At 64.4% G+C, this 57,099-nt stretch carries 51 protein-coding genes and 1 pseudogene (2 of these 52 only partly in view); 37 read left to right on the top strand and 15 right to left on the bottom strand.

Annotation, left to right across the window (positions count from 1 at the left end; all coding sequences use genetic code 11):
• The 4 genes from tssC (PVE73_RS19475) to tssA form a co-directional block, all read right to left on the bottom strand.
• Positions 1-711, bottom strand: the 5' portion of a protein-coding gene (tssC, locus tag PVE73_RS19475; RefSeq protein ID WP_277363824.1) for a type VI secretion system contractile sheath large subunit. 675 nt of this gene lie to the left of the window's left edge; 711 of the gene's 1,386 nt are visible here — the first part of the coding sequence; it begins with the start codon at positions 709-711; the stop codon falls past the left edge of the window.
• Positions 712-750: 39 nt separating this feature from the next.
• A complete protein-coding gene (tssC, locus tag PVE73_RS19470) occupies positions 751-2,232 on the bottom strand; it encodes a type VI secretion system contractile sheath large subunit (RefSeq protein ID WP_277363823.1) in 1,482 nt (493 codons plus the stop codon).
• On the bottom strand, positions 2,229-2,765 hold the full coding sequence (gene tssB / locus PVE73_RS19465) for a type VI secretion system contractile sheath small subunit (RefSeq protein ID WP_277363822.1): 537 nt from the start codon (positions 2,763-2,765) through the stop codon (positions 2,229-2,231). Before tssB ends, tssC (PVE73_RS19470) begins: the two co-directional genes overlap by 4 nt.
• A 66-nt stretch (positions 2,766-2,831) precedes the next feature.
• Complete coding sequence (tssA, locus tag PVE73_RS19460; RefSeq protein ID WP_277363821.1) at positions 2,832-3,896, bottom strand: type VI secretion system protein TssA; 1,065 nt, start codon at positions 3,894-3,896, stop codon at positions 2,832-2,834.
• Between the two features lie 223 nt (positions 3,897-4,119).
• Here tssA and tssH point away from each other — a divergent pair, with 223 nt between their 5' ends.
• The 7 genes and pseudogenes from tssH (at position 4,120) to PVE73_RS19425 (ending at position 13,053) form a co-directional block, all read left to right on the top strand.
• On the top strand, positions 4,120-6,951 hold the full coding sequence (gene tssH, locus PVE73_RS19455) for a type VI secretion system ATPase TssH (RefSeq protein WP_277367519.1): 2,832 nt from the start codon (positions 4,120-4,122) through the stop codon (positions 6,949-6,951).
• A 2-nt stretch (positions 6,952-6,953) separates the two neighbouring features.
• Entirely contained in the window at positions 6,954-7,430 is a 477-nt protein-coding gene (locus PVE73_RS19450) for a type VI secretion system tube protein Hcp (RefSeq protein WP_277363820.1), read from the top strand.
• Positions 7,431-7,795: 365 nt separating this feature from the next.
• Positions 7,796-8,077 (top strand): hypothetical protein, encoded by a 282-nt coding sequence (locus PVE73_RS19445; RefSeq protein ID WP_277363819.1) that lies wholly within the window; start codon positions 7,796-7,798, stop codon positions 8,075-8,077.
• A pseudogene (gene tssI / locus PVE73_RS19440) lies at positions 8,070-9,650 on the top strand (type VI secretion system tip protein TssI/VgrG); the annotation flags it as partial. The gene PVE73_RS19445 and the pseudogene tssI, both read left to right, overlap by 8 nt.
• A 446-nt stretch (positions 9,651-10,096) precedes the next feature.
• A complete protein-coding gene (locus PVE73_RS19435) occupies positions 10,097-10,750 on the top strand; it encodes a hypothetical protein (protein ID WP_277363818.1) in 654 nt (217 codons plus the stop codon).
• A 47-nt stretch (positions 10,751-10,797) separates the two neighbouring features.
• Positions 10,798-11,700, top strand: a complete 903-nt coding sequence (locus tag PVE73_RS19430) for a hypothetical protein (RefSeq protein WP_277363817.1) — start codon at positions 10,798-10,800, stop codon at positions 11,698-11,700.
• Between the two features lie 714 nt (positions 11,701-12,414).
• Positions 12,415-13,053, top strand: coding sequence for a DUF2865 domain-containing protein (locus PVE73_RS19425; protein WP_277363816.1), 639 nt, complete (start codon positions 12,415-12,417; stop codon positions 13,051-13,053).
• A 31-nt stretch (positions 13,054-13,084) separates the two neighbouring features.
• Here PVE73_RS19425 and PVE73_RS19420 read toward each other — a convergent pair whose 3' ends face one another.
• Positions 13,085-13,972, bottom strand: coding sequence for an aldo/keto reductase family oxidoreductase (locus PVE73_RS19420; RefSeq protein ID WP_277363815.1), 888 nt, complete (start codon positions 13,970-13,972; stop codon positions 13,085-13,087).
• Positions 13,973-14,066: 94 nt separating this feature from the next.
• Here PVE73_RS19420 and PVE73_RS19415 point away from each other — a divergent pair, with 94 nt between their 5' ends.
• From PVE73_RS19415 to PVE73_RS19365, 11 genes are all read left to right on the top strand, one after another.
• Positions 14,067-14,975 carry a LysR family transcriptional regulator gene (locus tag PVE73_RS19415; RefSeq protein ID WP_277363814.1) on the top strand — a complete coding sequence of 303 codons (909 nt, stop codon included), beginning with the start codon at positions 14,067-14,069 and terminating at the stop codon, positions 14,973-14,975.
• A gap of 136 nt (positions 14,976-15,111) precedes the next feature.
• Positions 15,112-15,465 (top strand): hypothetical protein, encoded by a 354-nt coding sequence (locus tag PVE73_RS19410; RefSeq protein WP_277363813.1) that lies wholly within the window; start codon positions 15,112-15,114, stop codon positions 15,463-15,465.
• Positions 15,466-15,502: 37 nt separating this feature from the next.
• On the top strand, positions 15,503-15,820 hold the full coding sequence (locus tag PVE73_RS19405) for a hypothetical protein (RefSeq protein WP_277363812.1): 318 nt from the start codon (positions 15,503-15,505) through the stop codon (positions 15,818-15,820).
• A 39-nt stretch (positions 15,821-15,859) separates the two neighbouring features.
• A complete protein-coding gene (locus PVE73_RS19400) occupies positions 15,860-16,279 on the top strand; it encodes a DoxX family protein (RefSeq protein WP_277363811.1) in 420 nt (139 codons plus the stop codon).
• 158 nt (positions 16,280-16,437) lie between these two features.
• A complete protein-coding gene (locus PVE73_RS19395) occupies positions 16,438-17,016 on the top strand; it encodes an HdeD family acid-resistance protein (protein ID WP_277363810.1) in 579 nt (192 codons plus the stop codon).
• Between the two features lie 190 nt (positions 17,017-17,206).
• Positions 17,207-18,067 carry an AraC family transcriptional regulator gene (locus PVE73_RS19390; protein ID WP_277363809.1) on the top strand — a complete coding sequence of 287 codons (861 nt, stop codon included), beginning with the start codon at positions 17,207-17,209 and terminating at the stop codon, positions 18,065-18,067.
• Between the two features lie 131 nt (positions 18,068-18,198).
• The gene (locus PVE73_RS19385; protein WP_277363808.1) at positions 18,199-20,334 is read left to right on the top strand and encodes a TonB-dependent siderophore receptor; all 2,136 of its coding nucleotides are present in this window, start codon (positions 18,199-18,201) and stop codon (positions 20,332-20,334) included.
• Positions 20,328-21,131: an ATP-binding cassette domain-containing protein gene (locus PVE73_RS19380; RefSeq protein WP_277363807.1), complete on the top strand. Its 804-nt coding sequence runs from the start codon at positions 20,328-20,330 to the stop codon at positions 21,129-21,131. The genes PVE73_RS19385 and PVE73_RS19380 overlap by 7 nt, the downstream gene beginning before the upstream one ends.
• On the top strand, positions 21,128-22,012 hold the full coding sequence (locus tag PVE73_RS19375) for an iron-siderophore ABC transporter substrate-binding protein (protein ID WP_277363806.1): 885 nt from the start codon (positions 21,128-21,130) through the stop codon (positions 22,010-22,012). Before PVE73_RS19380 ends, PVE73_RS19375 begins: the two co-directional genes overlap by 4 nt.
• Positions 22,005-24,011 carry a Fe(3+)-hydroxamate ABC transporter permease FhuB gene (gene fhuB, locus PVE73_RS19370; protein ID WP_277363805.1) on the top strand — a complete coding sequence of 669 codons (2,007 nt, stop codon included), beginning with the start codon at positions 22,005-22,007 and terminating at the stop codon, positions 24,009-24,011. Before PVE73_RS19375 ends, fhuB begins: the two co-directional genes overlap by 8 nt.
• A gap of 138 nt (positions 24,012-24,149) precedes the next feature.
• Positions 24,150-25,199 (top strand): dipeptidase, encoded by a 1,050-nt coding sequence (locus PVE73_RS19365; RefSeq protein ID WP_277367518.1) that lies wholly within the window; start codon positions 24,150-24,152, stop codon positions 25,197-25,199.
• Between the two features lie 64 nt (positions 25,200-25,263).
• On the opposite strand, the gene PVE73_RS19360 is transcribed toward PVE73_RS19365, so the two are convergent.
• Positions 25,264-25,776 (bottom strand): MarR family transcriptional regulator, encoded by a 513-nt coding sequence (locus PVE73_RS19360; RefSeq protein WP_277363804.1) that lies wholly within the window; start codon positions 25,774-25,776, stop codon positions 25,264-25,266.
• Positions 25,777-25,860: 84 nt separating this feature from the next.
• Here PVE73_RS19360 and PVE73_RS19355 point away from each other — a divergent pair, with 84 nt between their 5' ends.
• Both PVE73_RS19355 and ngg read left to right on the top strand, forming a co-directional pair.
• A complete protein-coding gene (locus PVE73_RS19355; protein WP_277363803.1) occupies positions 25,861-27,636 on the top strand; it encodes an N-acetylglutaminylglutamine amidotransferase in 1,776 nt (591 codons plus the stop codon).
• 4 nt (positions 27,637-27,640) lie between these two features.
• A complete protein-coding gene (gene ngg / locus PVE73_RS19350; RefSeq protein ID WP_277363802.1) occupies positions 27,641-29,425 on the top strand; it encodes an N-acetylglutaminylglutamine synthetase in 1,785 nt (594 codons plus the stop codon).
• Positions 29,426-29,428: 3 nt separating this feature from the next.
• Here ngg and PVE73_RS19345 read toward each other — a convergent pair whose 3' ends face one another.
• The gene (locus tag PVE73_RS19345) at positions 29,429-30,613 is read right to left on the bottom strand and encodes an osmoprotectant NAGGN system M42 family peptidase (protein ID WP_277363801.1); all 1,185 of its coding nucleotides are present in this window, start codon (positions 30,611-30,613) and stop codon (positions 29,429-29,431) included.
• Positions 30,614-30,708: 95 nt separating this feature from the next.
• Positions 30,709-31,962, bottom strand: coding sequence for a Zn-dependent hydrolase (locus PVE73_RS19340; RefSeq protein ID WP_277363800.1), 1,254 nt, complete (start codon positions 31,960-31,962; stop codon positions 30,709-30,711).
• Positions 31,963-32,123: 161 nt separating this feature from the next.
• Here PVE73_RS19340 and PVE73_RS19335 point away from each other — a divergent pair, with 161 nt between their 5' ends.
• From PVE73_RS19335 to PVE73_RS19315, 5 genes are all read left to right on the top strand, one after another.
• Positions 32,124-33,668: an ABC transporter substrate-binding protein gene (locus PVE73_RS19335; RefSeq protein WP_277367517.1), complete on the top strand. Its 1,545-nt coding sequence runs from the start codon at positions 32,124-32,126 to the stop codon at positions 33,666-33,668.
• A 238-nt stretch (positions 33,669-33,906) separates the two neighbouring features.
• Positions 33,907-34,854, top strand: a complete 948-nt coding sequence (locus PVE73_RS19330) for an ABC transporter permease (RefSeq protein ID WP_277363799.1) — start codon at positions 33,907-33,909, stop codon at positions 34,852-34,854.
• Complete coding sequence (locus PVE73_RS19325; protein WP_277363798.1) at positions 34,851-36,797, top strand: dipeptide/oligopeptide/nickel ABC transporter permease/ATP-binding protein; 1,947 nt, start codon at positions 34,851-34,853, stop codon at positions 36,795-36,797. The genes PVE73_RS19330 and PVE73_RS19325 overlap by 4 nt, the downstream gene beginning before the upstream one ends.
• Entirely contained in the window at positions 36,794-37,780 is a 987-nt protein-coding gene (locus PVE73_RS19320; protein ID WP_277363797.1) for an oligopeptide/dipeptide ABC transporter ATP-binding protein, read from the top strand. The genes PVE73_RS19325 and PVE73_RS19320 overlap by 4 nt, the downstream gene beginning before the upstream one ends.
• Positions 37,777-38,553, top strand: coding sequence for an FCD domain-containing protein (locus PVE73_RS19315; protein ID WP_277363796.1), 777 nt, complete (start codon positions 37,777-37,779; stop codon positions 38,551-38,553). The genes PVE73_RS19320 and PVE73_RS19315 overlap by 4 nt, the downstream gene beginning before the upstream one ends.
• A 10-nt stretch (positions 38,554-38,563) precedes the next feature.
• Here the strand turns inward: PVE73_RS19315 and PVE73_RS19310 are convergent, their stop codons facing one another.
• A complete protein-coding gene (locus tag PVE73_RS19310; protein ID WP_277363795.1) occupies positions 38,564-39,778 on the bottom strand; it encodes an MFS transporter in 1,215 nt (404 codons plus the stop codon).
• Between the two features lie 101 nt (positions 39,779-39,879).
• Here PVE73_RS19310 and PVE73_RS19305 point away from each other — a divergent pair, with 101 nt between their 5' ends.
• The 8 genes from PVE73_RS19305 to PVE73_RS19270 all read left to right on the top strand — a co-directional run bounded on the left by PVE73_RS19305 (position 39,880) and on the right by PVE73_RS19270 (position 48,177).
• Entirely contained in the window at positions 39,880-40,713 is an 834-nt protein-coding gene (locus PVE73_RS19305; protein WP_277363794.1) for a helix-turn-helix transcriptional regulator, read from the top strand.
• A gap of 290 nt (positions 40,714-41,003) precedes the next feature.
• Positions 41,004-42,353 (top strand): extracellular solute-binding protein, encoded by a 1,350-nt coding sequence (locus tag PVE73_RS19300; RefSeq protein WP_277363793.1) that lies wholly within the window; start codon positions 41,004-41,006, stop codon positions 42,351-42,353.
• An 85-nt stretch (positions 42,354-42,438) separates the two neighbouring features.
• Complete coding sequence (locus tag PVE73_RS19295) at positions 42,439-43,743, top strand: sugar ABC transporter permease (RefSeq protein ID WP_346772425.1); 1,305 nt, start codon at positions 42,439-42,441, stop codon at positions 43,741-43,743.
• Positions 43,744-43,750: 7 nt separating this feature from the next.
• A complete protein-coding gene (locus PVE73_RS19290) occupies positions 43,751-44,575 on the top strand; it encodes a carbohydrate ABC transporter permease (protein ID WP_277363791.1) in 825 nt (274 codons plus the stop codon).
• Positions 44,575-45,630 (top strand): ABC transporter ATP-binding protein, encoded by a 1,056-nt coding sequence (locus tag PVE73_RS19285; RefSeq protein ID WP_277363790.1) that lies wholly within the window; start codon positions 44,575-44,577, stop codon positions 45,628-45,630. Before PVE73_RS19290 ends, PVE73_RS19285 begins: the two co-directional genes overlap by 1 nt.
• 44 nt (positions 45,631-45,674) lie before the next feature.
• Entirely contained in the window at positions 45,675-46,382 is a 708-nt protein-coding gene (locus PVE73_RS19280; protein WP_277367516.1) for a glycerophosphodiester phosphodiesterase, read from the top strand.
• On the top strand, positions 46,379-47,374 hold the full coding sequence (locus PVE73_RS19275; protein WP_277363789.1) for a LacI family DNA-binding transcriptional regulator: 996 nt from the start codon (positions 46,379-46,381) through the stop codon (positions 47,372-47,374). The genes PVE73_RS19280 and PVE73_RS19275 overlap by 4 nt, the downstream gene beginning before the upstream one ends.
• 11 nt (positions 47,375-47,385) lie before the next feature.
• Positions 47,386-48,177: an inositol monophosphatase family protein gene (locus PVE73_RS19270; RefSeq protein WP_277367515.1), complete on the top strand. Its 792-nt coding sequence runs from the start codon at positions 47,386-47,388 to the stop codon at positions 48,175-48,177.
• A 1-nt stretch (position 48,178) separates the two neighbouring features.
• Here the strand turns inward: PVE73_RS19270 and PVE73_RS19265 are convergent, their stop codons facing one another.
• Positions 48,179-49,048 (bottom strand): glycerophosphodiester phosphodiesterase family protein, encoded by an 870-nt coding sequence (locus PVE73_RS19265; protein ID WP_277363788.1) that lies wholly within the window; start codon positions 49,046-49,048, stop codon positions 48,179-48,181.
• Between the two features lie 221 nt (positions 49,049-49,269).
• Between PVE73_RS19265 and PVE73_RS19260 the strand changes: the two genes are divergently transcribed.
• Positions 49,270-49,803 carry a winged helix DNA-binding protein gene (locus tag PVE73_RS19260; RefSeq protein WP_277367514.1) on the top strand — a complete coding sequence of 178 codons (534 nt, stop codon included), beginning with the start codon at positions 49,270-49,272 and terminating at the stop codon, positions 49,801-49,803.
• Positions 49,804-49,893: 90 nt separating this feature from the next.
• A complete protein-coding gene (locus PVE73_RS19255) occupies positions 49,894-51,645 on the top strand; it encodes a M14 family zinc carboxypeptidase (RefSeq protein ID WP_277367513.1) in 1,752 nt (583 codons plus the stop codon).
• 54 nt (positions 51,646-51,699) lie between these two features.
• Here the strand turns inward: PVE73_RS19255 and PVE73_RS19250 are convergent, their stop codons facing one another.
• From PVE73_RS19250 to PVE73_RS19235, 4 genes are all read right to left on the bottom strand, one after another.
• Positions 51,700-52,089 carry a phasin family protein gene (locus tag PVE73_RS19250; RefSeq protein WP_277363787.1) on the bottom strand — a complete coding sequence of 130 codons (390 nt, stop codon included), beginning with the start codon at positions 52,087-52,089 and terminating at the stop codon, positions 51,700-51,702.
• A 156-nt stretch (positions 52,090-52,245) separates the two neighbouring features.
• A complete protein-coding gene (locus PVE73_RS19245) occupies positions 52,246-53,049 on the bottom strand; it encodes an endonuclease/exonuclease/phosphatase family protein (protein WP_277363786.1) in 804 nt (267 codons plus the stop codon).
• Positions 53,050-53,080: 31 nt separating this feature from the next.
• Positions 53,081-53,728 (bottom strand): DUF2161 family putative PD-(D/E)XK-type phosphodiesterase, encoded by a 648-nt coding sequence (locus PVE73_RS19240; protein ID WP_277367512.1) that lies wholly within the window; start codon positions 53,726-53,728, stop codon positions 53,081-53,083.
• Positions 53,729-53,887: 159 nt separating this feature from the next.
• Positions 53,888-54,916, bottom strand: a complete 1,029-nt coding sequence (locus tag PVE73_RS19235) for a GH25 family lysozyme (RefSeq protein ID WP_277363785.1) — start codon at positions 54,914-54,916, stop codon at positions 53,888-53,890.
• A 332-nt stretch (positions 54,917-55,248) separates the two neighbouring features.
• Between PVE73_RS19235 and PVE73_RS19230 the strand changes: the two genes are divergently transcribed.
• Both PVE73_RS19230 and PVE73_RS19225 read left to right on the top strand, forming a co-directional pair.
• The gene (locus tag PVE73_RS19230; protein ID WP_277363784.1) at positions 55,249-55,632 is read left to right on the top strand and encodes an antitoxin Xre/MbcA/ParS toxin-binding domain-containing protein; all 384 of its coding nucleotides are present in this window, start codon (positions 55,249-55,251) and stop codon (positions 55,630-55,632) included.
• Positions 55,592-56,362 carry an RES family NAD+ phosphorylase gene (locus PVE73_RS19225; RefSeq protein ID WP_277363783.1) on the top strand — a complete coding sequence of 257 codons (771 nt, stop codon included), beginning with the start codon at positions 55,592-55,594 and terminating at the stop codon, positions 56,360-56,362. The genes PVE73_RS19230 and PVE73_RS19225 overlap by 41 nt, the downstream gene beginning before the upstream one ends.
• A gap of 64 nt (positions 56,363-56,426) precedes the next feature.
• On the opposite strand, the gene PVE73_RS19220 is transcribed toward PVE73_RS19225, so the two are convergent.
• Positions 56,427-57,099, bottom strand: partial view of an efflux RND transporter permease subunit gene (locus PVE73_RS19220; protein WP_277363782.1) — the end only. The gene runs 2,549 nt beyond the window's last position; the window shows 673 of its 3,222 coding nt (coding positions 2,550-3,222); the start codon falls outside the window, past its right edge — the gene reads right to left on this strand; the stop codon is at positions 56,427-56,429.

The following is a 57,099-nucleotide window of genomic DNA, read 5'->3' as shown; positions in this document are numbered from 1 at the left end:
GCGGATGACGATCGCAGCGAAGGCGAAGGCGCCATTGCCCCACAGAAGAGTGCTGCCGTCGGCGGCGACGGTTTCGTGGAACGGAAATCCATCGTTGCGCCCGCGGGCATAAGGGATATAGGGCGGACGCAGCAGGATACGCGGCGCCACGAGGCCGAGGAATCGTGAATCCTCGCGCTCCCGAAGTGCATTCCATCGGACGTGCTCCGGCCCGCTGGCAAGGTGCGAGAGGTCGGACACCCGGCTTAGCTCGCCAAAATTTTCGAGCCCAATCACGTCCGGGGAAGCGCCTGCCACGAAGGGACAGAATGCAGCTGCTGCGACCGTGGCAACGTCGCCCAGTGTACCGATCGTGTCGTTCTGCCTTCGGAGCGATAGATGGTAGTTTCCCACGAGCAATCCGAATGGCTCGCCACCGGGCATCCCGAATTCGAGGCCGTAGACAAGCTCGAAGAGATGGCTCTGGTCAAAATCCGTCGCCCGCTGCATGCTGCGGGCGAGTTCTGCCCAGCTGGCGCTGAGCACGCGGATCTTCACGTCACTGCTGCGAGAGGCCACGCGAACGAGCATGGCAAGCCCGAGCCACCCAGCCTCCAGAGCCTGGAAATCAGGATGGTGCAGAACGGCGTTTACCTGGCGGTTCACCGTCTCGTCGATCAACGTGATGAGCCGATCGATCCGGCGCCGCGTTGTGCTCGAACCCGTGGACATGAAATGACCTGAAATGCTTCTCTGCCCGCGCGTATCGCCCTAGCGTTTCGCCGGGATGCGCGCGACCATCCGCAGCGACGTTGTCAACTCCTCCATCTGCAGCCAGGGCCGCATCCAGGCGACGGCGTTGTAGGAGCCGGGCTTGCCGGGCACCTCCTGCACCGTCACCCGCGCATCGCGCAGCGGATATTTGGCGCGTGCCTCCTCTCCGGCGTCGTCATTGGCGTTGACATAGCCCGCGATCCAGCGGTTTAACCAGGCTTCGCAGTCTTCCGCTTCCATGAAGGAACCGATCTTGTCCCTGCCCATGACCTTCAGGTAGTGCGCGAAACGGGAGGTGGCCATCACATAGGGCAGGCGCGCGGAAACCGCGGCATTGGCAGTAGCCTCAGGCTTGTCGTAGACCTTGGACCTGTGGGTCGTCTGCGCGCCGAAGAAGACGGCGTAGTCCGTGTTCTTGTAGTGACACAGCGGCAAAAACCCCAGTTTGGCGAGCTCGGCGTCGCGGCGGTCGGTGATCCCCACCTCGGTCGGGCACTTCAAATCGAGGTCGCCGTCATCGCTGGTGAAGATGTGCATCGGCAGGCTTTCCACCTTCCCGCCGTTTTCCGCACCACGGATGGCGGTGCACCAACCGCTTTTTGCGAACGCATCGGTCAGGCGCGCGCCCATCACATAGGCGGCGTTCATCCAGCAGTAGCCGTCGTGCGGCAACTCACCATTCTCCGAACCGCCCGTCTCGTCGTACTCGAACGCATCGATAGGATGGGTCTTCGGCCCGTATGGCAGCCGTGCCAGAACACGCGGAAGTGCGAGCGTGACGAAGCGCGAATCCTCGCCTTCCCTGAGGGAGCGCCATTTCGCGTACTCCACGGTTTCGAAAATCTTTTCCAGATCGCGTGGCTTGGCGAGTTCGCGGAAGTCCTCGAAGCCGAACATGCGCGGGCTTGCCGCCGATATGAAGGGTGCGAAGGCGGCAGCGGCGATCGACGACAATCCCTGGAGCAGTTGGACGTCCTCGAACGAATTGTCGAACTCGTAGTCTCCAATGATCGCACCGAGCGGCTCACCGCCGGGCGTGCCGAATTCATCCTCGTAGATGGACTTGAAGAGCCGCGACTGGTCGAATTCGACCGCTTTCGCCAGATCCTTCGACAGTTCGCGCTTGCCCGCATTGAGCACGCGAATCTTTAGGTTGGCGCTCGTTTCGGTGTTGGAAACGAGGTAATGTAGACCGCGCCACGTGCCCTCCAGATTGGTGAATTCCGGAGCTTGCATGACGGCTGCGAGTTGGCGCGATATGGCGCGATCGATTTCGGCGATCGCGTTGTTCAACGTGATGGTCAGGTTCCGATCATAGACGATCGTGCCCTTCAGCGCTTGGTCGGTCAGTGTGCGCAGGAGGTTTTGTGCGCGGTCCGGTTCGGTCTGCCGGGTGGCCGCCACCACCTTTGAAAGCAGGCTTTCCTCCACGGGCAGGTCGGCCGCCGGTTGCTTTCCAAGCTGTGTCTCCATGCTCATTCGGTCGTCCTCCCATCGAAATCCTGCGCCCGGTCGCTCCTGCCCCCTTCGAGTTCCTTCGCCAACGCGCCGAGGTCGGATTGGTTTTGGAGGATCTCCTCGAGCATGCGCTCCAGATCCTCCGAGCGATCGGCCTTGCTCATCAGGTCGCGAAGCTGGTTGCGTGCATCCACCAGTGCCTTCAGCGCGGGGACCTGATTTGCAATCGCGCCTGGCTCGAAGTCCTTCAGACCCTGGAACTTCAGCGAAACCGCCATCTCGGTGCCGTCATCCCGGAGCGTATTCTTCACCGAAAGCTCCAGGCCCGGCGTCATGCGGCGCATCACATCATCGAAATTATCGCGGTCGATCTGTACGAACTTTCGCTCGCCGAACGGCTTGAGCGGCTCCGTGGGGTTACCGGAGAAGTCGCCGAGGACCCCGACGACGAAGGGCAGCTCCTTCACCACCATTGCGCCCTCGGTCTCCACTTCGTATTTGATGTGGACTCTGGGCTTGCGAAGACGCTCCAGTTTTTCGTGGACGCTTGCCATGTGGGATTCTCCTTGTGCCGCGGTGTGATCTGTCGTTTCGGTCGAAGGCCGGCATCATTGCCGGTTCTATGTCCCCAGTTCGCTTCCGGTGGGCTGAATGCCCGCCGCCGTAAGAATTGCTTTCCGTGCCTGCGGATCGGGAAGCAGGTCCGCCAGCAGCTCCGAAAAATCCATGCGACCGCGCCGGACGAGTGTCTCGATCGACATCGAAATCGGGGAATGGGGCTCGGTGCGACGGAAATAGTGTGCAACGGCGAGCAGCGTCTCGAACGCGTCCTCGCGGGATTCGACTGTCGCCACGCGCACGCCTCCGAAAGCCGTTGCGGCGACTTGGCCGCCAGCCGCGATGTGGTTGCCGCCGTCGGGATGCCCGGGCGTTTGTGGCACTTCATCGCTGAGACCGGCCAGGATGCGTATGGCAGCTGCCGACTCCAGCAGGGTGTTGCGCGTGTTGGCGCTCGGCGGCGCATGCTCTCCGCAGCAGGCATCAAGCACCGCGGCCAGCGCATCGAACGCCTCCACGCATTTCGTAACGTCAGCAAGATGCGAGGCCATCGCAGCGCTGCCGGCGTCCTTCACGGCGGCTTGCAGCCTCTCCCGACGCTCCTCTTCGCCCGCGCGTTGGGCAAGCTGATAGTCCCAAAGTGCATGACGTGCGAAGCCCGTGCCCGGCACGAGGGAGGCGAGGCGTATCGCCGGGACCAGCGTTCCTTCCCCGTTTATGCCGTTTAGTCCCGCCAACGGGGCAATTTTTTCCTCGACACTGTCGCAAGAAACGGAATGGATCTCGTCCCAGTATTTGTCGAAAAGAGCCGTGGATGCAGAAAATGCATCCCTCAAGCCCGAATAGCCGTTCAAACGGATCTGAGCTTCCGCAATCCAGGCCAGGATTTCGATATCTTTGCTGATAGAGGTAAGAATACGAGTTCCAAGGCTGTTTACTTCGCGCCACTCTTGAGCAAGTGAAAGGGGGTCGCCTGGTGCGGCATTGCGTTCGACGCCGCGCGCCGTATTCCGCGCATCCTTGATACGGTAGTACAGTTCCCTATGGGAAGGATTGGTTCTGATGTCGTCTCCGCATGGCCTGTCGCCATCAATAGGAGAGACAATCTTGCTGTACTCTAAGAACACGGCGCACTCGGCTTTCGCCACCCCTGGAGTATAGTGTTTTTATCTAACATAAACGAATGTCTCCCAATTGTGGAATATTTATGTCAATGCCTGTGTAACTATCTGTAATTATTTGAGTCCTACTGTAGTCATTTGCCGCCTATGCAGAGAAATGTATAGACTTTAACGAATCGTTTCCTATGCCTCCGCCATCGCGTGTTTAAGGAGGCAATGGGTGGCGTATATGCCAAATATCGATCTTGAACGTCTGATTGGAGCGCTGGAGCCTTCTCTGCGCGTTGGGCTTGAGGAGGCTGCCTCTCTGGCAGCGCGGAACGGACATCCGGCGGTGGAGATATCGCACTGGATGCGGTCGCTTCTTGATATAGAGACCGTCCCGCCGATGCTGGTTCGCGCCGAGGTAGACCCCGAGCGCCTTCGCCGCGAGGTTGAGCTGGCGATAGAGGATCTGGCGCGCGGCGACGGAGTATCACTGACGTTTTCACAAGGCACGCTCTTGCTAGCACGTGAAGCGTGGTTGGTCGCCTCCCTGCAATATGGACGTGACCGGATCACGTTTGGCGATTTGCTCGTCGCCATCTTCTCGGAGCAGTCGCTGCGGAGTCTGGCGAAGGGCATGGCGCCGTCCCTACGCGAGATGAACATCAAGCGGATCGAAACCGACCTGCAAGCGGCAGGCGCAGGCGCGGACGAGACGGAGATCGAGCGCGCGCCGGCAGGTGGGATACCGCCGGGCCGCAACGAGTTCCTGCGTCTCTACACCCAGGATATGACAGCGGATGCACGGGCCGGCCGCATCGACCCGGTGATCGGGAGGGAGTGCGAGTTGCGCCAGGTCATCGACGTGCTGATGCGCCGCCGGCAAAACAATCCGATCCTCGTGGGCGAAGCCGGTGTCGGCAAAACCGCCATTGCCGAAGCATTGGCGCTGGCCATCGCCGCGGGCGACGTGCCGGAAATTCTGGCCGGAGTGAGGCTCCTGTCGTTGGACCTCAGCCTTCTTCAGGCGGGTGCGGGCGTGAAGGGTGAGTTCGAGCGCAGGCTGCACGGCGTGATCGACGCGGTGAAGGAGGCTGCGGAGCCGATCATCCTGTTCATCGACGAGGCCCACAGCCTGATCGGCGGCGGTCAGGCCGGAACCGGCGATGCAGCCAATATCCTGAAACCCTCTTTGGCGCGTGGGGAGCTGCGGACGATCGCGGCCACCACGTGGAGCGAATACAAGCGCTTCATCGAAAGGGACGCGGCGCTCACGCGGCGCTTCCAGATGGTGAAAGTGCACGAGCCGGATGAAGTGACGGCGATCCGCATGCTTCGTGGCCTCGCCGACGCGTTCGCCGCCCACCATGGCGTTCGCATTCGCGACGAGGCGCTGGCAGCCGCGGTCCGCCTCTCCGCGCGCTACATCCCCGCACGGCAATTGCCCGACAAGGCCATCAGTCTGATCGACACTGCCGCCGCCTCGGTAGCGCTGGCCAGGCAGTCTCAGCCGGAAGCGCTGAGGGCGCTGCGCAGCGAGCGCGATCTGCTGGCGACCGAGGCGAGCTGGCTCGTTCGCGAGCCGGCAACCGAGGAGAACCGGGCGCGCGCGCTCGACGTCGAAGCCCGGCGGAAGCAGGCCGCGGCGGAGATCGAGGCGTTCGAGGCGCGTTACGACGAGCAGATGCGGCTGGTCGGGGAAGCCGACCGCCTGGAAGCTCTTTTCTCGCCCGGTCCGGATATGGCCGAAGGCGGCGCTGCGCGGGGGGCGGAACAGCCGGGCGGCGAATTCGGCAACGTAGCGGTCTTTCCAGCGCGAAGTTCCGACGCGGAGCAGGCGCGTGAGGCACTTGCTGCAGCCGAGCGCGAACTCTCTCAGGCCGCCGGCGAGACGCTTCTGGTGCCCCGCGTGGTCGATCGTGACGTGGTGGCGTCACTGGTCGCACGCTGGACGGGCATTCCGGTTGGCAAGCTCCTCTCCGACCAGGTGGACGTCGTCAAGGGGCTCGACGGGCGGCTGAAGGAAAGGGTCATCGGTCAGGATGCCGCTCTTGGCAGGATCGCCACGTCGATGCGGACTGCCCGGGCCGGCCTCTCCGACCCGCGCCGTCCGCCCGCCGTCTTCCTGCTGGTCGGCACTTCGGGAACGGGCAAGACGGAGACCGCTCTCGCACTGGCGGATCTGCTCTATGGCGGCAGGCAATCATTGACGATAATCAACATGTCGGAGTTCAAGGAGGAGCACAAGGTCTCGATGCTTCTCGGTTCGCCGCCGGGTTATGTGGGCTACGGCGAGGGCGGCGTCCTGACAGAGGCCGTGCGGCGCCGCCCCTATGGCGTGCTGCTGCTCGACGAGATCGACAAGGCGCATCCCGGCGTGCAGGAGATCTTCTATCAGGTCTTCGACAAGGGCACGCTGCGTGACGGCGAAGGCCGTGACGTCGATTTCAAGAACACAACCATTCTCATGACGGCGAACACGGGAGCCGAACTGCTTTATACGCTCGCCGCCGATCCCGACACCATGCCCGAAGGCGCAGCGCTGGAAAAGCTGCTGCTGCCGGAACTGCGGAAACACTTCAAGCCCGCGTTCCTGGGCCGCACGACGATGGTGCCCTTCCTGCCACTCGGGAAGGAAGCGCTTTCGGGCATCGTCGATATCCAGATCGGCCGCATCGCCGACCGTATCCGGCTGAGCTACGCGACCGACATCAACTTGTTGCCGGAGGCGCGGGCGGCGCTGGTTTCGCGTGCCGAGACCAGCGAAATGGGCGCGCGTGCGATCGAAAGCATGATCGCCCGCGACCTGCTGCCGTCCCTTTCCACATTCTTTCTCGACGCTGTCACCGCCCGGCGAACTTGCAAGGCGGTGGAGATCGGCTTTGACGGCCGGCACTTCAGCGTCGTTCCCGCACGGCTGCCGCGCGGGGAGGAATTCGTCAAGCGCAGGGAGCGGGCGACGAATAAGGCGGCTCCGGACGAGGAGAACGATACGCCGGACGCAGCATCGAAGAGAAAAGCGGGCCCGCCCAGACACAGGTCTGGCAACGAGCTCGCGAAAACAGGAGAGCATTGAGCATGCCGATCTACCTCCAAATCGACGGGATCCAGGGTGACGCCACCCACGAGCAGCATCGCAAGTGGATGGATATCGAAGCCCTCCACTGGGACGTCTCCCGCAACATGAAGACCTCGGCAGGATCTGCCGCCAACCGTGAGGCATCGGAGCCTTCCATTTCGGAAGTCGTGCTGACGAAAGTGAGCGACTCGTCCTCGACGAAGCTGTTCCAGGAAGCCTGCTCCGGCCGGACTGGAAAGCGCGTGCTGATCCACATGGTCACGACTGGCAATCCGGGCACCACCTATATCGAATACACCCTCACCAACACGCTCATCGCGAGCTACTCGGTGGATTCGACGGGCGACCGGCCGATCGAGACGATCAAGCTCAACTTCACCAAGATGGAGGTGAAGTACACGCCCTACGACGACAACCATGCGCCGCAATCGCCGATGATCGCCTCCTACGATCTGGCCACCACCAAAGCGGGGTGAGGCTGGCGGCGAGGGAGGGCACCGTCATGCAGGCGGTGCCCGCTTCCTGGCACAGGCGCAAACGCTGCACGCGATCCTGGCGGGGGCTTTATGAGGGCATTCTCATGCCGGACATTGCTGTTTCCACGAACCTTCTGCAGGCGTGGTCCCTATGCGGATCCGAACTCCTGCGTCTTCGGGCGAGAGAATATGAGCCATCGCTCGACCGCTCGCCTGAGGCTGACAGGCGCGATCGTTTCCCTCTGCATTTCAGTCGAGCCTACGGGCATGCTGCAGGCTCTCGACGAATGGAAGGCACCAACAGAAGTTTGCTTTCGTGGTGGTTGACGGATTGGCTGAAGAGGAACGAGGCAGGGATCGCCGAGATGCTCGAGCGCAAAGACCATTCCGTCCTTGTTGTTCGGGTAAGCCATATCGCCATGGGTTCGGCCGAGAATCGGAGTTTCCTGCCGCGTGATATCCATCTGCTCGGCACGGCATCGACACTCGGTGAGATCGGCACGGTCATACCCGAAGAGAAGCTACTTCCTCTCGATTACGCCGAGCCGGCTGCCGGCCCGCCCAGATTGCAGCACGCCTATCTTGTTGGACGGCGCGTTTTTGAAACCGGCCGGTATCGTCCGCTTTACGGAGGCTCCAATGGATGACCGACAGCTTGCCGCGGATTTCATCCAGGCAAACCGCATATTGAAAGTTGCTTCTCCCTTGGGTGAGGACCAGCTTCTTGCCGAACGTGCGGTGATCACCGAAGGCGTATCGTCTTTGTTCGAGATCGAGCTTTCGGTGCGCGCCAAGCGGGACGTGAAGCCGGAGGAATTGATCGGCCGCCTGGTCGATCTCTCGCTCGAGATACAGCGGGGCGAAGACGAGGACGATGCGGTTCGCCGGCCCTTCAATGGACTGGTCGCGGAGCTGCAAGAGGGCCCGCCCGTCACCCGGGGGCTGCGCTCCTATGCGTTGGTCCTGCGGCCGCAACTGTGGCTGCTGTCGCGCCGCTCCGACTGCCGGATATGGAAGGACAAGACCGCGCTCGATATCGTTCAGGAACTGCTCTCGGAGCATGGCCTGCCGGCGCCGGATGTCTCCGGGGTGATCGCGCGGCCGCCGGCGCAGCCTTACTCCGTGCAGTGGAACGAGAGCGACCTCGCTTATCTCCAGCGGCGCTTGGAGGAGGACGGTCTGTTCTTCTGGTTCAGCCACGTGGAAGGCAGCCACAGGCTTCATCTGGCGGACAGCGCGGGTTCCTGGGCGCCGCCCTCGCCAGCGGCGCAAGGAGAAGGCCGCGTGCGGCTGGCCCAGGGCTCGTCCGACCGCGACCACATCACCGCATGGCACCGCCGCTACGCCTATGTCTCTGGGCGGCGTGCTGGGGCGGACTGGAATTTCGAGACGCCGAAGATGGTGCCGGGGACGACGATGCCGTCACTCGTGGGGCTGCCGGAGGCGAGCAAGCGCGAGCTCTACGAGTTCCCCGCGCGCGCCCTGTCGATCGAAGCGGCCGAGCGGGCGGAAAAGCTCAGGATGCAGGCGAGCGAGGCCGACCACGAGCGTGTGTTCGGCGAATCGACGTCGCGGGTCCTGGAGGCCGGGCGGCGCTTCACGCCCTATGAAGTGGCGCACCCGGACACGGCCTATGAGGAACATGTCGTGGTGGCTGCCCGCCACTTCGTCGCTGACCGTTCCTATGAGACGAATTCGGAAGGCCTCGAATACCACAACGCGTTCGAAGCCGTGCCCGCGCACGTACCGCTGACCCCGCACCGGACCACACGGCGGCCAAGGATCGGAGGGACGCAGGTGGCGATCGTCGCCGGACCGTCTGGAGAGGAGATCCACACCGATTCCTACGGCCGCGTCAAGCTCTGGTTTCCATGGGACCGGCGGGCGCGAAAGGACGGCACGGACACGTGTTGGGTCCGCGTGGCGCAGAACTGGGCCGGCGGAAGCTGGGGCGGGCAGATCATTCCGCGTGTCGGCATGGAAGTGATGGTGGCCTTCGTGGATGGCGACCCGGACCGGCCCCTGGTGACCGGTGTCGTGCCCAACCCGGATAGTACCGTCCCCTACACGCTGCCCGCGAACAAAACGAAAAGCGTGTTTCGCACGAACACGCACAAGGGTGAGGGATTCAACGAACTGAGCTTCGAAGATGAAAACGGGCGGGAGGAAATCTTCATCCATGCCCAGCGGGACAAGCTCGAAATGGTCAACCGCCGCTCCTACGAGATCGTCGGAGACGGCTACGGGCACCTGATCTCGAGCATCGCCGGCCTGGCATCGCTCTCCCGCGGGTGGGAGCCGTCGCTGCAGGAAGGCGTCGAAGCGCTCTTGAGGCACGCCAAGGACGCCCCCGTTGAGAAAACGAAGATCCGAAAATAGGGAGGGCCCACTATGCCCGAAATCGCCCGTATCGGCGACAGCGTCTCCTGCAAAAGGGGCGGAAGCACGATTGTGAGCGGTGCAAGCCACCAGGCGGAAGGCAGGGGGATAGCAAGAGTGGGTGATCCCACCGGCTGCGGCTGCACCATCGCCCACGGGGCGGGCAGCACCAGTTGTGGCGGTCGGGCAGTGGCTCGGCGTGGAGATTCCTTGTCCTGCGGTGGAAGCATTACCGGCGGGGCCTCGAAGGTTGATGCAAGTTAAACGCGGGTAGAAGGAAAACGGCTATGTCAGACACTGAAGCCGTAAAAAATTCTGTTTCGATTGGGATCAGAAACGATTTCACCGACGGGATCGACAATGGTTTCTATTCCGGAGTTAGGAATGACATATCCATTGGTGTTTTCAATTCAGCAAAGATTGGGACACAAACGGATTATTTTAATGGAATAAAATCAAGTGTAGTGAACTCTATTGAGACAGATTATTTCACGGGTGTGATTACAGATGTGAGCCGCGGTGTTTTCTTGATTACGAGAACAGGGACGGAGACGTCATACTTCAACGGATCTCAGAGCCATTATTCCATAGGTGATGTGTTTCACTACAGGAATGGCTGCACGACGAAATACGAATATGGGGAGGTCCATGAGTATAACTATTCGACCGTGTATAAGCATCACGAAGCCAAGACGGTAAAGTGCTACAAGGGTGAGAAGGAGGAGAAGTGCGAAACCAAGAAAGAGGAGGTTGGAAAGAAATTCGAGATGACGTGTGGGAAAACCACACACAGCCAGAAGCCTGACAGCATCGAATTGTCCGTCGGGGAAGCCAGTTTGAAGATTACTTCGAGTGAGGTCACGCTTTCCCTTGGCGGCAGCGAGGTAAAGCTTTCTTCGAGCGGCGTGCGGATAAACGGCGCCAAAATCGACATTGGATGATCCCGGTGCGTGTGGCCGGTGTTTCGGGCAGCCGATCCGGAGGTCCGGTGATTGATGAGGACGCAGCGGCCGTGAACAGTGAATTCCTCATGATAATGAACGCCGTCGAAGCCTATGATGTATATAAATCCATGCAGGGAACACGCGGCCTCATCAATCTCGTGTCCTTCAGAGGCGCTAGATTCCCTTGCACGGTCGGGATCGTTGTCGACTTGGACAGGAAGGACGGAGAATTTCTCTCCAAGATCGACGACGGCTTAGTTTCCGACGATGATTTCTATTTTATTGGCGGCGCACTTGACGATTTCACGGGCGCTTTGGCGGAGCCATTGGTTGAACTCTGCGCCACGGGGTCTGCCACCTCGTCCAATCCCTTCGATCCCGAAGTGGTGATAGGGGCCCGCGGGGCTCGGGCCTCCGCGGCTTCCGGTTCCACTGGCGCTTGCTCTCGCGCTGTTTATAGGAAGCAGGGGGAAAGACTGGTGAGGAGTGAGCCGAGAGGTCTCGTGCCGGTGGCCTTGGGGGCCGATGCGAGATATGGCCCGGATTTGCCGATATTTGAGCGGGTGGTGGAGCTGTCCGTTTTAAACGCGTTGTGTGAAGTGTTCGAGGGAGGGTCGAGGAACTTCCTCGGGCTTCCCGCAAACATGCGCCGCGCAGGCGGCGATATAGACGCGTCCAGATATTCCGGATATCTGGATTTCAAGGACATGCTGCACGTCCGTGTCCATGCCGCGGTGCAGAAATTTGTCGACGTTCATCGAGACGGCTTTGTCTACGACAACGTAATGCGCCTCGTGCGCGGCTTCGCGCTGGCGGCGGAAGTTGGGAGACTTCCCTGCGCGACCGACAGGCTGCCGCAGATATTGGAGGCGGGTCCGCTTGATGCGGACGCGAAGACGCGGCAGTTCGAGATCGAAATCATCAAGATCACATCTTCCCTGGATTGAAGGCCCCTCAGGTCGATCCGGGTCTATATTGGAAGCACCGGCAAGCGCTGTAGCGAGCCGTATCCTTATGAAACAAAGTATAAGAACAAAGATAGCGGGTAGGATAACCCGTTTACGCGGCGGTAATACGTCCGGGTCAAATATCCAGCATAAGTTTGTTCGTTTGGTTGGAGGTCGGAGTTTCCGATACAGCGGGGGCGCGTGAATCCATCGGGAGTGTTCCTCCCGAAGTCTGCCTGTCCATCAACGTAACCATCGCGCCCCTTCATGTTTGATCAGCACTATTATTCAAGCGTTCCGGCGCGGGAGCCCCGCGAAGCACGCCCGTCGCCTGTACGCCGGCAGTTCTTTCCAGCGAGCAGGGTGGTAACCCTCCGCTTTGTTGTCGGATGCGTATGGCTGGTTTGCTCGTTGGCTCCGCAGCTTGCCCATGCCGAAACATGTACCACCGTACAGAAGGCGTTGCGCGCTGCGCAGCGAGAAAGCGTCCCATCCAATCCTGCCGCCTCCCGACTGATGCGCCAACTCTCTGCCATCCGTGCGCTCGAGCAGCAGCGTCAGTGCTCCTCGGGGGCGACATGGAAGGGGATTTTCAACCCCTGTCGGGATTTGGCGCAGAAGCGATCGCGCATTCAGCGGCAGATCAGCTCGCTCGGGCGCGTTCAACCGGGGCGCGTGAACGCGCTGCGTGCCAGGTTGGAGGCCATGGGATGCATGGGGACGAAGACGGAGTCCGCCAAAAAAACCGTGAGCCGCGCCGCTTCGAAGGTCAGCCGAACCGCTTCCAAGGCCAGCCGAGCCGCTTCGAAGGGGAGCCGAACCGCTTCGAAGAAGCCGCCGAGAGCCCCATCGAAATCCCGCAAGTCAGCGCTGCTCTATTGCGTGCGCCTGACCGACGGCTACTATTTTCCCGCGCCTAACTCGCAGTTCGTCGGCGTTGATCACGCGGACAACACGCTCGATCGCTGCAGGTTCATTTGCGAAGACGCCGATATGGGCGTGTACGTGCTGAACAACGCCTCGTTGGAAACCCATGAAATGGTTTCCGCTGCTAACGGCGAGCCATACCAGGAACTTTCGGCGGCTTTCCGCTATCGCGGCGTTCAATCTTTCCAGGGATGCAATTTTGCCAGATATCACGAGCGGTCCAGATTGCTGCGCGCTCGGGAAGCAACCGTTTCGAGCATGATGAATGTGGTCATTCCCATTCCGGCACGTCCTCCAAGGGTTGTATATGTGGAGGCGGACGGCGAGGCGCTTCCCGATCCCAGCCCGGTGAGCTCGATCCGCGGCGAAGGAGAAGACGCCGCGTCCGCGCAAGTGGCAGCTCCGGGCAAGGCGCCGGAGGAATGATCCGGGCCAGCCCGCCAGCAAGCATTCCTGTCTACGCTTCGGGCGCCGAGCCGATGTCCTCGATACTGTTCAGCTCTCCGAGCGCGTCCTCCGGCAGATCCAGCTCTGCCGCGGCCAGATTCTCCTGCAGGTGGGCGAGAGACGAGGTGCCGGGGATGAGAAGGATATTGGGCGCACGGCGAAGCAGCCAGGCAAGCGCCACCTGCATGGGGGTCGCCCCGAGGCGGGCGGCGATGCCGGACAAGGTGGACGACTGCAGCGGGCTGAAACCGCCGAGCGGGAAGAACGGCACATAGGCGATGCCATCGCGGGCGAGATCGTCGATCAGGGTGTCGTCGTCGCGATGCGCCAGGTTGTAATGGTTCTGCACGCAGGCGATGTTGCAGATCCTGCGTCCCTCCGCGACCTGCTTGGGCGTTGCATTGCTGAGCCCGATATGGCGCACCAGCCCCCGCTGCTGGAGTTCGGCCAGGACGGTGAGCGGCGCTTCGATCGAGCCTTCCGCGGGGCCGTGCGTGTCGAACATGATGCGGAGATTGACCACCTCGATCACGTCGAGGCCAAGATTGCGCAGGTTATCGTGAACCGCCCGCGTCAATTCTTCGGGTGCGAAGGCGGGAAGCCACGAGCCGTCCTCGCCGCGGCGGGCCCCGATCTTCGTGACGATGACGAGGTCGTCGGGGTACGGGGCTAGTGCCTCCCGGATCAGCCTGTTGGTAACATGCGGCCCATAGAAGTCGCTGGTATCGATGTGGTTCACCCCGCGCGCGGACGCTTCGCGCAGCACGGCCACCGCCGCGCCATGGTCCTTCGGCGGGCCGAACACGCCCGGGCCGGCGAGCTGCATGGCTCCGTAGCCGAGCCGCTTCACGGTTCGCTCTCCGAGGGTGAATGTGCCGGATTGGTCGATGCTGGGCATGATAAATCTCCTTTGAGGACGAAGCAGAGATAGAGCTTGCCCGCCTTCACGATAACAGGTCACAATCAGGACAGGTTGTGCGGAAGGGCGAACAATGAAGGTCGACCTTGGCGATCTCAGTGCATTCGTGGCGGTTGCGCGCGCCGGGGGCTTTCGCGACGGCGCGCGCAGGAGCGGCCGCAGCGCGTCGGGCCTCAGCGAGGCGATCCGCCGTCTCGAGGCTCAGTTGGGCGTCAGGCTGCTCAACCGGACGACGCGCAGCGTCGTTCCCACGGAAGCGGGCAGGGGGCTTTTGGAACGGCTCGGGCCGGCCTTGAGCGAAGTGGATGTCGCCCTCGACGTGGTGAACGGCTTTCGCGACAGGCCGGCGGGCACGCTGAAGCTCAACGTGCCTGTCAGTGCGGCGCGGATGGTGCTGCCCCGCATCGTTCCGCCCTTCCTCGCCGCCTATCCGGAGATCCGGCTGGAGGTGATGACCGAGGAGAGTTTCGTCGATGTGCTTGCCGCCGGGTGCGACGCCGGCATCCGTTACGAGGAGCGGCTGGAGCAGGACATGATCGCGGTGCCGATCGGCCCGCGCGTGCAAAGCTATGCCGTCGGCGCATCGCCCGCTTATCTCGACCGCCATGGCCGGCCGGAACACCCTCGCGATCTGCTCGGCCATGCCTGCTTGCGCCACCGCTTTCCCAGCGGCGCGATGCCGCCGTGGGAGTTCGAGCGGGACGGCGAGGAGGTGCGGGTCGATCCCTCGGGACCGCTGGTCGTGGAGGCAGGCGGGGCGACGGACCTCGCCGTCGAAGCGGCGATCGCCGGTCTGGGGATTGTGGGGCTGTTCGAGGGCTGGTTGCGCCCGCATTTCGACAACGGTACCCTCGAACCCGTTCTCCAACCCTGGTGGCAGCGTTTCTCCGGCCCGTTCCTCTACTACCCCGGACGGCGCCTGGTACCGGCACCGCTGCGCGCGTTCATCGATTTTGTGAGAGCATCGGCCGGCCGGACATGATTCGATCGGCGCGCACTTAAACTTGACTTTTCTGGTAAAGTATTCACAACAGGATGCGTGTGTCCGGCGCGGCGTCGTTGCGGTGCTCGGGCCGGATGATTTCCGAAGGGGGCGGGGGCTGCCAGGAGTTGGTCGTATGATGCATTTCACGTCGATCGAACGACACCCCTTCCCTGATGGGAAGCGACGGGAGGATTTGGACCGCCGCAATGAACTGGTAGCGGAAGTGGACAGGCTCAAATTCCGTCTTGACGAAGCGAAACGGGCTGCCGCCGAGAGCTTGAGGCGCGCGAACGAAGCGCCCGGCCCCCTCGATACCACCAGCGGTGCCTTCGCCGTCCTTTACGAGGCGCATCTGCAGGATCGGGAAGTGTTGTTCGCACTTATGCGCCGGTTTGACGAAGCGCGCGATGCGCTGCGAGCCTTTGTCTTGGAAGCAGACTCGCCGAAATCCCGCCAGGTCTCTGCCGATCGGAATCGCTTCGCGTGACCCACCCTTGGTTACATACCCGAACGGAGATTGCCGCGTGTCCCTAACAGACGAAACAGAGCGTCGCCTCGAGGAGGCCGAGGCGCATATCCGTACGGCGATGGCGAAGGAGTTCTGCCACGTCATGGACAAGACGGGCCTGCCGCCGATGGCCGTCCTGCGTCTCGCCGCGCAGGCGGTGGGTTCGATCTATTGCGAGGCGGCCGACGCGCATTCCGGTCCGCGCGCCTGCCCATGTGGCTGGTGCCCGCACCAGCCGTCCGATATCGAGATCCTGGGCATGGCGCTCGTGACCGCGTGCCGGATGCGGCGCGCGGAGGATCTTGCCTCCACACCGGTTGCCGGCACCGCGTGAGCGGCAGAAGACAAACGAAGCCAAAAGGAGCATATATTGATGAATACCAACGGCGCCTGGTCTGCCTGGACTCCGCGCATGCTCAGCATCTTGCGCATCGTCACGGCACTTCTGTTCTTCGAGCACGGCTCTCAGAAGCTGCTCGGCTTCCCGGCCAGCGAGTTCAGTCCCGAGGTCTTCTCGCTGCCCTGGATCGCAGGCGCCCTCGAGCTTGTCGGCGGCGCGTTGCTCGCCGTCGGACTGTTCACCCGACCCGTCGCATTCATCCTCGCCGGGGAAATGGCGGTCGCCTACTGGATGGGGCATGCGCCCCAGAGTTTCTTTCCAGTCCTCAATGGCGGGGACAGTGCGATCCTCTACTGCTTTATTTTCCTCTATCTCACCTTTGCAGGCCCAGGCCCCTGGAGCCTCGACCATCTGATGGCGGGACGGAGCGTGGAGGCGCAGACGACTTCGTAGCGGCAAGCTCAATCGAGAAGGACGGTGAGCGCTCCCGCCCATACGCGGAAGCACTCCGTCCCTGCCGAGTGGTAAAGGCGAATGAAACCCGGCAGCGTCGGATCGTCAAATCCGAAGAAACCCGTTAAACTGTAATACGCTCTGCAAAGGGGGGGGCCATGGTGATGTCTTTGGACGCTGCTGCGGAAGTGTTCCGCCAGGCAATGCGGGAGACGGTGAAGCGCTATTCCCTTTGGTATCTGATCCAGGGCGTGCTGCTGGTCGTGGCGGGTATTTTCGCGATTATTTATCCGATCGTTTCTTCGGCAGCGGTCATCGTGTCGCTCGGTTGGCTTCTCATCGTCAGCGGTGTGTTGCAGGGGCTTGGCCTCATCGGTGCGCGGCATGTGCCGAATTTCTGGCTGCAGCTCATCTCCGTCGTGCTGGCGGTCCTGATTGGTTTCCTGTTCTTGCGCGATCCAGCCCAAGGATTGCTCACGGTGACCCTGCTTCTGATCGTCTTCTTCATGGTGGAGGGGCTTTCGAAGATCGTGTTTGCGCTGACCATCAGGCCCTTCCCGCAATGGGGCTGGGTGCTTGCGAGCGGCATCGTCGGCGTTCTCCTCTCGCTGGTTCTGTGGGCCGCCATGCCGGTTACCGCGGTCTGGCTCGTCGGCCTCCTGCTCGGTCTTGAGCTCGTGAGCGTGGGAGCGGCCATCGCATATCTGGCGTGGAGCGTACGGCACGCGCCTGGTTGACCGGGTTGGGGTCAACGGCACTCAGCCGATGCTGTGGAGCAGGCCCGCGTTTGACGCTTGATCTGTGACGACCGAGTGTGTCTTATGCCAGTGATCCTTGGTCGAATGCCGCCGGTTGGCGCCAATCCTGCCCGGATCGCTTCGCCTCCGAATCGCCTGATGGTGCATCCCGGCCATGTTTCACCCTCGGATGGAATCTCGTATCAGTGGCATCACTGTCGTGGGCGGCTTGCGCTGGAAGGCCTGGCCCGGCCTCATCGCCGACGTATGGGATGTCGAGTGCACGGACGACGCCAATGGGGAATATGTCTCGCACGCGCCGCGCCTCTTCGTCCTTCTGGAGACGCAGGCGGATGCGTCCATCCATCTCATGTGTTCCCCAATGGGGGAACCGTGCGCCACGCTCGGCCGGGAGCGTCCGATGTGCTTCGTTCCCGCCGGAATGCCGCTCTGGTCGCGTATGAATGGCGGCGGAAGGCTCAAGCACCTCGATATCCACTTTGATCTCCAGGCCATCCCGGATCGCTTCCCGGGCGGGAGCAAGGCCGCCTGGAACGCACCGCGCCTGACCTTTTCCGATTCGCGCCTGATGGCGCTCGCGCGGCTCTTCGCCATGGAATGTGACCGGAAGGATGCGGGCAATCCGCTCTACGAGCGGAGCCTTGTCGCTGCCCTTCTGGCGGCCATGGGCGGCGGGGCGGTGCCTGAGCCCCACGGGGGAGGGCTGGCGGCGCACCAGCTGCGCCGCGTCACCCGGTTCATCGACGACAACTGCACGAGGAACATCCGGCTGCAGGAATTGGCCGATCTGGTCGGCCTTTCACCCTCATACTTCTCGCAGGTGTTCAAGGCGTCGACCGGCCTGCCGCCCCACCGCTGGCAATTGCGCAGGCGCGTGGAGCGCGTGAAGGCACTGCTCTCCACGGGCGAGATATCCTTGACGGAAATCGCGGTCGAGATGGGGTTTTCCGACCAGGCCCATCTCACGCGTGTCTTCCAGCGGTTCACCGGCTCGACACCCGCCGCATGGCAGCGTGAACACAAGGCGTGATCCTGCCGAATGCATGCGTTTCGTTCAATCGGGCGAAAAAACGTACAATCCTGCCTTCCTGAACTTGAGTTAAACGCTCATCTTATGTAGCCGGACCATATCGGTCCGCGCCGCCCAAGGTGAAAGCGTCAATGAGGATTTCCGGTACAGCAAGATTGGTTCTTCTGGGGAGCGTCGCTGCGGTCACGTTCGCGAATGGTGGTTTCGCGCAGGAGGTACGCGGGACGACATGGCTCGAGCGCATCGAGATCGAAGGCGAAGGTGAGACCGCCGCGGGGCCGGTCGATGGCTATGTGGCCGAACGAACGGCGGCGGGATCGAAGACCGATACGCCGCTTGCCGAGATTCCCCAGTCGGTCTCCGTCATCGGCCGGGAAGAGATGGACGATCTCGGCGCGACGAAAGCGGACGAGGCGCTGCGCTACACTGCTGGCGTTTTCGCCCAGCCCTTCGGCCCCGACCGCGACACGAACTGGATCTACATCCGCGGCTTCGAGGCGACACAAACGGGCATCTACCAGGATGGGCTTCAGCTCTACAGCTACGGCTTCGGCGGTTTCTACATCGACAGCTTCACGCTGGAGCGCGTCGAAGTCCTGCGTGGCGCGGCTTCGGTGCTCTATGGCGGCAGCAATCCCGGCGGTCTGGTCAACTATGTCAGCAAGCGCCCGACGGGTGAGCGGCGGGTTTACGCCGAGACCGGCGTAACCGATGCGGGAACGGCCTTCCTGGGCTTCGACCTGCAGGATAGAGTTAACGAGCAGATGGCCGCCCGCCTGGTCGGCCGGATCGCCGGCGGCGACGGCTACACGGATTTCGAAGAAGGTTTCCGCGGCACGGTCTCACCCTCCTTCACCTGGTCCCCGGATGATGCCACCAGCCTGACGGTTCTCGGCAACTTCACCTATATCGACGGGATCCACAATGGCGGCAGCTTCCTGCCCTATGTGGGCACGGTGGTGGATGCGCCGTTCGGGAAGATTTCTCGCGATGCGAACTTCACCGAGCCTGACATCGACACCTATCTGCGCAAGCAGGTTTCCCTGGGCTACGAGTTCGGGCACAAGTTCGACAGCGGCTGGACGGTACGGCAGAACGCTCGCGCGGGCTATGCTGACCTGCACGAGATCGCACCTTATGCCTACGGTTATCTCGGCTTCTCCGACACCCCGTCCGATCCGGATAATCTCCTGGAAAGGATCAATTTCGAGCACCGGACGAAGACGCGATCTTTCCTCGTGGACAACCAGCTCGAAGGAAGGGTCGAAACCGGCGCGCTGGAGCACCGCCTGCTCTTCGGCCTCGATTACAAATATTTCGACATGGACCAGGTGCAGATGTCCGGAACGGCAACGCCGATCAGCGCGACGGATCCGGTCTACGGAGCGCCGCAGGGCGTGCGCTCGGCCTATATCGACCAGGACCTCAAACAGCAGCAGGTCGGGTTCTATGCCCAGGATCAGATCCATTTCGGAGGCGGATGGATCGCCACGTTCAACGGCCGCTATGACTATGTGACCACGGAATCGGAGGGAACTTCGGAATTCGACGATTCCCAGGGTGCCTGGAGCGGCCGCGCCGGCCTCGCTTATCGGTTCGAAAACGGCCTCACGCCTTATGCGAGCGTGTCGACCTTCTTCAACCCGCTCCTGGGCACGACGGCGACCGGCGACCTCTTCGACCCGGAGGAAGGCTATCAGTACGAGGTCGGGCTGAAATACGAGCCGACCTGGTTCGACGGTCTCTTTACGGTGGCACTGTTCGACCTGACGCGCCAGAACGTCGTCACCGGCCCCTTCAATATGGAGACACAGATTGGCGAGGTGAACTCACGCGGCATCGAATTCGAGGCCAAGGCCAACCTCACCGCCAACTGGCAGGCGCGCGCGGCCTTGACCCTGCTCGATCTCGAAACCAAGGCGGACGACGATCCCACCCTGATCGGCAAGACGCCCTACCTTATCCCGGAGGAGCAGGCCTCCTTCGCGCTGGATTACACCTTCGACGAAGGTCCCCTCTACGGGGTGACACTTGGCGGCGGCATGCGCTATGTCGGCTCGTCCTGGGCCGACGAGGAGAACACGATGAAGGTCCCCTCCGCCACGCTGTTCGACGCCAGGATCGGCTACCAGAGGGGCAATCTCGGCGCGGATCTCCATGTCACGAATCTCTTCGACAAGGAGTTCGTGGCCGGCTGCCAGGGCGCGCTGAGCTGCGCCTACGGCGAAGGGCGCTCCATCAAGCTGAAGCTCCACGCGACATGGTGACGGAAAGCCCGGCAGAACGCGGCAAGATTCTCTATCGCCTCGAAGGCTTGGGCTTCTCGGCGGGCGGGCGCCGGATCGTCGGCCCGCTCGATGCCGTTTTCGAGCGCGGCAGGATCCACGGCCTTATCGGCCCGAACGGATCGGGCAAGTCGACCCTCATGCGGATGCTCGCCCGGCAGGAAAGGCCCGCCTTCGGCCGTGTGCTCTTCGAGGGGGACGATGTCTTCTCTTTTTCCGAGCGGTCCTTCGCAAGACGTGTCGCCTACATGACGCAGTTTACGCCGGCAGCGGAAGGGCTGACGGTGGAGGAACTCGTGCGGCTCGGCCGCTTTCCCTGGCACGGAGCGTTCGGTCGTTTCAGCGAAACCGATGCCGAGAAGGTGGAGGAGGCGCTGACTGCGGCAGGCCTCGCCAACATGCGCAGGCGGCTGGTCGACAGCCTGTCGGGCGGCGAGCGCCAGCGCGCCTGGCTCGCCATGATGATCGCGCAGGATGCGGCCTGCCTTCTGCTCGACGAGCCGACCTCGGCGCTCGACATCGCCCACGAGGTCGAGATGCTGTCGCTCGTGCGGGAGATGGCGGCGAGCCGCGGCGTGACGGCGATCATCGTGCTGCACGACATCAACATGGCAGCACGCATGTGCGACATGGTTCTCGCTCTGCGCGAGGGTGCCATTGTCGCCGCGGGGTCGCCGCCTGAGGTGATGCGGGGCGAAGTGCTTGCCCGCATCTACGGTATCGATATGGGGGTTCTGGCGCATCCGAGGACCGGCATGCCCATAGGTTATGTGGAATGACGCGCCTTCCGCTTCACCGGCGTGCTTTTCTTGCTCTCTCGGCTGGCGCATGTGCCGCCGCATCGCCGCTGGTGCGGGCGGCGGAGGGCAGGCGCGTGGCGGCGATCGACTGGGCGATGCTCGAGACCGCGCTCGCGATGGACATCGTGCCGGTCGCGGCGACCGAACTCATCCATTACCGCAAGGTCGTGGTGGAGCCGGCCGTTCCCGACGCCACCGCCGATATCGGGCTTCGCGGCATGCCGAACTACGAGATGCTGCGCCTCAGCAGGCCGGACCTGATCCTCTCTTCCAACTTTTACGAGACCCAGCGGCCGATTCTGGAGCGGATTGCGCCCGTCATCTCCGCTCCGGTCTATCTGCCGGGGAGCCCCACCTACGGGCTTGCGGAAGATGCCGCGCGGACCGTCGGAACCGCCACGGGGTGGGAACAGCAGGCCGAAGACCTCATCACGCGCAGTGCCGGAACGATCTCCCGCTGCGCGGAGCTTCTGGAGCCGTTCACGGACAGGCCGGTCTTCGTCATCAGCATCGGCGATGCGCGCCACTTCCGCGCTTTCGGCCCCGACAGCATGATCGGCGACGTGCTGGTGCGGCTGGGTTTCCGCAATGCCTGGCAAGCCGACACGAGCTACTCGGCGGCGGCGCCCGTGAGCTTCGAGGCGCTGGCGCGGGTTCCGCAGGCGCGTGTCGTGATCGTCGAGCCCATCCCGCCCGACGCGGGGCCGGGACTTCTCGAAAACCCGCTCTGGCACGCGCTGCCCGTGGTGCGGGAAGGGCGCGTATGTGTGATCCCGCCGGTCAACCATTTCGGCGGCCTTCCCTCGGCCATGCGATTTGCGGAATTGCTGGCGAAGGCGATGGAGCCGGGCCATGGCTGAGAGGGCGCTGTCCCGCAACCATCTGCTGTGGGGCGGGCTTTTCTGCCTCGCGGCGATGTTGACGCTCCTCCAGGTGGCAGGGCGTGGAGAATTCCCGTCCCTCGCGTCCGGACAAGGCATCTCCGAGCTTGATCGGGTGATGCTGCTCTACGGCACATTGCCGCGAATCTCGGTCGCGCTCGTGGCGGGTGCCGCGCTCGGCCTTTCCGGCTATCTTCTGCAGCGTGTGCTGCGCAACCCGCTGGCGGAGCCGACCACGCTCGGCATCGCCTCGGGCGCGCAGCTTGCCATGGCTGCGGCGACCATCTACCTGCCGGCGTCCATGGCCTGGTCGCGTTCCGGCGTGGCGCTCTGCGGCGGTGCTGTCGCTGCGGGCGTGGTGATGGCGCTCACCTGGCGGCGCGGACTGGAGCCCGTTTCCGTGCTTCTGGGCGGCATGATGGTCGCGCTCACGGCTTCCGCCGCAAGTGCTGCGCTCATCCTCGCCAATGGCGAATACATGTTCTCGCTCTTCATCTGGGGCGGGGGTTCGCTGGTGCAGCAGGGCTGGGGCTCCACGCTGTTCATCGGAGCGGTCTTCACCATCGTTGGCGCAGTGTCCATGCTGCTCCTGCGGCCGCTCACGATCCTGGGCCTCGACGATGCGAACGCGAGGAGCCTCGGCCTGGCGCTCACCGCCACGCGCCTCCTGGTGATAGGGCTTGCCGTATGGCTTGCGACCACCGTCACGGCCGAGCTCGGCGTCATCGGCTTTGTCGGCCTCGCCGCTCCCGCCCTGGCGCGCCTCGGCGGGGCGCGTACGCCGCGGCAACTCGCCTCGGGGTCCGTGCTCGTGGGCGCGCTTCTCTTGTGGCTCACCGACGGGATGGTGCAGCTCTTTTCCGGAGCGGGCGCGGAGCGCATCCCAACGGGGGCCGCCACGGCGCTGGTCGGCGGGCCGTTGCTCCTGTGGATGCTGCCGCGGCTCTCCATGCTGGCTCGGCCGCAGCTCGGGGATGCCGCGGGGCAAGCCTGGCGCGCCGCGTTCCCGTCGCGGCGCATCGCGCTTCTCGCCCTGCTTGCCGCGGGCGCTGTCGTCGTTGCCCTGATGCTCGGCCGGGGCCCGGAAGGCTGGACGGTGGCGACCGGCGGGCTCTTCGCCGACCTTGCCCAATGGCGCGGCCCCCGTGTCGCGGTCGCTGGCGCGGCGGGTGCGATGCTCGCCGCCGCCGGAGTGGTCCTGCAGCGCCTGACGGGAAATCCGCTCGCGAGCCCGGAGGTGCTGGGGGTGGGCGCAGGCGCCGGCGTCGGGCTCACTGCGGCGCTCTTTCTCTTCAGCGCTCCCGGATTGCCGCTGCAGCTCGGATTTTCCGTGCTCGGCGCGCTCGTCGTCCTCGCCGTCATGCTGGCGATCGCGGCCAAGGCCCGCTTCGGGCGCAGCCATCTTCTCCTTGCCGGCGTGGCCATGGGGGCGCTTTGCAGCGCCGTTCTCACCTCGGTCATCGCCATGGGAAACGTCCAGTCCTACGCGGTGCTGCGCTGGCTGAGCGGCTCCACCAACGATGCGACATGGAGGGACGTCGCCTTTGCCGGCTGCGCCGCCGTTCTGCTCATCCTGCCCCTGCCACTCGCCCGCCGCTGGCTGGAGATCCTGCCCTTGGGCGACAGCCCCGCATCGGCGCTGGGTATTCCCGTACGGCATAGCCGCGCTGTTCTCCTGGTGGCCTCGGCCCTGCTCACGGCGGCCGCCGCCCTCCTGGTCGGGCCCTTGAGCTTCGTCGGACTCGTCGCGCCGCATATCGCCCGCCGGATCGGGCTGTCCACGGGCACTGCGCATCTTCTTGCGGCGATCCTGATCGGCGGCGGCGTGATGGTCGCGGCGGACTGGCTTGGCCGTATGGCGGCATTCCCCTACCAGATGCCGGTTGGGCTCTTCGCTGCCCTTCTATCCGGTCCTTACCTCGTCTGGCTTCTCGGCCGGGGCCGCGACGGCCTTATGGGACGCACCGGCGCCGGCTGATGGCTCCGCCGCCACGCGTGGCCGTTCGTCCACCGAGGCTGCCCCCACACAAACGGCAGAACGGTTTCCAACGGGGAAATGGTGCTTTAGAACAGAGCGCGCCTCCGGCGGCGCACTGCCGCCTCACCAGCAAAAGCCATTCTCATGACGGATCTGATCCCGGTTTTCGACGGCCACAACGACGCGCTCCTGCGGCTCTATCTTTCGGGTCGCTCCGATGTGGAGGCGTCGTTTCTGCAGGGTGCGCCGGGCGGCCATATCGATCTTCCGCGCGCGAAGGCGGGCGGCTTTTCCGGCGGAATGTTCGCGATCTTCCCGCCTCCGCTGGAGCGGGGAAGGGCCACGGGCGCCGGCGAGGGCGACGAATCGCCGACACTGGACCGCACCGAGGCGCTTTTGTCGACCATGGCGATGGCTTCGATCCTGTTCCGGCTGGAGCGGGCATCGGACGGGGCGCTCATGGTCTGCCGCAGCGCGCAGGAAGTGCGCGCCGCCATGGAAAGGGGATCCGTCGCGGGGGTCTTCCATATCGAGGGGGCCGAAGCGATCGACCCCGATCTCGCCCTGCTTGACGTGCTCCACGCGGCCGGCCTGCGCTCGCTCGGGCTCGTCTGGAGCCGGCCCAACGCCTTCGGCCACGGCGTGCCCTTCCGCTTCCCCGCCACCCCGGATATCGGGCCGGGGCTGACGGATGCCGGGAAGGCGCTGGTGAGGGCTTGCAACCGGCTGAAGATCCTCGTCGACCTCTCCCATCTCAACGAGCAGGGCTTCCGTGACGTTGCCGCCATCAGCGATGCGCCGCTCGTCGCGACGCATTCCAACGTGCACGCCATCTGCGAGCATGCGCGCAACCTCACGGCCTGGCAGCTCGACGCGATCCGCGACAGCGGCGGGATGGTGGGCCTGAACTTCGCCGCGGGCTTCCTGCGTCCCGACGGCCGCATGAGTTCCGATACCGGGCTCGACATCATGCTCCGCCACCTCGATATGCTCCTGGAGGCCCTGGGGGAGGACGGGGTCGGGCTGGGTTCCGATTTCGACGGTGCGGTCATCCCTTCGGTGATCGGCGACGTCGCTGGCCTGCCCAGGTTAATCGAGGCCCTGGCCGAACATGGATATGGCCGCGAGTTGGTGGAGAAGATCGCCTGGCGCAACTGGCTGGGCGTTCTGGAGCGGTCGATCGGCTGAGGAGGGTAAGCGCAACTCCAGGGAAAAGGCGTTATCCTGCAGTCCTTCGGGCAGGGGACGGGGATCATCTGCTTTTGGCGGGCTCTCCAGTGCTGGCGACGATATCGCCCGGCTGCATCGCCATCAGGTCGGCCAGCTCTGCGAGGCTTGTAACGAGCACGTTGCGCCGGTCCGCCGGAAGGGCGGCGAAGCGGCGGGCAAATGCTGCCCCGAAGACGCCGGGTGCATGCGAGATGAGCTCCTGCCCCTTCAGCGTGAGCCGCGTGAAGACGACGCGCCGGTCCGTGCCGGACCTGTAGCGCTGCACGATGCGGCGCTGTTCCAAGTTGTCGAGGACGGTCACCACGGTGGCCGGGCTCAGATCGGCATGTTCCGCAAGCGCTTTGGTCGTCACTTCGCCAAGTTCGGCCACGGCCATCAGGATTACGAGCTGCGGTCCGGTAAGCCCGATCGAGCGGGCCAGGGCGCGCGACTGCAAATCGTTGGCGCGCACGATTCTGCGGATCGATTTCAGGAGTAGCCGCGTTTCATCCGGCGATACCGCCTCGGCGGAGAATGTCCCAGCAGTGTCTGTCATTAATTTGACTTCAAATCATTTGAACCCTAATTATATGGGACACTCGAGGCAGTCAACAAGACCAACGGAGGTGATGTTCCGCCTATGTGCGGCATTTGTGGCGAAGTGAGATTCGACGGCGGCGCGCCGTCCGCGTCGGCGATTTCAAGGATGATGGATGCCCTCTCGCCGAGAGGTCCGGACGGGGAGGGGATCGTCTCCCACGGCAATGCGGGCTTCGGCCACCGGCGGCTCAGGATCATTGATCTCTCGGAAAAAGCGCAGCAGCCCATGGTGGATTCCGCCCTTGGGCTCACCATCGCCTTCAACGGCTGCATCTACAACTATCCGGAGCTGCGCGCGGAGCTGGAGGCGAAGGGTTACAGCTTCTTCTCCCACGGCGACACGGAGGTGATCCTCAAGGCATGGCATGCCTGGGGTGAGGCGTGCGTGGAACGCTTCCACGGGATGTTCGCCTTCGTCATCCAGGAGCGCGACACCGGCCGAGTGGTGATGGCACGCGACCGTTTCGGCATCAAGCCGCTCTACATTGCGGAGAAGAACCGCGTGCTCCGCTTTGCGTCCTCGCTGCCGGCGCTCCTCAAGGCGGGGGATATCGACACCTCGATCGACCCGGCCGCCCTGCACCACTACATGACCTTTCACGCCGTGGTTCCGCCGCCGCGCACCATCATCAACGGCGTGCGCAAGCTGCGGCCGGCAACCATCCGTATCATCGAGGCGGATGGCCGCTCGACGGAAAAGCGCTACTGGGACCCGCCCTATAGCCGCAACCCGGCCGATGCCGGCGTTTCGAGTGAGGAATGGCGCGACCGCGTCCATGATGCCCTCCGGCTGGCCGTCAAGCGGCGCATGGTGGCGGACGTGCCCGTCGGCGTGCTGCTTTCGGGCGGCGTCGATTCCAGCCTGATTGTCGGGCTCCTGGCCGAGGAAGGGCAGACGGGCCTGATGAGCTTCTCCGTCGGCTTCGAGGAAGCCAATGGCGAGAAAGGGGACGAGTTTGTCTACTCCGATCTCATCGCGAAGAAGTTCGGCACCGATCACCACAAGATCTTCGTGCCTTCCGACCGTCTGATGGATGCGCTGCCGGGCACCTTCGCGGCCATGTCGGAGCCGATGGTCTCCTACGACAATGTAGGTTTCTATCTTTTGTCGCAGGAGGTCTCCAAGCACATCAAGGTGGTGCAGTCGGGGCAGGGCGCCGACGAGGTGTTCGGCGGCTATCACTGGTATCCGCCGCTCGCCCATTCCAACGATGTCGTGGCGGATTACGCGAAAGTCTTCTTCGACCGCTCGCACGAGACGTTGAAGCACCAGCTCGGGCCGGATTGGATCGGCGAGAAGGATTACAGCCGCGAGCTCGTCGCCGCCGAGCTGATGCGGCCGGGCGCCGACACGCCGGTGGACCGGGCGCTGAGGCTAGACGCCAATGTGATGCTGGTGGACGATCCGGTGAAGCGGGTCGACAACATGACGATGTCCTGCGGTCTGGAGGCCCGGGTGCCCTTCCTCGATCATGAGCTGGTGGAGCTTGCCGCGCGCATTCCGCCCGAAGAGAAGCTGAAGGACGGCGGCAAGGGCGTGCTCAAGGACGTGGCGCGCCTGGTGGTGCCGCATGAGGTGATCGACCGCCCGAAGGGGTATTTCCCGGTGCCGCAGCTCAAATATGTCGCCGGCCCCTATCTGGAGATGGTGCGCGACGCGCTGGGCTCGCAGGCGGCGCGTGAGCGCGGACTCTTCCGCGAAGACTATCTGGATCGGCTGCTCGCCGCTCCCGCCGAGCATATCACGCCGCTGCGCGGCTCCGAACTATGGCAGGTCGGACTTCTGGAATTGTGGCTGCAGACCCATGGGATCTAGCGAGATGACGAAAGCTCTCGGAACGGGCCGGAAGGCGAGCGCCGGCCGCGGCGACAAGGCGCTCGATCACCGCCTCAGGCGGCTGCGCGCCCAGTCCAAGGCACCGATCGAAAAGACGGCCGACGGTGCGGAACCGATGCTGAGATCGGTGGCGCTCGATTGCGGCTGGGGGCGGCTGATCTTCGCGCAGACCTATCCGAGCAACGAGGAGATCATCGAAGCCCTCCGCGAGGAAGGGGACAACCGGCGCGACATCGCCTTTTATGTGCGGGACCCCCATGTGCTCCTCGGGCTCGCGCCTGGCGAGACCTTCCTCGATCCCTCCCATACCTATCGGCTGGACCTGTCCACCTACCGGGCGAGCAGGCGCCAGCCCAAGGGCTTTTTCATCCGGCGGCTTGCCACGGAGGCTGATGCGCAGGCGGTGAACGCCATCTACGCCGCGCGCGGAATGGTGCCGGTCTCGCCGGACTTCTTCTGGCGCAAGCGTGACAGCCGATCGATCACCTATCTCGTGGCCGAGGAGGATGCGACGGGAGACATCATCGGCACGGTGACCGGCGTCGATCACGAGAGGCTGTTCAACGATCCGGAGCGCGGGTCTTCGTTGTGGTGCCTGGCTGTCGATCCGCAGTCGCGTCATCCGGGCATCGGCGAAACGCTGGTGCGCCGGCTTGCCGAATATTTCCAGGCACGCGGCGCAGCCTATCTCGACCTGTCGGTTATGCACGACAACGAGCAGGCGATCCACCTCTACGAGAAGCTCGGGTTCCAGCGCGTGCCGATCTTTGCTGTCAAGCGCAAAAATCCGATCAACGAGAAGCTGTTCGCCGCCCCGATCGAGCATTACGACGAGCTCAATCCCTATGCGCGCATCATCGTGGACGAGGCGCGGCGGCGCGGCGTGCATATCGAGGTGACGGATGCGGCGGGCGGTTTCTTCCGCCTTTCCTATGGCGGGCGGTCCATTCATTGCCGCGAAAGCCTGTCGGAGCTTACATCCGGCGTGGCCATGTCGATCTGCGACGACAAGGCGGTAACGCGCCGCGTTGTGGAGAAGGCGGGACTGAGCGTGCCCGAGCAGATGGTCGCCGACGACGGGGACGCGCTCGAGGCGTTTCTCGAAAGGCATGGGAGCGTGGTCGTGAAGCCTGCGCGCGGAGAGCAGGGGCGCGGGGTGTCCGTGGGCCTGACGACGATGAAGGAGGTCACCCGCGCCGTCGAGAAGGCGCGGGAGGTGAGCAACCGCGTGCTGGTCGAGGCTTGCTTCGAAGGGCAGGATCTGCGCCTGGTGGTGATCGACGGCAAGCTCGTCGCCGCCGCTGTGCGTCGCCCGCCCTCGGTGGTCGGCGACGGCCGCAAAACCCTGCAAGAGCTGATCGAGCAGCAGTCACGCCGCCGGGCCGCCGCGACGGATGGCGAAAGCAGCATACCGATCGACGGGGAGACGCTGCGCTGCCTCGCCTCGGCCGGTCGCACGCTGGAGATGGTTCCGGCGGAGGGCGAGGAGGTGCTGGTGCGCAGGACCGCCAACCTGCACACCGGCGGATCGATCCACGATGTGACGGACATCGTCCATCCCAGGCTCGTCGATGCGGCGTGCCGGGCGGCCAAGGCCATCGACATTCCCGTCACCGGCATCGACTTCATGGTGAAGGCACCGTCGAAGCCCGATTATGTGTTCATCGAAGCCAATGAGCGCCCCGGGCTCGCCAATCACGAGCCACAGCCGACGGCCCAGCGCTTCATGGACCTGCTGTTCCCGCAATCGCGTTTCCAGGGAGGCTGACGCTCAATCCCGCTGAGGCTTCGCGACGTGGAGCTGCGGGTCGAATTCGGGCTGTTCGGCCTCCTCCATCGGCTGCTTGGTGAACCCTCTCAGGCCGGAAGCGACCTCCTTCACGTCGCGCTGGATCTCCAGCGGGCTCGTCACATAGGCCGTGATGAGCTGCGCCACCGAGTTGAGTGCATGGACATGGATGCGCTCATAGCCGTGCGAGGCATCGATGCCGAAGGCCACGAGGGCGGTGCGGACGTCATGGCCGGCTTCGATCGCGGAGGCTGAATCGGAACGGTAGTAGCGGAAGATGTCCTTCTGGAAGGGAAGGTCGTTGTCGCGGCAGAGATCGACGAGCTTCTTCGTGAGATGATAGTCGAAGGGGCCGGACTGGTCGGCCATGGCGATGGTGACGCCGAACTCGGAGGAGTTCTGGCCGGGCGCGGTGGTGCCGTTGTCGATCGTCACCATTGACGCGATCTCGGGGGTGACGATGGAGGCCGCACCAACGCCCACCTCCTCGGCAATCGTGAAGAGCCAGTGCACGTCGACCGGCGTGACGGCCTTTTCCCGCTCGACCGCCTCGATGGCGGCAAGAGCGATCGCCACGCCCGCCTTGTCGTCCAGGTGCCGTGAGTTGATGAAGCCGTTGTCGAGGAATTCAGGTTGCGGGTCGACGGCGACATAGTCGCCGATATCGATCCCGAGCGCCAGCGTGTCGGCCTTCGACTGGGTGACGGCATCGATGCGGAGCTCGATGTAGTTCCAGCCGACCGGCAGGTCGTCGACCCCTTCATTGAAGGTGTGGCCGGACGCCTTCAAAGGCAGGATCGTGCCGCGGAAGCTGCCATGCTCGGTATAAAGCGTCACCCGCGCGCCCTCGGCGAAGCGCGCCGACCAGTGGCCGATGGGGACCAGCTCCAGCCGGCCGTTCTCCTTCACCAGCTTCACCTGCGCGCCGAGCGTATCGAGATGGGTGACGATGGCGCGTGCGGCCTGGCGGCGGCTGCCCTGCCGCACCGCGCGGATCGCGCCGCGGCGGGTGAGCTCCGGCGTCATGCCGAGGCGCTCCAGCTCCCGGGTGCAATAGCGGACGACCTGGTCCGTATAGCCGGTGGGGCTGTCGATCGACAGGAGTTCATTCAGTTGCCGGAGGAGATAGGCTTGATCGATTTGCAAATTTCCATATCCCGTGGTCATCGGATGCGGACGCGCGGCGTCCAACGCGAGGCAACATAGTTCGGCAGAGCCGGCATGCGAACCTGAAAATCGTGGCTGACCACAGGAGGGCGCATTCAAGCGCTGGCAAGCTCCGTTGCCGCATTGAGCAGCAGGTTGGCACCCGCTTCGATATCTGTCCACTCGGTCCTTTCCTCCGGGGCATGGCTGATGCCGGCGATGGAGGGCACGAAGACGAGGCCGGCGCGGGTGATGGTGGCGAGCGTCTGTGCATCGTGCCCGGCGCCGCTCGGAAGGAGAGGGGCGTCGAGGCCGAGTCGGTCCGCAGCGCGCCGGAACGCCGCGATGACCTCGGGATGGCAGGGCGAGGGGGCGAGCCAGCTAATCTCCTCGATGGCGAAGGAAAGGTCGTGGCTCTTCGCGACGGCCGCGATCCGCGCCCGTGCACCGGCCGCCAGCCCGTGCATCGTCTCCTCGTCCATGTCGCGCGCCACCAGCGAGAATTCCGCACCCCCCGGAATCGTGTGCGGGAAGTTTGGCTCGACGGCGACCTTGCCGATCGTCACCCGGCTTGACGGGCTGCCGTGCTCCTCGATCAGGCGGGGAATGCCGTGGGCGAAATCGGCGAGGCCCGCAAAGGCGTCGCGGCGCATCTCCATGGGCGTGGTGCCCGAGTGGTTCGCTTCCCCTTCGAGCCGGACCGTCCAGTTGAAGACGCCGGAAACGCCGGTGACGATGCCGGCTCTCTTCCCCGCCTTCTCCAGCACCGGGCCCTGTTCGACGTGCAATTCCAGAAAAGCGGCGATGGAGCCTGCCGGCCGCTTTGCCTTCAGGGCCTCGCGAGGGTCGAGCCCCTGCGACCGCATCGCGTCGGCAAGGCGGGTGCCCGCGTCGTCGCGCGCCATCTCCAGCCATTCGCGCGTGACCTGGCCCGCGAGCGCCTGGGCGCCGAACATGCCGCCGAAGCGGCCTTCTTCCTCGCTGGTGGCGATCACCTCCAGCGGCAGCACGGGCCTGAACCCCGCCTCCTTCATGCTGCGCACGCATTCCAGCGCCGCCATCACGCCCAGCGCGCCGTCGAACATGCCGCCATCGGGCACGCTGTCGAGATGCGAGCCGAGCATGACGACCGGGCCTTGGCCCGTGTTCCAGCGGCCGGAAAGGTTGCCGGCTCCGTCCATGGAGACGTCGAGGCCGGCTTGCTCCATCAGCCCGCGCACGAAGCGCCGCCCCTCCATGTCCGCATCGGAGAAGCTGACGCGGTTGATGCCGCCGGTCTCGGGATCGCGGCCGATCCGGGAAAGGGCTTCGAGATCGCGCCTCAGGCGCTCGAGGTCGATACGCATCGGTCTTGGGACGGTGCTGATCACGGTCAGGATTTCGCCATGGCTGAGATTCGGACGGATAGCGGCCAATTCAGGGGTTGCGCATTTATCATGATAAATTACCATCGCCTTCGTCAATCGAAGTTTCAGGTGAAGATGTGGAGGTTGCCATGACAGGGATTACGCGCGTGCTGAAAGGCGCGCTCATGGGGCTGGCCATGGCGGGCCTCGCTGCGATCGGCCTAAAGCCGGCAGAGGCGCAGACGCCGCCCAACGTGCTGATCGTCGGCCAGATCGCCGAGCCCAAGTCGCTCGACCCCCACGCCGTGACGGCCGTCAACGACTTCCGCATCCTGATGAATGTCTATGACGGGCTCGTCCGCTACAGCGACGGCACGCTCGAGGTGGAGCCGGCGCTGGCGGAAAGCTGGGACATCTCCGAGGACGGCAAGACCTATACCTTCAGGCTGCGCGAGGGCGTGACATTCCATGACGGCTCGCCCCTGAACGCGGAGGCGGTGAAGTTCAACTTCGACCGTATGCTGGACGAGAACCATCCGTATCACGATACGGGTCCGTTCCCGCTCTCTTTCTTCTTCTCTTCGATCGACGAAGTGACCGCCAAGGACGAACTGACGGTCGAGTTCAGGCTGAAGGAGCCTTATGCGCCCTTCCTTTCCAACCTCGCTTATCCCACCGGGCTGATCGTGTCGCCGGCGGCGGTGGAGCAACATGGCAAGGATTTCGGCCGCCACCCGTCCGGCACCGGCCCATTCAAATTCGCCGAATGGGAAAGCAATTCGCGCGTGGTGGTGGAGCGAAACGAGGATTATTGGGACGGCGCTCCGCCGCTGGAGGCGGTCGTCTTCCGCCCGATCACCGACGCCAACACGCGCGTGGCCGAGATGCTTTCGGGCGGGCTCGACCTGATGGTCGAGGTCCCGCCGGACAATGTGGCGCAGTTCGCCGGCGATCCCGCCTTCACGGTTTATGAGCAGGCAGGGCCGCATCTCTGGTTCCTCATCCTCAACATGAAGGAAGCCCCCTTCGACCAGAAGGCGGCGCGCCAGGCCGTCAACTACGCCATCAACAAGCAGGCGCTGGTGGAGAACGTCTTGCAGGGGACCGCCGAGATCGCCGCCGGCCCGACGCCGCCCGCTTTCGCCTGGGCCTACAACGAGGAGCTGGAACCCTATCCCTACGATCCGGAAAAGGCGAAGCAGTTGCTCGAGGAGGCCGGCTACAACGGCGAGGAGGTGGTCTTCTACGTCACGGAGGGCGGTTCGGGCATGCTCGATCCGATCGCCATGGGCACGGCCATCCAGGCCGATCTGGCCGCCGTGGGCATGAATGTGAAGGTCGAGACCTATGAGTGGAACACCTTCCTGGGCCAGGTGAATCCCGGGCTTGAGGGCAAAGCCGACATGGCGGAGATGGCGTGGATGACCAACGATCCCGACACGCTGCCTTACCTGACCCTGCGCACCGACGCCTTCCCGGACGAGGGCGGCTTCAACTCCGGCTATTATTCCAATCCGGAGGTGGACACGATTCTGGAGCAGGCACGCCAGTCCACCGAGCCGGAGGAACGCGCGGCGCTCTACCGGCAGATGCAGGAGATCGTGCACGAGGATGCCCCGTGGGCTTTCATCGCCAACTGGAAGCAGAACGCGGTGGCGCGGGCCGAGGTGCAGAACTTCAAGCTGCAGCCGTCCTTCTTCCTGCTCCTGAAGGACGTGGCGAAGCAGTAGCGTTGTTTGCGATGTCCGGCGCTTCGTACCCCCCTCTGGCCTGCCGGCCATCTCCCCCTCAAGAGGGGAGACGGACTGTCCGCTTGCTCCGGCGCCCTTTCCGGGTGGCGGGCGATTGGCGAAAACGGTCGCGACGGCTGACCTCCCCCCTTGAGGGGGAGATGGCCGGCAGGCCAGAGGGAGGTGATCCGGCGGACGTGGAGAGAGGGAAGGCTCGCGACCGCGCGGGGGCCTTCTGATGCTCGCTTATTTCCTCAAGCGCCTCGTCATGGCGGTGCCCGTGCTTTTCGGGCTGACGGTCATTGTCTTCCTGATCATGGCGATGATCCCGGGAGACCCGGCGACGGCCATTCTCGGCGCCTATGCGACGCCCGAGAATGTCGCGCGCATCAACGAACAGCTCGGGCTCGACCGCTCGCTGCCGGAGCAGTATTTCATCTGGCTCGGCAACCTGTTGCAGGGGGACTTCGGCCGCTCCTATTCGCTCAACCGGCCGGTGATCGACGAGGTGCTGGAGCGCTTCAACGCCACGCTTGTCCTGGCGGGGGCGTCGCTCATCCTGTGCACGGTTCTCGGCCTCCTTGCCGGCATCGTCTCCGCCGTGCGCCAGTTCGGATGGACCGACCGCATCGTCACTCTCTTCGTGCTGATCGGCATCTCCATGCCGTCCTTCTGGCTCGGCCTGCTCTTGATCCTCGTCTTCGCGGTGAACCTGCGCTGGCTGCCGCCGTCCGGCATGTATGCGGTCTATGGCGGCGGAGGGCCGCTCGACCTGCTCACGCATCTGGCCCTGCCGGCGATCACGCTTGCGGTCGTGGCGACGGGCGTGATCGCGCGGCTCACCCGCGCGGCGATGCTGGAGGTGCTGCGCCAGGACTATATCCGCACCGCCCGCGCCAAGGGCCTGTCGGAGCGCCGGGTGATCTACCGCCACGCCTTCAAGGCGGCGCTCGTCAGCGTCATTCCGGTGATCGGCATCCAGGCGGGCTTCGTGCTGGGCGGCGCGGTTTATATCGAGACCGTGTTCCAGTGGCCGGGCATCGGACGAATGCTGGTGCAGGCGATCTCCACCCGCGACCTGCTTCTCGTGCAGGGCGGCGTGCTCGTCGTGGCGGCGAGCTACGTGCTCTTCAACCTCATCGCCGACATGGCCCAGCACGCGCTCGATCCGAGGCTGAAGACATGACGGAAGCGCAGACGGCACGGCCGGAAAAGGCCGCGAAGGGCGTCGGGCGCCCCGGCTTCATGACGCTGTTTTTGGCCAACCGGCTGGCGGCATTCGGCCTGGCGCTCCTGACGCTGACGGTTCTGGCGGCGCTTCTGGCGCCGTGGCTGCCCCTGCCGCCGCCCGACATCACGGACCCGGCCAACCGCCTGCTGCGCCCCCTCGAACAGGGCCATCTTCTGGGCACCGACCAGCTCGGGCGCGATCTTCTTTCGCGGCTCATGTGGGGCACTCGGATTTCCATCGCCGTCGGGCTTTCTGCAACCCTCGTGGCGGCCTTGGCCGGCTCGGCCATCGGTCTCGTCGCCGGCTATGCGGGCGGGCGCACGGACAACCTGATGATGCGCGGCATCGACATGCTGATGGCGTTCCCTTACATCCTTCTGGCGCTCGCCATCGTCGCCGTGCTGGGGCCGGGCCTGATGAACGCACTCTATGCGATCGCGGTCGTCAACATCCCCTTCTTCGCGCGCAACATCCGCGGCGTGACGCTCTCGCTCTCCCGCCGCGAGTTCGTGGACGCGGCACGCCTTTCGGGCAAGGGGCATGCGCGCATCCTGCTCACCGAGGTATTGCCCAATGTGCTGCCTGTTATCGTCATCACCATGTCGACGACGGTGGGCTGGATGATCCTGGAGACGGCGGGCCTCTCCTTCCTGGGCCTCGGGGCGCAGCCGCCGCAGGCCGATCTCGGCTCCATGCTGGGCGAGGGCCGCAAGCTGCTGTTCAACGCACCGCATGTCTCCATCGTGCCCGGCCTGATGATCTTCGTGCTCGTCATGAGCATCAATCTCGTCGGCGACGGCATCCGCGACGTGCTCGATCCGCGGCTCAAATCCGGCGCGCTGAGCCGGCCGGCCGCAGCGACGGCGGTGGAGCGCGATGCCGTTCCGCCAATGCCCGACGAACCCTCGAACGCAGCACTCGACGTGCGCGACCTCAGGACGGAGTTCCGCGTCGGCGGCGACGTCCACAGAGCGGTGGGCGGAGTGAGTTTCGAACTGAGGAAACGCGAGTGCCTGGGACTGGTGGGCGAATCGGGCTCCGGCAAGTCGGTCACCGCCATGTCGCTCCTCGGTCTCGTGCCGACGCCGCCGGGACGCATTTCGGGCGGGCGGGTGGTCTATCAGGGCCGTGACCTGCTGGAGGCCTCCGAAGCGGAGTTGCGTGGCTTGCGCGGCGGCGCTTTCGCCTATGTCTTCCAGGACCCGCTTTCGACGCTCCATCCGCTTTTCACCGTCGGCGACCAGATCGCCGAGGCCGTACGCGCCCATCAGCCGCTTTCCCGCAAGCAGGCATGGGAGCGGGCGGTGGAGCTTCTGACGCTGGTGCGCATTCCCAACGCGGCCGAGCGGGCGAGCGCCTATCCGCATGAGCTCTCCGGCGGCATGCGCCAGCGCGTCTCGATCGCCATGGCGCTGGCTAATGACGCGGAGATACTGATCGCCGACGAGCCGACCACCGCGCTCGACGTGACCGTGCAGGCGCAGATCCTCAAGCTTCTGGAAGCGCTGCAGGAGGACAAGGGCGCGGCACTGCTGTTCATCACCCACGATTTCGGCGTGGTGTCGGAAATCTGCGACCGCGTGGCCGTCATGTATGCCGGCCGGATCGTCGAGACGGGGCCGACCGACGAGGTTCTGTCGGCGCCCGCGCACCCCTATACGCGCAAGCTCATCGACTGCGTGCCCGTGCTGGGCGAGCCGGAGCGGCGGCTCGATGCGATCTCCGGCCTGCCGCCCGCGGTCAACCGGCTGCCCGAGGGCTGCGCCTTCGCCGAGCGATGCTCCTACGCCGAGGCCGCCTGCCGGGCGGGGGATATCGAACTCGACGAATTGGCGCCGGGCCGCGCGGTGCGCTGCATCAAGCCGTTGCGGGCGGCGGCACCGGAGGCCGCGCAATGAGCGGGACTGTTCTCGAGACGGAAGGCCTGACCCGCGTCTTCGGCGGCGGCCGTAGGTTCTTCGGTGGTCGGAAGCCACAGGTGCATGCGGTGCAGGGCGTCGACCTCGCCCTTCGCCAGGGCGAGACGCTGGGCATCGTGGGCGAGTCGGGCTGCGGGAAATCCACGCTGGCGCGCATGCTGGTGGGCCTCGACGCGCCGACCGCGGGCACCATCCGCATGAAGGGCGAGGACGTGACGGCGCTGGCGAAGAGCACGCCGCGCGGCCTTGCCCGCCGCATCCAGTATGTATTCCAGGACCCGGTTTCCTCGCTCAACCCACGCAAGACCATCCGGCGCATCCTCGAAGCGCCGATGAAGCACCTGCTGGGGTTTGACGCCGCGAGGCGGCGGCAGCGTCTGGAGGAGCTGATGGATGCGGTCAGCCTGCGCAGCGAGCATCTCACCCGCTATCCGCACGAGTTCTCCGGCGGCCAGGCGCAGCGCATCGGCATCGCGCGCGCGCTTGCCGCCGAGCCGGAGATCCTGGTGCTTGACGAGCCGGTCTCGGCGTTGGATGTCTCCGTCCAGGCGCAGGTCCTGAACCTGCTCGACGATCTCAAGGCGCGCTTCGGCCTCACCTATGTCTTCATCAGCCATGATCTCTCGGTTGTGGAAAGCGTCTCCGACCGGGTGGCGGTGATGTATTTCGGACGCATTGTCGAAGAGGCGGGAGCGGCGGAACTGTTCGCCCGCCCGTGTCATCCCTATACTAGGCTCCTGTTCGCTTCGGCCCCCGTGCCGGGCAGGAAGGGGCTTGCGGGCGAGGAGGGGCTGGCCGAGCTGCCGGACCCGCTGAACCCGCCACCCGGCTGCGCCTTCGCCCCGCGCTGCCCGCGCGCGGATGAGACGTGCACGCGGGAGCGGCCGCCGCTGGTTGGCGGCGTTCGCCGCGAGGCATGCTTCCATCCCCTTGACGATGCGGTGCTGGAGCGTTCGGCATGAGCACGCTGCGCGAGAGGAGCCGGAACCGGCCGCCGCGCGGGCCGAAGCGCCCGGCCGTCATCTGCGACGAGATCAAGGACTGGATCGTCAAGCAGAACCTCAAGCCCGGCGACCGGCTGCCGCAGGAGAAGGTGCTGATCGAGCGCTTCCGCGCATCGAAGGGGACCATGCGCGAGGCCCTGCATTCGCTGGAGGCGCAGGGGCTGGTGACGACCCGCACGGGCCCCGGCGGCGGCATCTTCGTCTCCGCCTTGGGCGAGAACCGGGCGATGGAGTTGCTCGCCAACTACTTCTTCTTCCGCCAGCCCTCCCTCGCCGACATCTATGCGATGCGCTGCCAGCTCGAGCCGGAGCTTGCGGCAAGCCTCGTCGGACGCCTGGGCGAGGAGGATTATCAGCGGCTGGAAGAGACCATGCGCGTCTACGACCACCCGGCGGAGACGGTGGGCGAGGAATACCAGCAGCGCATGGCCGAGCTCGATTTCCACGCGGTGCTGGCCGAGCTGTGCCCGAACGCGCTCTTGGGCTTCATGTGCGGCTTCCTGCAGACCCTCCTGCGCAACCTGACGGTCTGCCGCCGCATCTACGACCGCCCCAATCCGGCCCTGCGCGAGACCGGCCTTTCCTACCAGACCCGGCTGATAGAGGCCCTGAAGGCCGGCGACGCCGAGAGCGTCCGCTCCATCATGTACAAGCACATGCTGAGCGCGTGGCGCTATATGGAAGCCTGCGAGGCGGAAACGAAGGCCGACTTCTTACGCCTGGGGAAGTAGAGCGGCCCGTTCAGGCGGCATCCTGTCCCGCCATGCGCGTTTCGGGAAGCAGCGCCGTCAAGAGCCCAAGGAGCGGCAGGAAGGAGCAGGCGCTGAAGACGAAGCCGATCCCCTTCGCGTCGGCGACGAGCCCCAGGACCGCGGCGGCGATGCCGCTCATGCCGAAGGCGAGCCCGAAGAAGATGCCGGCGATCATGCCGACCCGTCCCGGCACGAGTTCCTGGGCGAAGACGACGATCGCCGGGAAGGCGGATGCCATCACAAGGCCGATCACTGCGGTCAGCGCCACGGTCCCATAGAGGTTGGCGTAGGGCAGCGCGAGCGTGAAGGGAAGGACTCCGAGAATGGAAAACCAGATCACTTTCCGCGCGCCTATGCGGTCGCCGAGCGGCCCGCCGAGCATCGTTCCGGCGGCGACGGCGCCGAGGAATACGAAGAGCAGGATCTGCGAAGCCTGCACCGACATTCCGAACGTCTCGATCACATAGAAGGTGTAGTAGCTCGTAATGCTCGCCATGTAGATGTATTTCGAGAGGGTGAGCGCCACGAGGACCGTAAGCGCCACCACCACGGTGCGCCGCGGAAGGATCGCGCTGCCGGCGCCGGCTGCCTTCCTGCCGCCCGCGGCGAGGTTCCGGGCGTACCAGAGGCCGACGCGCCAGAGCACGAACATGCCCGCCATCGCCGCCACGGAAAACGCCGCAACGCTGGTCTGTCCCCGCGGCACGACGATGAAGGCCGCCAGCAGCGGACCGAGCGCGGAGCCGAAATTCCCGCCCACCTGGAAGAGCGATTGTGCGAAGCCGTAGCGGCCGCCGGAAGCCAGGCGCGCCACACGCGAGGATTCGGGATGGAAGATCGCCGAGCCGAGCCCGATCAGCATCGCGCCGAGAACCAGGAAGGCATACTGGGTGGCGAAGGCTAGGATGAGCAGGCCGACAAGGGTGGATGCCATGCTGGCCGGCAGCCAGTTGGGCATCGGGCGCTTGTCGGCATACATGCCGATGGCCGGCTGCAGCAGGGATGCGGTGACCTGGAAGGCCATGGTCAGAAGGCCGATCTGCCAGAAGTCGAGCCGGTAGTTGTCTTTCAGCATGGGGTAAAGCGCTGACAGGAGCGACTGCATGGTATCGTTCAGGAGATGACAGAAGCTCACGGCCAGGATGACCGCATAAGCGGTGCTATCGCCCGAAATCCTGCCCTTGATCGCGTTCGCGCCGGTCAATTCATGCTCCATCGGCTGAATGAGAGTCGCCTCCTTCTACGCCGGTTGCCGGAGGTCCGCTTTCGTGCTTTGGTCGAAGAATTTCGCGAGTGGGCCATAAGATGCAGACCGGCAAACTGGCCGAACACGACCTCCACCACGCGCGCATCGCTCACCTGGAGGAGAGCGAGGGGGCGGTGCTGGCCCTTTCCAGCGACTATCCCGACGGCCATCATGTTCCCGAACACCGGCACAGCCGGTCGCAGCTGATGTATGCACTGTCCGGCGTGGTGATGGTCAGCACCGGCGAGGGGCGTTTCATGGTGCCGCCCGAGCATGCTGTGTGGCTGCCTGCCAATCTCGACCACGCGGTCGAGATGCTGGGCGATGTGGAAATGCGGTCGATCTATGTCATGCCCGGCGCGATCGGCGGACTGCCGGAGGATATCCGCGTCTTCGCCGTCACGGACCTGGCCCGCAGCCTGATCGTGGAAGCCGTGAAGCTCCCCCCGCCGCAGCAAGGCGACGCACGGGCGGCGCTTGTCTTCGACCTGCTCCTGCATGAGATCCCCCAGCTTCCGGAGCGGCCGCTGGCTCTTCCACTGCCCTCGGACCCGCGACTCTCGGCGCTCTGCCGCACCTTCCTGGAAAAACCGTCGGCACGGGCGACGATCGACGCCTGGGCGAGGGCTTCCGGTATGAGCCGGCGTACCTTCACGCGCGTGTTCCAGCGGGAAACGGGATTGAGTCTGTCCACATGGCGGCAGCAGGCTTGCCTCTTCGCCGCCTTGCCGCGCCTCACGGAAGGCGAGGCGGTCACGAGCGTTGCCCTTGACCTGGGCTACGAAAGCGTGGCGGCCTTCACCACCATGTTCAAGCGCATGCTGGGGAGGCCGCCGAGCCGGTTGGCTTCAGCGGTGCCTTATCCGCCCAGAGGGAATGCGCCAGGTGAATGATCGGCGTTCCGCAACGCTCTGATCCTGCGCGCCGTCCTGAGCCGCCGCCGCCCGCGAGGCTTCGGCTCGCGGCAAACGCGGGCTCCCGGCCCGCTCTGATGATCATTGACCACCCCAAAGCACCATGTCAATGTACACGTGTACATCGGGCGTCTGGCAGAAATTTTTGTACAGGTGTGCAATCTGTCATCCAGCTGTCAGAGGGAGCCAATAGGGAGGACTTCCACCCGGCGGAAAGCACCGTCATCGCAACCGCCCCGCCCGAGGGGAGCTCAGGAGGAATTACGGAAATGACCAGGACCGTTTTCACCATCAAGGCCGCGATGGCCGCGACGGCGCTGTTGGGCACCGTCGGCTTTGCCGCCGCGCAGGACAATGTCACCATAAGCGTGTGGGCCGGAGGCAGCGGCCCCAACGACAACTACCGTGTCGACGCCATCGAGATGGCCGCCGACATCCTGGAGCGCGAGGCGGCGATCCGCGGCGAAGAGCTGAACATCACCGTCGAGAAGCAGCTCAATAACACCTGGGACGATTTCAAGCAGGCCGTCACGCTGGCGGCAGAGGCCGGCAACGCGCCGAATATCCTCGTCACCGGCCATGAGGACATTGCCCCCTGGGCGCAGTCCGGCCTGATCGTACCCATCGAGGACTATGTCAATCTCGATGCGTGGCCGATCAACGATATCTACCCGAACCTGATGGAGATCGCCTCCTATGGCGGCGTACAGTACGGTTTGCCGCAGGATGCCGAATCCCGGCCCTTCTTCTTCTGGAAGGACCATATGAAGGCGATCGGCTATACGGATGCCGACCTCGACGCGCTGCCCGGCAAGGTGCAGTCGGGCGAATACACGCTCGCCAACGTGCTGGAAGATGCCAAGAAGATGGTCGACCAGGGCGTCGTGGGCGAAGGCTACGGCTTCTATCCGCGCCAGAGCAACGGCCCGGACTTCTGGCAGTTCTACACCAGCTTCGGCGGCGTGATGGAGGAGGACGGCAAGCTCGTCTTCGACAAGGCCGCCATGCAGAAGGTCTACCAGTTCTTCGTCGATGCGGTGAACGCAGGCGTGACGCGCAAGAACCACATCGGCACTCCCGGCGACCAGTGGTATGCGGAGGTGGCCAACGGCAAGGCCGGGATCTGGCACGGCGGCACCTGGCATTATGCCCGCTACGTCAACCAGGAAGGCCTGGACGATTTCTTCGGCAAGATCGCCTTTTCGCTCATTCCGGCTGGCGAAGGCGGCGAGGCCAACACGCTGACGCATCCGCTCGTCTATGTGCTCACCTCGGGTCACAGCGAGGAGGAGACGGCGGTTGCCGCCGACCTGGTGAAGATCGCCTCGGAGCCGCGCATCAATGCGCTGCATGCCATCAAGTCGGCGCATCTGGGTATCGCCAAGCAGGAAGCGAACATCGATCTCTATGCCGACGACCGCTGGGCGCGCGAGGCGACCGAGCGGCTTCTTCCCCACGCCAACGCCATGCCCAACAACGCTGATTTCGGCACCTACTGGAATACCATGTGGAGTGGGCTGGAGGCATCATGGACCGGCCAGAAGACGCCGGAACAGGCCGTCAACGACGTGGAAGCCGAGCTCAGGAACAGCCTCGGCGAGGCCATCGTCATCCGCTGAGATGAGCGCTTCACGCGATATCGTGGAAAGCGGCCCGGTGCGCGTCGGCGCCTGGGCCGCTCCGGCGCGGCCGCGCCTGGCGTGGCTGAACAGCTCCAGGGGTCTCGGGCTCGTGCTGATCGTGCCGGCCGTGCTGATGGTCGTTCTCTTCTTCTTCGTGCCGGTGGTGCTGACGGTCGTCTTCTCCTTCACCAATATGAGCACGGCGACGGGAATCTCCGGCGGTGCCTATCAGGTCTCCCCGAACACGCTCCAGACGCTGACCGACCGCTACGGCATGGGTGAGCTCGCCACCGAGCTTGGCGAGCCGACCTACGTGGTGGACCAGCAGGGCCTCGAAACGCTGAAGGAGATGGGGATAGAGGACGAGGTCGTCGCCGGCCTCACGAACCATCTCGGCGAGACCTACCCCTCCCGGCGCGAGATGGAACGCATGATCCGCGACCTGCCCATGCGGCCGAACACGCGAACGGTCAAGCGCATCTCGGAAGCCTTCAGCCGCTCGCTGGCCAATGCACGCTTCAACAGCGCGGGCGCATTGATCGCCGCGGCAGAAGCGGTGGATCCCGATCTCACCGAAGAGGAAAAGGAGGCGCTCAAGCAGGCCACCTATACGGGCTGGGTCTGGACCAACGAGAATTTCCGCCGCCTCGCCACCTCGCCGAAGACCGTGCAGGTGCTTTTCAACACACTCTTTTTCGTGGCGGTGACGCTTACCCTCTTCAACACGGGTTTCGCGATGCTGATTGCGATCGCGACTTTCTATATCCCCGAGCGCCCGGCCGGCATCTTCCGCATCATCTGGTTCCTGCCGCGCATCTCGCCGGTCGTCATTTACGTGCTCTTGTGGAAATGGCTCGCCTGGGACACGGGTTTCCTGAGTGCCTTCCTCGATAATTTCGGCGTGCGGCCACGGAACTGGATGCTGGACACGGCGGCGAACGCCTGGTTCTTCGTCATCCTCATCAACGGCTTTGTCGGCGCCTCGATGGGGCTGGTGATCTTCGCCTCGGCCATCAAGGCGATTCCCGAATCCCTGTTCCACTCCGCGAGCGTCGACGGCGCCTATCGCTGGCAGCAGATTCGCCACATCATCCTGCCCCAGCTCAAATGGCCGATCCTGTTCGTCACCTGCTATCAGACGCTCTCGCTGCTGACCTCCATCAACGAAACGCTGCTTGCCACCGACGGCGGCCCGGGCGGGGCGACGGAGCTCTGGTCCATATGGATCTACCACACGGCGCTCAACAACTATGCCGGCAACCTGCAATACGGCTATGGCGCGGCCATGGCGCTAGTGCTGGTGGTCATCGGCGTGGTGCTGTCGCTGATCTATCTGCGGCTGTTCAACTACAACGCCCTGATCATCAAGCCGCGTATCGAGCATTGAGGCAGCCATGACCGGACATCTGAGAACCTGGCCGATCGTCCTGGCGCTTTCCATCCTCAGCGCGCCGCTGGTGCTGATGTATGTCTATCTCTTCATCGACACCGTCACCAATTCTCCGACCGGCTCCTTCATCCCGAACGAGTTCACGCTGGAGCACTGGTCCTTCCTCTGGCACACCCCGCCGGGGCGGCCGAGCATCTGGCGGGTCACGCTCAACTCGCTGCTCTTCGCCAGCTCGACCTCGCTGCTCGTCGTCCTCGTCTCCTCCATGGCCGGCTACGTGCTTTCGCGGCTCAACGTGCCGGCACGCGGCTTCTTCCTGGCCGGCGTCATGGTGCTACACGCCTTCCCGGCCTTCACGCTGATCGTGGCCATCTTTCTCGTCCTGCAGATGATCGGCCTCTACAACACGCTGATCGGCGTCATCCTGGTGAAGGCGGCGACCGATCTGCCGCTCGGCATCTGGCTCATGAAGGGCTTCTACGACACGGTGCCCTGGGAGATCGAGATGGCGGGCATCCAGGACGGGGCGAGCCGCTTCACCGTGTGGCGGAAGCTCGTGCTGCCGCAGGTCAAGCCCGGCATCTTCGCGCTCCTGCTCTTCGCCTTCCTGCTCGGGTGGGGCGAGTTCATCCTGCCGCAGGTGCTGGCGCCGGCGGGCGACGTGCAGGTGCTGTCGGTCTATCTGGCGGGCCTGATCGCCGACGACAACAATTTCGACATGGCGCTCTTCAAGTCGGTCGGGCTTTTCTACATAGCGCCCGTCCTTATCCTGTTCTTCTTCTTCCAGAGCTATCTCATGAACATCTATGGCGGGGGGACCAAGGGCTGATGCGCATCCTGCTCGATAATTTCTCGAAGTCCTTCGGCAAGGTGAACGTCATCGAGAACATGACGCTGGAGATCAAGGACGGCGAGATGCTGGCACTTCTCGGGCCCTCGGGTTGCGGTAAGTCGACCACGCTTTTCTCCATCTGCGGTATCCACAAGGTCTCGGGCGGCCGCATCCTTTTCGGCGAGGAGGACATCACGCGCCTGCCACCGCAGGAGCGCAACGTGGGCGTGGTCTTCCAGTCCTACGCGCTTTACCCGCACAAGACGGTGGAGGAGAACATCGCATTCCCCCTGCAGGTGCGCGGCCTCTCCACTGCCGAGATCCAGCGGCAGGTGGGCGAGATGGCCGGCCTCGTGCACATCGAGAACCTGCTTGGCCGCCGCCCCGCGGAACTGTCCGGCGGCCAGCAGCAGCGCGTGGCGCTCGCCCGCGCGCTGATCCGCCGCCCGCATGTGCTGCTCCTCGACGAGCCGCTCGCCAATCTGGATGCCAAGCTCAGGCTGGAGATGCGCGCGGAAATCCGCCGCATCCAGCTCGAGACCGGCATCACCGCCATCCTGGTCACGCACGACCAGGTGGAGGCGATGAGCATGTGCGACCGCATCGCCATCATGGATGCGGGCAGGATCATCCAGATCGCCACGCCGTCGGAAATGTACGAAGATCCGCGCACGGCCTTCGTGGCGGGCTTCCTCGGCAATCCGCCCATCGCCTTCCTCAAGGGCGTCGTCCAGTCGGGCGCGATCGCTGTCCCCGGCACGGAGGTCCGTCTGCCGGCCAATGGGTACCGGCTGCCGGCGGAAGGCGCGCCTGTCACAGTGGGCATCAGGCCGGAAAATCTGGGGCCGGCCGGCGACGTGCCGGTGACGGGGCGCATCTCCTTCGTCGAGACGCAGGGGCGCGAAAACCTCTACGACCTGAGGCTTGCCAATGGGGAGGTCCTGCGCTCCATACAGCCTGTCCGCTCGGATATCGGCCTGGAAGACGAAGTGAATTGGTATGTCCAATCGGATCGCGTCTTCGCCTTTGATGAACATGGTGAGAGGCTTTGAGCGACGATTTCGTGAAGCGTTTCGGCTGGCCCGCGGAGCTCTGCATGCCGCTTGCCATCGCCCATCGCGGCGCGAGCGCCCATGCGACGGAGAACACGCTGAATGCCTTCGAGCTGGCGTCGGATCTCGGCGCGCAGATGTGGGAGCTCGATACCCAGCTTACGAAGGACGGTGTCTGCGTGGTCAGCCATGACGACCATCTGGAGCGCGTGTTCGGGGTCGACATGCATATTTCTGCCATGACGGCATCCGAACTGGCGAACCGCCCCGGGGTGAACGTGCCGACTTTCGCGGAGGTGGCGGCTCTCGCCCGCCGCCGCGAGGCGGGTCTCTATGTGGAGCTCAAGGCGGCGGGCACGGGGATTCCGGCCTGGCGCGAACTGGCAAAGCACGGGCAAAGCTTCGCGGTCCTCGGTTCCTTCAACCCCGCCTTCGTGCGCGAGCTGCGCGGAGCGGGCTGTCGATGGCCGCTCTCGGTGCTCGTCCCGCTCGGCAAGGATCCGCACGAGGCGGGCGAGGAGGCCGATGCGGATATCGTCCATCTCTGCTGGGAGCGCGGCGGCACGCGCCCGCAGGACCTCGTGACGCAGGAGCTTTGCCGCCTTGCCCGCGAAGCCGGCCGCGAGATCGTGCTGTGGCACGAGGAGCGGCCGGAGGTCATCGCCGATCTCGTTCGTCTTCCGGTTCTCGGCATCTGCTCCGACGCGCCGGAACTGTTGAAGGCTGGGGTGGGCGGGAGCATCAACGCATGAATGCCCCGGACGGACGGTCGAGGAAAGTCACGTCCTTCGATGTCGCGCGCCTGGCCGGGGTCTCCCGCGCCGCCGTTTCTCGCGCCTTCACGCCGAATGCGAGCGTTTCGCCGGAAACCCGTGAAAAGGTCTACAAGGCGGCCAAGGAACTCGGATACCGGGTGAACTACCTGGCGCGCAGCCTCATCAATCGCCGCTCCAATCTCGTCGGCGTCGTCGCGGCGGGCATGGACAATCCCTACCGCGCCCAGCAGATCCAGGAGATCACGACGGCCCTGGTGAGCCGCAACTTCCAGCCTATCCTGCTGCCGGCGGACCAGGGCGAGAGCGCCGACCACGTGATGAACCAGCTTCTCCACTACGATGTCTCTGGCGTGGTGGTCACCTCCGATGCGCCGCCCACAGCCCTTTGCGAGGAATTCGCCGCCCACGGTGTGCCGATCGTGCTGATCAACAAGGGGGATGCCATTCCGCTCGTCGATCGGGTGATGTCGGACAATGCGACGGCGGGAAGGGCGGCCGCCGAGATGCTGGCCGAAGCGGGGCCCCGGCGTCTCGCCGTCATTTCCGCCTCGCATGTTTCCTATACGGCTCGGCGTCGCGAGGAGGCCTTCCTGGCCCGCGCGCGCGAGCTCGGCTGCCCGGCCGAAACGCTTGCCGCCGAACTCAACGATTATCGCAACGGGCACGCGCTGGCCTTGGCGCTCGAAGACGTCGACGGTCTCTTCTGCATCAACGATCATCTTGCCTGCGGGGTGGTCGATGGGCTGAAGGCGCGAGGGTTCGAGCCGGGCGGCCGTATCAGGGTGATCGGCCATGACGACATCCCTCAGGCATCGTGGGAGGGATACAGCCTCACCACGTTCCGGCAGCCGTGTGACGTACAGGCGCACCAGGCGATCGAACTGCTGCTCAGCCGGATGGAGGACCCACGCATGGATGAACGGATGGCGATCACGCCGGTGACGCTGGTGCGGCGGGCGACGGCTTGAGCGCCAAACCGATCTCCGCCAGTGATCCGGCGATCGTCGCCCGCCTCGGCTTCGCGCGCGATCTGGCGCGAACGGTGGGCCGCGAAGCGGAGGCATTCCGGCGCACGGCGGATCCGGCAAGCCTTTCCGTCTCGACGAAAAGCCTGCAGGATTTCGTAACCGTCGCCGACCGCCGCGCGGAGGACTCGATCCGCTCCGCCCTCGCGCATGCGTTTCCGGAAGACGGATTTCTGGGCGAGGAAACCGGGGGCGCCCCTGCCGCTTCCGGCTACTGGGTGGTGGATCCAATAGACGGCACGTCGAACTATATTCGCGGCCTGCGTCACTGGGGTGTCTCGATCGCCTTCGTGCGGGAGGGTGTGGTGCGGATCGGCTGCGTGTTCGATGCGGCGTCCGGAAGCGTCTATTCGGCCGCGCTCGGCGGCGGTGCCTATTGCGAGGATCAGGCGATCAGCGCCTCTACGCGCTCCGTCCCCGAGGAAGCGCTGGCGATCCTCGGCTATTCGCGACGCACGTCCCACGCCGCGTTTCAGGCCACCGTCGCCCGGCTGCATGCATTGGGTTTCGACTATCGGCGCCTCGGCTCCGCCTCCATCGGCCTCGTGCGCGTTGCCGCCGGCGTGGTGGACCTCTATTACGAGGCCCACGTCAATTGCTGGGACGTGCTCGCGGGTGCACTCATCGCGACGGAGGCCGGGGCGGAGGCGCGTATGCCGCCGCTTGAACGGATGGTGACGGAAGGCGGGATGGTGGCCGTGGCCGCGCCCGGCCTGGCGCGCCGGCTTTCCTTCCTTGCCGCGTAAGTCAGGACGTCCGTGCCAGAAAGGCTGCTTCCGTGGCGATCGCCTCGTCCGTCGTGACCTGGTCTACGCCAAACTGCAGCAGGCGCTCGAAGCTGCGCCATTCCTCATCGCTGAAACCCGCGTTCGGCTCGGCTAGCGTGAATGTCCAGGCATCGACCGTCTTGCCGGCGTCATGGCACATCGCCGTGAGGTCGACGCCCGCTTCGTCCGCTTTCAGGAGCAGCGGCCAGGACAGATAGATCATCTCCGGTCGAGCCAGGCCCGTCAGCTCGGAGCGGAGCTGCTGTACGGCGCCGGCCGTATCGCCCCGGCGGAAGAACGGAATGAGTCTGTTCGTCGGGTCGACCCCGCGGCGGATCTCGGGCAGCGCTTGGGAAAGCGCAAGGATCAGGCGATCGCAGTCGGCGCTGATGATCAGCGGAAGCCGCTTGCCCGCAAGCCGGCTGACCAGCCGGTCGACGCCTTCCTGTCCGATCGCCTCCAGATCGTCTTTCATGTCGAACTGCAGCAGGGCGTCGGGATGGCCATCCTCGAGCCAGCGTTCCAGTTCGTTGAGCAGCACCAGGCGACGGCTATAACGAGCCGTATCCGGCACGCCCGCGTCGTCGTAGTGGAGTGGGGCGAGCTCCGCCGCCGTGCGGTCACGGATGGTACCCCTACCATCGGTCTCGCGGTCGAGCGTTTCGTCGTGGAGCACGGCGAAATCGAAGTCGCGCGTCACGCGAAGGTCGATCTCCATGGATGCGCCGAGCCGCATTCCCTCACGCAGATTGTCGGCGCTGAACAGCGGGTTGGCCATGCGGCGCCTCAGGCGGTGCCATTTGAGTGCGACGGGTCTTCCGTCATAGGTGATGGATATGCCCTGGCCCATTACAGTCTCCGCCGCGCCGCGTTGCGAGCGTAGCAATGGGACGGTGCGCAGCGATATGCAAGCGCCGCCCCGAAGGCAAGCGAAGGATCGGCGGGGAGAGGCTCGTCCACGTTCAACAGGAGGCATGGATCATCGGCAAAATGTATGCAAGATGTTTGCGTAATATCAAGGAGGCGGATGTGACCGACAAATCGAACGTGGCTCGCGGCGATGACGGCGAGATGCTGCCCAAGCACTTGCGGCCGGTAAGGACGATCGGCCCCATCGTCTCGTCCGCGCATCTGGCCGATGGCGGCTCGCCCGGCCTTTCGGAGGTGGAGTACGGCCTGATCCTGGCCTCGCACGCCTTTTCCCGGTGGATCGTCCGCTGCATGTCCGCCGCGGGCCTGCCGGGCCTTTCCCCGATGGAGGTGCTCATCCTGCATTCCATCTATCACCGCGGCCGCGAGAAGAAGCTGGCCGATATCTGCCTCGTGCTCGACATTGAGGACACGCATATCGTCAGCTATGCCGTGCGCAAGCTCGAGGCGGCCGGTCTCCTGACCACGGGCCGTGCGGCGAAGGAGAAGACGGTCAAGATCACCAAGAAGGGCGCGGAGGCATGCGACCGCTACGCGGAGATCCGCAAGCATCTCCTGGTGGATTCGACCGCGAATGCACGTCCCTCCGAGGCGACGCTCTCGGAAGTCGCGGCAGTTCTGCGCTTTATGTCGGGAGCATTCGATCAGGCGGCGCGCGCCGCCGCCACACTTTGACGGATTGGGTCTCGAGGGCGGAAATGGGCGCGCGTGACCGAAAGCGTACCGGCGGGCGCGACAGCCTCGATCAACCGGCAGAACCTCCACATGACGCTAATTTATGAGGGCACGTTCGAGCGCACGCTCGACAGGATCGTCGCGCGCTTCGCCGACGCGGAGGGAGCGAAGGTCCAAGCCTGGACCTTCGATGACGAGGCGAGCCGCCGCGCGGCCGAGGCAGCGCTTGCCACCCGAGGGGTGAGGGCGCGTTTTCGCAGCGCCTACAAACCCTTGCTTCACTTCTTTCTCGAAGAGGTGGATTTGCGCGAGTTGGCGCAGATCCGTGTGGCCTATCCCGTTCACGATGCCTGTCCGGCAAACCGGTTCCTGCTGGAAACCTATCCGCTTGCCGCCCTCGTGGGCGATGCGCCGCTGTCGTTCGAGCCAGCGACGGGATATGGCTTTCACTATCACGTGGCCCTGACGGGGAAGGACGGCCGGATAAGCGAGCATGCCGTCTTCGCGCCGAACCGCCTGCACATGGACAATGACGGAGAAGCCCTCGTTTCGCCGACCGGCTGGATCAGGACGGGTGACGGCAATGACGGAGAGCGGCTCGAGACGGATTACGAGAGCCTGTTCCATAAGGCGATCGAAGCGGTGGCCTCCTGGCCGTGGGGAGACGGGGAGCCCTATTTCGACGAACTGAACATCGCCGTCACGCTTCCGATCGAGGATCGCCGGCTCTCCGCGGATGAGGAGGTTGTGAGCCTTCGCGAGGCAATACATGAGGACCTCTATTTCTCCCTCCTCGAATTCTTCCAGAAGAAGTCGGGGCGGCCGAACGGCGATCGCGGACTCCGGCCGGGCCAGATCGTTCCCGAAATCCGCTTCGCCAGATCGGCGCCAACGGTGCGGATCGAGACCCGCGCGCTGACGGCCACGGAAACCGCCGCGCCGTTCGTGACGCTCGACCAGGCGGTCTCCCCGATCCCGGCTGCCCAGGTCCGTGCGGAACTGGCTAAGATCGGCGGCGTCTCCGTTGGCGTGCAGTCGAGATCGGGACGGCTCGTCGAGGCGCGCTACCGCAAGGGCAGCGACCATGCGGTGATGATCAGCGCCGGCCAGCATGCCAACGAGACCACCGGCATCGTCGGCGCCTTGCGGGCGGCACGGGAGCTCGCGGCGCGGGAGAATTCCCATTTCGCCGTCTCGCCGCTTGAAAACCCCGATGGGTATCAGATGCACTGGAGGCTGCGGGCCGACAATCCACACCACATGCATCATGCCGCCCGCTATACGGCACTTGGCGACGATCTCGAATACCGGGCGAAGGAGCCGCTGTTCGAAAAGGCGATCCGCAAGGAGGCCGAGCGGCTGAGCGGGGCGAAGCTTCACCTCAATCTCCACGGCTATCCCTCGCACGAATGGACGCGGCCGCTTTCGGGCTACGTACCGCGCGATTTCGACATGTGGACGATCCCGAAGGGCTTTTTCCTCGTCATGCGCCACCACGTCGATTGGGCCGGCGTGGCCGAGCGGCTGGTCGACCGCGTAACCGCCCGCCTTGCGGAGCTGCCGGGGCTGGTGGACTACACAATGAGGCAGATCCGCTTGTTCGAGTATCACTGCGGAGAGACCAATTTCCGAATGGTGAACGGCGTCTCGTGCCTGATCGCGCCGGACGACCGGCATGTGGTTCCGCTCACGCTGATCACGGAATATCCCGACGAAACCATATACGGCCATGCGTTCGTTGAAGGCCACACCGCCCAGGCCGAATTCGTGCTCGCGGCCTACGAGGCCTATCAGCTTCTGTTCGCGGGTGGCGTCCACCTCGAGGCGGTACCGACGGCCTAAGGACAGAGGGGGATCGCCCTTGACCTTGGCCGCCCTCTCGCTGCGGGTTGAGCTTCACTCGTCAAGCGTGTTCGGGGCCAGTGCTTCCTTGGCATTCTCCGCTTCCCGGCGGACATCCTTGGCCGTTTCGCTGACGAGCAGCGAGCTTGCCGTCGCCATCCGGCCCGCTTCTGCGGTGTAGTCGACGGCCGCCTTTTGCATGAACGCACTCACGATATCGACGGCATCGATGGGCGCTTTGCCCGCGGCGAGATCTTCGACGAGCTGCACGTCCTGCTCGCAACGATGCCTGAGGAAGGTCAGCGCTTCGATCTGGTAGCGCATCAGGGCTTTGAAGGCACGCGCCTGGAACTGACCCTGGAGATGGGCGAAATACTGCGCGGTTCCATAAAAGGGGGCGTAGTGGAGGGGGGCAAAAGGCGGCTGTTCAAGCTTGCTCTGCATGTCTCTGCTCCATTGGCCGGACACGGCAACGCCGAAATCCCGGGTGCTCCTCAGCATACCGCAATACGCCGGACCTCTCCATTGATGCTCATCAACAAAGAGAGTGTCCGGACTGACTTAGGACCATATGGGAGCAGTGGGGCACGGAACCAGCCCTTAGTCCAATTCCAGAAGAAGTACCCTGTGATCGGAGACTTCCGGTTCCTGGACGACATCGAACCGTCGCACCGGGATGTCGGCGCTCACGAGCATGTAGTCGGCGAACCGCGGAGATTTTCGGTAGTAGGACGTTCGCGTGTCGGTATGACCGTGCATCGTCACGAGATCCGTCAGCCCGAGCGCCCCGAGCACCGCGAACGTGCTGCTGTCCGGAAGCACATTGAAGTCGCCGCACACCACCAACCTGTCGCCGGCCTGCCTCACTGAGCCTATGAGATCGGCCAGTGCCCTGGCCTGGGCATGGCGGGCGGGTGTATCCTCTTTGCCTGCCGGATCACGCAGACCGTGCATGTGCGCAATCGTGATGGGAGCGGCAGCGCCATAGTCGAACAGGCGCACCACATGGGCATTGCGCGCTCGCGGGTGCTCGCCCCAGCCGTCCGGCGCGAAGTCGCCGTGCACGAAATCCTGAACCTGTCCGATCACGGGATAGCTGCGTCGGACGAAGGTCGCCAGCCCCCATTCCGAGGGAAAGTTTCGTTCGCCGTCGTAAAGACTGCCACGGGCAGCGGGACAGAAGAACGATTGGTGAGACGGAAAGATGTCCGCCACCTCCCGAAACAGATTGGCTCTCTGCGGGAGCTCCACGTCGTGGTCTCGATAGACGAGCCATTCTGCTTCCGCAGTCGGGGTTTGCACCACTTCCTGGAGGCACACTATGTCCGGGTCAGCCTCTCTCAGGTAGCGCATCAGGCGGTCGCGGAGCCGACCTCCCCAAGCATTCAGCGATAAAATCCGCATCACATCTCCTGGAGCTGGCGCGGGTTCTTTTTCACCGCGCCCACTGCAACAAGGCGCCGTGTCCCGCCTCGGTAAGGCCGTAGACGCCGCGCTCGACGCGCAGAAACCAGCCATAGACGTTGTGGCGGAGGATTTTGGGAGCGTCAGGGATCACCGTCTTCAAGTCGCGCGGGCGCTTCGGCCCTTCCTTGAGAGCCACTGCGCAGGCAAGCGCCTGCTGGCGATACGCCGTCATGATCGGCTTCCTCGTTCCACCGCCGGCGACCGGGTCGCCGTGACGGCGCCGATGTTCCTCGACCAGCCGGGAGCGGCGGCGAGGATTGCGGCGCGGCGTCGGCGCGACAGGGCTGACCAGAACATGGACTTCGCCATTGGCCGTCACGCCCAGCATGCCGAAACCCAGCCGGCGGCAGAGATTCCGGAAACGGGCATCGCTTTCACGGCCCTTTCCGCGCGCGGAAAGGCGCGCCGCGAGCCAGACTTCGTCGCATGCCGCGGCGCGGTCGATCCCCTGCAGCACGAGTTCCAGATTGAAGCTCAGTTTCAGCTCGCCGATCACGACCACCGGCTGCTCGTCGCCCTTGAGCGCGACGATATCGCAACCGCCGACCTCTCCCTTGACGGTGAAGCCCAGCCCTTCGAGGAAGGTCTTGACCGGTTGGTACAGGGATGTCTCCAGTTCGGGCCTCCTCCAACGACGGCGATGCTGCGCTCGAATCAGTGTCGCAGCGGTGATGATAGCCCGGCTGAAGACGTCCTAACGAGAGCTCGCGGCGCTGGGAAGCGCGAGTCATCGGCAATTCGCCCGCTATCGCCGTGGTCTGTACCTGTCTCGGGATCACCGCGTGGTCGCGGCGACCCATCTGTGCCAGTCCTCCGCGCCGCCGTGGAAGACATTGAGGTCGATCTTGCCGTCCACGCCATGGGAGAGGCCGGAGCCCGAATACTGCCAGAACACCCATTTCCTACCCGGATAGACCTTCGAAGGGTGCGCTGCCACCGAGCGCAGCCAGAACGGATAATCCAGGAATGCGCCTTGCAGATTGTCGCGGTAGAAGTCCGGGGCCGTGTAGATGATTGGACGCTGGCCGTAGTGTCTTTCGAGCTTGTCCAGGAAGACCTGCATCTTCTCCAGAACGCGCTCGCGGGACGGGCGCTTCCTGCAACGGGATTCGCCGTTCCATTCGACGTCGAGGACGGGCGGAAGGGCGCCCGCGACCTTCGGCACGTTGCGGGTGAACCAGTCCGCCTGCTCGCCGGCGGTCCGGCACCAGTAGAAGAAATGATAGGCGCCGCGCCTCAATCCCGCCTCCGCCGCCTCACGCCAGTTCTTCTTGAACATGGGATCCAGATGGTCGCCGCCATCCGTGGCCTTGATGTAAACAAAATTCGCGCCTTGCGTGCGCAGCTTCGCCCAGTCGATATCGCCTTGCCAGCGCGAAACGTCGACGCCGTGCACGGCCAGGGACTTCGGCGAGGCACGTCCGAAGTTTATAGGTTTGGCGTCGCGGAAGCGGTGCTCGTAGATCCGGCTCCGCTCGAAGGGCTTGCCGGGCGGTTTCGGCGGGACGGCCAGTGCCGCCTGCCTTGCCGAGGGCATTCCCACCGTTTTCTCGATCGGGGCGAGCGCATCGGGGATCGGAGCCTGGGGCGCTATCGCGAGGAGCTCTTCGGGCTGACCGTCCTGCGACGGCACGGCGTCGATCTCCTCCGGGGGGACCAGGCTCGCCTGCTGCACTGAACCGGTCGTCTCGAGCGACGGCTGGGCCAGGATCTCGTCGATGGTGATGCCGCTGCCGCCGCGGGAACTGCAGCCCGCCGAGGTCAAGCAGACGAGAAGAATTGCTGCCACGCCTGAGAAACGCATAGGAACCCGTACACGAGAACAAAAAAGACCGACGGCAAAGGCGGGCGCCGACGGAGCCCCTCGCGTGAACTCCTAACGATAAATTACCAACAAAGACTGAATCCGATCTTTAACCCTACCGGGTGGAGAGCAGACCTCGGCCGCCGGTTTGCGGGACGGTATCGTCGTCAGGCGCGTGCTGGTGCCGAGAAGCACACATCATGGGGGCTGCTGAAGCAGGCGCCCCTGATGTCAGGCGACGAGCCGTCTTCCCCATGGAACAAAGCCTTTTGCCATCCTATTTCTATAGAAAGAAATACGTGCTATCTTTCCTGAAGATCAGGAGAAGGTCCATGCCCAGTCCTCAGATACAAGAGACCTCCACCCCCGCCGAGGGGCCGGTGCTTGCGAAGGCGGTCCTGCGGGCAGCCGAGCGTCTCGGGTTGACCGCGCGGGCGCTGGCTGCGGTCGTGGGCGTGTCCGAACCGACCGTATCGCGCCTGAAAAAGGGAGAATTCGACCTCGAGCGCGGGACCAAGCCGTTCGAGCTGGCCGTCCTGTTCGTGCGCTTATACCGTTCGCTCGACGCGATTGTCAGCGGGGATGAAGCGGTCGCCCGGGCATGGCTGCGCAACGACAACACCGCGCTTGGGGGCAGGCCGCTCGACAGGATTCAAACCATAGCGGGCCTTGTCGATGCCATTGCCTATCTGGACGCCCGACGGGCTCTCGTCTGAGGCGCGCCCCTATCGCGGGCGTTGCTGGCGGCTTGTCGAGGCGCAGCACCGCGTCTCGACGCTGAAGCTTGTCGACACGCTCGAGGAACAGGCTCTCCTGGAAGATCTGATCGAGGAGACGAAGCCTGCCGTCCCGCCCGAATGCCGGCATCTCGACTATCTCTTTTCGACGCCGTTCCGGTACGGCGCCCTCTATCCGCACGGCTCGCGCTTCCGTCGCGCGGGCCGCACGCTCGGCGTCTACTATGCCGCCGAGGAAGCCCGGACGGCCGTCGCCGAGATGGCTTTCTATCGCCTCCTGTTCTTCGCGGAATCGCCGGATACGCCCTGGCCGTCGGATTCCGGCGAGTACACTGCCTTCGCCGCCGAGGTCGCGACCGGGCGCTCCATCGACCTTGCCGCGACGCCGTTCAGCGAAGACGAGGCACGCTGGATGCATCCGACCGACTACGCGGCGACGCAGGATGTCGCCGATGCCGCGCGCGCTGCCGCGATCGAGATCGTCAGATATCGCTCCGCGCGGGATACCAGCGGCTTCAACCTCGCGCTTCTGACCTGCCGGGCGTTCGCGGAATCTCGTCCCGTCGAACGGCAGACCTGGCGTCTGCGCCTTGGTTCATCGGGCGTCCAGGCGATCTGCCAATTTCCCGAGATGAGCATCGGCTTCGATCGGCACGCCTTTTCGGCGGACCCGCGGCTCGCCGGATTCAACTGGGACCGTGGGAAATGACAATGCGCGCGGACATGGTGTCCGCGCGCATTGTCCGGGGCAGAGTGCTCTCCGACCGAGCCGGTCAGAGCTGGTGTGCGACCGGCCGGTCGCGAACCTCTTCCTCGTGCCCGCCATGGGAGGCGGGAATGGTGCCCTCTCCGGTCTGCTTCAGCGGCCGGTTGCCCGTGAGCGCGCGCAGGAGCACGTAGAAGACCGGAGTCAGGAAGATGCCGAAGGCGGTCACCCCGATCATGCCGGCAAAGACGGCGATGCCCATGGCATTGCGCATCTCCGCGCCCGCGCCGGTGGAGAACACCAGCGGCACCACGCCCATGATGAAGGCCAGCGAGGTCATGAGGATCGGCCGCAGCCGGAGCCTCGCCGCCTCCACCGCCGCCTCCTTGGGCGAGAGGCCGGCGAATTCGAGCTCGCGCGCGAATTCGACGATCAGGATCGCGTTCTTGGCGGAAAGGCCGACGAGCACGATGAGGCCGATCTGGGTGAAGATGTTGTTGTCGCCGCCGGTGAGCCACACGCCGGTCAGGGCAGACAGGATGCCCATCGGCACGATCATGATGATCGCCAGCGGCAGCGCGAGGCTTTCGTAGAGAGCCGCGAGCACTAGGAACACCAGGAGCAGCGCCAGCGGGAAGATGATCACACCCGAATTGCCGGCGAGGATCTGCTGATAGGTGAGATCGGTCCACTCGAAGCTGATGCCGGGCGGCAGCGTCTCCGCCGCGATCCGCTCCACG

It is taken from the genome of Chelativorans sp. AA-79, assembly GCF_029457495.1.
GTDB lineage: Bacteria > Pseudomonadota > Alphaproteobacteria > Rhizobiales > Rhizobiaceae > Chelativorans.
This window is presented reverse-complemented; position numbering and strand designations above follow the sequence as displayed.

Excerpts from the sequence above, each read along its gene's own strand:
- PVE73_RS19290 (WP_277363791.1), top strand. The coding sequence starts at position 43,751 with ATGACCGGACATCTGAGAACCTGGCCGATCGTCCTGGCGCTTTCCATC.
- PVE73_RS19320 (WP_277363797.1), top strand. The coding sequence starts at position 36,794 with ATGAGCGGGACTGTTCTCGAGACGGAAGGCCTGACCCGCGTCTTCGGC.
- PVE73_RS19450 (WP_277363820.1), top strand. The coding sequence starts at position 6,954 with ATGCCGATCTACCTCCAAATCGACGGGATCCAGGGTGACGCCACCCAC.
- tssC (WP_277363823.1), bottom strand. The coding sequence starts at position 2,232 with ATGAGCATGGAGACACAGCTTGGAAAGCAACCGGCGGCCGACCTGCCC.
- PVE73_RS19425 (WP_277363816.1), top strand. The coding sequence starts at position 12,415 with ATGGGGACGAAGACGGAGTCCGCCAAAAAAACCGTGAGCCGCGCCGCT.
- fhuB (WP_277363805.1), top strand. The coding sequence starts at position 22,005 with ATGGCTGAGAGGGCGCTGTCCCGCAACCATCTGCTGTGGGGCGGGCTT.
- PVE73_RS19225 (WP_277363783.1), top strand. The coding sequence starts at position 55,592 with ATGCCATTGCCTATCTGGACGCCCGACGGGCTCTCGTCTGAGGCGCGC.
- PVE73_RS19280 (WP_277367516.1), top strand. The coding sequence starts at position 45,675 with ATGCCGCTTGCCATCGCCCATCGCGGCGCGAGCGCCCATGCGACGGAG.
- PVE73_RS19435 (WP_277363818.1), top strand. The coding sequence starts at position 10,097 with ATGTCAGACACTGAAGCCGTAAAAAATTCTGTTTCGATTGGGATCAGA.
- PVE73_RS19255 (WP_277367513.1), top strand. The coding sequence starts at position 49,894 with ATGACGCTAATTTATGAGGGCACGTTCGAGCGCACGCTCGACAGGATC.
- PVE73_RS19410 (WP_277363813.1), top strand. The coding sequence starts at position 15,112 with ATGATGCATTTCACGTCGATCGAACGACACCCCTTCCCTGATGGGAAG.
- PVE73_RS19335 (WP_277367517.1), top strand. The coding sequence starts at position 32,124 with ATGGGGCTGGCCATGGCGGGCCTCGCTGCGATCGGCCTAAAGCCGGCA.
- PVE73_RS19260 (WP_277367514.1), top strand. The coding sequence starts at position 49,270 with ATGCTGCCCAAGCACTTGCGGCCGGTAAGGACGATCGGCCCCATCGTC.
- PVE73_RS19325 (WP_277363798.1), top strand. The coding sequence starts at position 34,851 with ATGACGGAAGCGCAGACGGCACGGCCGGAAAAGGCCGCGAAGGGCGTC.
- PVE73_RS19375 (WP_277363806.1), top strand. The coding sequence starts at position 21,128 with ATGACGCGCCTTCCGCTTCACCGGCGTGCTTTTCTTGCTCTCTCGGCT.
- PVE73_RS19305 (WP_277363794.1), top strand. The coding sequence starts at position 39,880 with ATGCAGACCGGCAAACTGGCCGAACACGACCTCCACCACGCGCGCATC.
- PVE73_RS19265 (WP_277363788.1), bottom strand. The coding sequence starts at position 49,048 with ATGGGCCAGGGCATATCCATCACCTATGACGGAAGACCCGTCGCACTC.
- PVE73_RS19330 (WP_277363799.1), top strand. The coding sequence starts at position 33,907 with ATGCTCGCTTATTTCCTCAAGCGCCTCGTCATGGCGGTGCCCGTGCTT.
- PVE73_RS19385 (WP_277363808.1), top strand. The coding sequence starts at position 18,199 with ATGAGGATTTCCGGTACAGCAAGATTGGTTCTTCTGGGGAGCGTCGCT.
- PVE73_RS19235 (WP_277363785.1), bottom strand. The coding sequence starts at position 54,916 with ATGCGTTTCTCAGGCGTGGCAGCAATTCTTCTCGTCTGCTTGACCTCG.
- PVE73_RS19250 (WP_277363787.1), bottom strand. The coding sequence starts at position 52,089 with ATGCAGAGCAAGCTTGAACAGCCGCCTTTTGCCCCCCTCCACTACGCC.
- PVE73_RS19230 (WP_277363784.1), top strand. The coding sequence starts at position 55,249 with ATGCCCAGTCCTCAGATACAAGAGACCTCCACCCCCGCCGAGGGGCCG.
- tssB (WP_277363822.1), bottom strand. The coding sequence starts at position 2,765 with ATGGCAAGCGTCCACGAAAAACTGGAGCGTCTTCGCAAGCCCAGAGTC.
- PVE73_RS19345 (WP_277363801.1), bottom strand. The coding sequence starts at position 30,613 with ATGACCACGGGATATGGAAATTTGCAAATCGATCAAGCCTATCTCCTC.
- ngg (WP_277363802.1), top strand. The coding sequence starts at position 27,641 with ATGACGAAAGCTCTCGGAACGGGCCGGAAGGCGAGCGCCGGCCGCGGC.
- PVE73_RS19285 (WP_277363790.1), top strand. The coding sequence starts at position 44,575 with ATGCGCATCCTGCTCGATAATTTCTCGAAGTCCTTCGGCAAGGTGAAC.
- PVE73_RS19355 (WP_277363803.1), top strand. The coding sequence starts at position 25,861 with ATGTGCGGCATTTGTGGCGAAGTGAGATTCGACGGCGGCGCGCCGTCC.
- PVE73_RS19400 (WP_277363811.1), top strand. The coding sequence starts at position 15,860 with ATGAATACCAACGGCGCCTGGTCTGCCTGGACTCCGCGCATGCTCAGC.
- PVE73_RS19390 (WP_277363809.1), top strand. The coding sequence starts at position 17,207 with ATGGAATCTCGTATCAGTGGCATCACTGTCGTGGGCGGCTTGCGCTGG.
- PVE73_RS19395 (WP_277363810.1), top strand. The coding sequence starts at position 16,438 with ATGGTGATGTCTTTGGACGCTGCTGCGGAAGTGTTCCGCCAGGCAATG.
- PVE73_RS19420 (WP_277363815.1), bottom strand. The coding sequence starts at position 13,972 with ATGCCCAGCATCGACCAATCCGGCACATTCACCCTCGGAGAGCGAACC.
- PVE73_RS19380 (WP_277363807.1), top strand. The coding sequence starts at position 20,328 with ATGGTGACGGAAAGCCCGGCAGAACGCGGCAAGATTCTCTATCGCCTC.
- tssH (WP_277367519.1), top strand. The coding sequence starts at position 4,120 with ATGCCAAATATCGATCTTGAACGTCTGATTGGAGCGCTGGAGCCTTCT.
- PVE73_RS19275 (WP_277363789.1), top strand. The coding sequence starts at position 46,379 with ATGAATGCCCCGGACGGACGGTCGAGGAAAGTCACGTCCTTCGATGTC.
- PVE73_RS19445 (WP_277363819.1), top strand. The coding sequence starts at position 7,796 with ATGCTCGAGCGCAAAGACCATTCCGTCCTTGTTGTTCGGGTAAGCCAT.
- PVE73_RS19315 (WP_277363796.1), top strand. The coding sequence starts at position 37,777 with ATGAGCACGCTGCGCGAGAGGAGCCGGAACCGGCCGCCGCGCGGGCCG.
- PVE73_RS19245 (WP_277363786.1), bottom strand. The coding sequence starts at position 53,049 with ATGCGGATTTTATCGCTGAATGCTTGGGGAGGTCGGCTCCGCGACCGC.
- PVE73_RS19300 (WP_277363793.1), top strand. The coding sequence starts at position 41,004 with ATGACCAGGACCGTTTTCACCATCAAGGCCGCGATGGCCGCGACGGCG.
- PVE73_RS19415 (WP_277363814.1), top strand. The coding sequence starts at position 14,067 with ATGAAGGTCGACCTTGGCGATCTCAGTGCATTCGTGGCGGTTGCGCGC.
- PVE73_RS19360 (WP_277363804.1), bottom strand. The coding sequence starts at position 25,776 with ATGACAGACACTGCTGGGACATTCTCCGCCGAGGCGGTATCGCCGGAT.